Here is a 56878-nt window from a genome sequence, read left to right as displayed (position 1 = left end):
AGAAGCTCATCGAGTACTACAATGGATGCAAGCTTTTTGCCCTCCCCTCCACCGATCCCAGGAGGGAGGGTTTTGGGATCGTTCCCCTGGAGGCAATGGCCTGTGAAAGGCCGGTGGTTGTCACTGAGATCATGGGCATGGCTGGAGACATTAATGAATGTGGGGCAGGAATGGTGGCGAGATGCAATGATAAAGAGGCTCTGGCATCGTCCATGCTCGCCATCCTGAAGGATGATGACCTGGCAGGAAGGATGGGAGCCGAAGGCAGGAAGCTCGCAATTGGAAAGTATAGCTGGCGAAGAGCTGCAGAGCAGATTGAAAGGGTATACCGGGAATTGCTCTAGAGATGGAATTGATTAGCGTAATCGTGCTGAATTATAATGGCAAAGGATTCCTGAATAGCTGCCTCTCCTCCCTCGCCTCCCAGACCTATTCGGATTTTGAAGTGATAGTGGTGGATAATGGATCGAGGGACGGCAGTCCTGAGTATATTGAGGAAAATTATCCCTGGGTCAGGCTGGCCAAAAACGAAGAGAACCTGGGGTTTGCCGGTGGAACCAATGTCGGAATAAGGGCAGCGAAAGGGGAATTCATCATCACCCTGAACAACGATTCCAGGGCGGACAGCCGATTCATAGAGGAGCTGATCAAGCCCATGGCCGATCCCGAGGTCGGAGTCTGTGCTGCAAAGATGCTGTTTCCCGATGGGCGCATCAACTCTGCCGGGATATGCATCTCCAGGAGCGGAGCTGCCTGGGACCGGGGGATGTTCGAGCCGGATCGAGGGCAGTATGAATTCGTGGAAGAGGTATTTGGAGCCTGTGCGGGAGCGGCGCTCTACAGAAGGGAGATGCTGGATGAGATCGGTCTTTTCGATGAGGATTTCTTTCTATACCTGGAGGATGTGGATCTGGCCTTTCGGGCCCGTCTGGCCGGCTGGAAGTGCTTATATGTGCCTGGTGCCAGGGTAATTCACCACCATGGAGGAACTGCCGGAGTGGGATCGGATCTGGCCGTCTATTATGGCAACAGGAATATTGTATGGTATCCGATCAAGGATTTTCCGTTCAGGCTTCTGATCACCTCTCTGCCTTTTATAGTGGCCAGAAATTTGGCAGTTATCCCCTACTATGCTCTGCGCGGCCAGGGAGGGGTCATCCTTAAATCGAAGCTCGATGCTCTGAAGGGCGTCGTAAAGATGATGGAAAAGCGAAAGGATGTCGTGCGCCGGGCAGATTATTCCCAGATAAACAGGTTCGTTGAGATCTGGGGCAGGATGAAGGGGCATTAGGATAAAGAGGTATTAAGATGTGGATCTTTGAATATAGGGAGCTGATCAAGATTCTCACCATCAGCGACCTTAAGGTAAAATACCAGAGCTCCGTTTTGGGCTTTGCCTGGTCGCTCTTGAATCCGCTTCTTATGATGCTGGTCCTCTATCTGGTCTTCAGTAATGTGTTCAATGCTAATCAGGACAATTTCGCTCTTTACCTGCTGATCGGCATCGTAAGCTGGCGATTCATGGCCATAGGAAGCTCAGCTGCCATGGGGGCTATCGTGGGCAAACCCAGCCTGGTGAACAAGATCTATATCCCACGCCAGGTTCTGGTGACGAGCGTGGTTCTGTCCAACCTGATAAGCTCAATTCTGGAGTTCCTGGTGCTTGTGCCCCTGCTCATTATCCTTGGCGCGGGAATCTCGCCTTATATCCTGCTCTTCCCTTTTATACATATGATTTATTTCCTTATCGTATATGGAATAAGCTTAATCCTGGCAGCTCTTTATGTCTATTACCGTGATCTTAACCAGATATGGGATGTGCTCATTCAGATCGGATTTTTCCTCTCGCCGATAGTCTATCCCCTCAGCACTGTGCCGCCGAAGTATCTGGACTATTATATGCTCAATCCCATGACCGCATTGATACAGATGTATAGGGATGTGCTGCTCTACCATCAACTGCCTGCACCGCAGGATGTGGCCGTAACAATTGCAGCTGGTCTGTTCATCATGGTTGTTGGCACTTTAGTCTTCAAGAAGCTGGAGCGTAGGTTTGCGGAGGAGATCTGAATATGTCTCTGCCTCTCGCCGAGATCAATAAGGGCCTGGATAAGTTGAACCTGGTGAAGGGCGGCATAGGCCGGGGGACTAACGGCAATGCAATAGTGGTGGAGGGCATCTCCAAGAATTTTAGAATACCGAAAGAGAAGAAGCTCACCGTCTTCGAGCACCTGGCCGGGCTGGTGGGGAGAGGCACCAGCTCTTATGATGAGTTCATGGCCCTGCAGGATGTCAGCTTCGCTGTAAAACATGGCGAGACCTTTGGGGTGATCGGGCCCAACGGCTGCGGCAAGAGCACTCTGCTTAAGGTTCTGGCGGGAGTTCTCTATCCGGATAGCGGCAGAGTGGAGATAAACGGAAAAATCGCGCCTTTTCTGGAATTGGGAGTCGGCTTTCAGCCGGAGCTCTCCGCCCGGGATAACGTCTACCTATACGGGGCGATAATGGGCCTGACCCATAAGGAGGTAGACCAGAGATACGATGAGATAATGGAGTTCTCTGAGCTGCAACGCTTCGAGAACATGAAGCTGCGCAACTTCTCCTCGGGGATGTATGTGCGGCTGGCCTTTGCCACTGCCATCCAGACCAATCCGGATGTCATTCTGGTGGATGAGGTCTTATCGGTGGGGGATGAGTCCTTCCAGAAGAAATGCAGCGATAAGATAGATGAGATTCGCAAAGCGGGCAAGACCATCCTCCTGGTCTCTCACTCTTTGGCCACGGTGCGTTCGCTATGCAGTCGCTGCATGCTCATGAACCGCGGCCAGGTAGTGGCCTTGGGGGAGACTGGGGGGGTCTTGGCGGAGTATGAAAGGATGAGGGGGGCCGGCACATAAGGCATATGAATGAGTCCCCTGGAAGGAGAAGGGATGCAGCTATGGCCAGACAGCCGGTGATTCTGTCACAAAAATCCTCTCTGCCTGGAGAGATATCCACTTTTCGTCTCCGGTCTCCATCTCGATGTCTGGCAGTATGATGAGCTCGCAGGCGCTGGCGGATTGACAGCACAGATGCATGCTATCGCCTCTCAATATCAAAATCCAGAACGCTCAGGCGCTTAAACAGCCATGGTTTGAGGTAGTGCAATATAACTGGGCAAAGCCTAATTATTATGCTGTATTACTGTAGAAAAATTTATATAACTTAAGAGAATTCTGATCCACACCTTAAATCAGGGAATTGACATTAAGGAGAATAAAAAATGAAAAAACAACTACTTGCAGGGATTTTTGGCATCTTTCTTGCCATCACATTCCTCGGCACAGCCCTTGCCGAAGAGGAGAACGCCAGCACGACAGATCTCCAGATCGCCATAACCTCCGCCAACTTCGTGGCCACCAGTCCGGAGAAGGAGAACCTGGATGATGAGTGGGTAGAGATCACCAACAAAGGCTCTTCAGACGTGAACATGGCCGGATGGACTCTAGCCGATGCGCAGAACCACACCTATACCTTCCCCGACTTCGCCCTTGCTGCCGGGGCTAAAGTTGTCGTGCACACGGGCGAGGGAGACGACGATACAGAGAACCTCTTTTGGGACCGGAGCACATCCATCTGGAACAACAGCGGCGATCTGGCCGTCCTGTTGGATCCCGAGGGCAACATGGTCTCCCAGTACCCCGAGGACGAGGCCTGAGGCCTCACGTTTTTTCTTTTATCCCGATTTTGTGGTAGAACAAACCGATTCGACCATCCATTCAGATAAAATTTGGCTCTTCGCTGAATTATGTGGAGCCTAAAATTTATCTAGCTAAACTGTCCATTTTCTCCCAGGAGGCAGAGCTTCTGAGTCGAATTCATGGTTTGGTCCTGGCTTTTCTTTTTTTTATAATCGGATTATCGGCAGGGATCCCTGATGATAGAATCATTCCGGCGGAAGATGTTTTAGAGGTCATCAAGTCTGGCAAGCCAGCGGAATTTAAAAATTGCACTATTGAAGGTGATTTGAGCCTCAAGGGAATGACGATTGAGCCGCCAGTCTATTTTGATCAGGCAGTCTTTCGGGATTCAGTAGATTTTGCCTCAACCATCTTTAATGGAGATGTCCACTTCGGGCACTCGGAATTCCATAAAGATGCCAACTTCATGCGCTCAAAATTCAATGGCCATGCCTACTTCGGAGACTCAGAATTCAAAGATAATGCGAACTTCATTTTCTCTGAGTTCAACGGCCCTGCGAGCTTCATGCTCTCGGAATTCAACGGATCTGCCTACTTTTGGGGCTCGAAATTCAACGGCGATGCCGGATTCATTAATGATCGATTTTATAGAGATACCTACTTTAGCGATGTGGTGTTCAATAAAGATGCCAGTTTCAATGGCAGTCTGTTTAAGGAAGATTTGATCTTCGAGAATGCCACCTTTCATCGCAAGCTCTCGCTGACAAGGACGAGATATGATGAGCTCTTTGTCAGATGGCATGACATTGCAGGGCACCTTGTCTATGACGATGCTGCTTATATGTCTTTGATGAAGAACTTTAACGGCCTGGGCTATTTCGAGGATCATGATAGCTGCTACTTCCAGTACCGGAAGGAGCATAGAGCAGAGCCTTGGCCCGCGGCAAATGCGGGAGAAGAATGGCTCAGGAAGCTCATAGACTATCCGCTGGAATGGTTTTATGGATATGGCACAAAGCCGTTCAATGCGCTTCTCTTCTCGATCGCCATTGTTCTGGTCTATGCCTTATTCTGGTGGAGACAGGGGCTTGGCGGTCCCAACGATATGACGCCATCCGTTCTGCCGGGGGGCGAAGAGTGGATTGATAATGATATCTTAGATATCCTGGGCTTCAGCTTCACAGTCTTCCTGTCCGGTACTCGGTTATTTATCGATCCCCCTCTCCTGCCTCTAATACAAGGAAGATCCAGATTCTGGACAAAATGGGCTTTCATTTTTGAGAGGCTGCTCGGAGCGTTGTTTTCCATATTGTTATTCATCGCCATCTGCGGAACAATAGTGAGATCCTCTTAGGTGGCGCCATAGATATGGCTCCGAAAGAGATATATTTGCTCATCTCTCTTTCGCAGCAGTTGAGGAGATCAGTGCGCAAGATACAGGAGGTCAGCCCTTGAAAGAGATACGATTACACGGCCGTGGAGGTCAGGGATCGGTCACGGCAGCTGAGATAATAGCCGTTGCCGCCTTTGAGGATAAGAGGTTCTCTCAGGCATTTCCTGCCTTTGGAGTAGAACGGAGGGGTGCGCCGGTTATGGCCTTTGCCCGAATAGCCGATAAACCCATCCGAGTGAGGAGCCAGATATACGAACCAGACTATGTCATCGTCCAGGACGTGACCCTTTTGGACGTGGTCGATGTGGCCAGTGGACTCAAACCGGACGGCAAGATAATAATCAACACCGACCGTTCAGGTGAGCAGCTCAAGCTTGACACAAAGGCCGAGGTCATCACCATCGATGCCACCAAGATCGCCATGGAGGTTTTGGGAAGGCCCATTGTGAACACCACAATGCTGGGCGCATTCTGCGGTGCCAGCGGAGAGGTGGGGCTGGAGAGCCTGAACAAAGCCATATCCGAGCGTTTCCGGGGAGAATTGGGGAAGAAAAACCTGCTGGCCATTAAAACAGCCTACGAGAGGGTTTCTTGATGGAAATTAAGGCTGGTAAACTGGTAGATCCGTGCAGCACCAGAATAACGAAGACCGGTGCCTGGCGGACTTTTGTGCCCGTTGTCGATCATAAGGCATGTATAAAATGCAGCCTCTGTGCGATCTACTGTCCAGAGGGCTGCATCCACCAGGTGGATGGGCAGTTTGTCCCTGACCTGGATTACTGCAAAGGCTGCAGCGTGTGTGCCAATGAATGCCCACGCATGGCGATTACCATGGTCTTGGAGGATAAGTGATGAGCAAAGGAAGCGATAGCAGTATGCCCCAGAATACTGCAAATATGAGAGTGGTTGAGGGCTCCTATGCAGTGGCCCATGCGGTCATGTGTTGCCGGCCGGATGTGATCTCCGCCTATCCCATTACCCCTCAGACCCATATTGTGGAAAACCTCTCCCAGTTGGTGGCTGATGGCGAGCTGGACAGCGCATTCCTGACGGTTGACTCCGAGTTCTCGGCGCTCTCCCTCCTGGTCGGCTCCACCGCATGCGGCGGCAGAGGCTACTCCTCGACCACCAGCCAGGGATTGGCTCTGATGTACGAGGTCCTCTACAACGTCTCAGGCATGAGGCTTCCCATTGTGATGACCGTGGCCAACCGCGCCATTGGGGCTCCCCTGAACATCTGGAACGACCAGCAGGATTCCATTGGCGCTCGCGACGTGGGATGGCTGCAGATCTATGTGGAGAATGTGCAGGAAGCAGTGGATGCCACCCTTCAGGCCTATAAGATCGCCGAAGATCCGGAGATCAGGACTCCGATCATGGTCTGCATGGACGGGTTCATCCTCACCCATGTCTACGAGCCGGTGGAGCTCCTGGACAAAGAGAAGGCAAGGGAATTTCTGCCTGATTTCAAGCCGGCAAACATCCTGGACCCGAACAATCCCCTTACCTTTGGAGCCTTCGCCGATCCATCCACCTATACGGAGTTCCGCTATCAGCAGTTCGAGGCCCATCAAAAGGCGCTGGAAAAGATAGAGCAGGTGGCCAGGGACTTCGAGAAGGCCTTTGGCCGATATTACGGTGGGCTCATAGACAGCTATTACGCCGATGATGCAGAGGTGGTTTTAGTCACTTTGGGCTCAGTCATCGGCACCGTCAAGGATGCCATCGATGAATTGAGGGCAGAGGGCCTCAAGGTGGGCCTGATCAAGATCAGATGCTATCGGCCTTTCCCGGTTGCAGCCCTGCGCAAGGCCCTGTCCGGCGCCAAGGTGATCGCGGTGTTGGAGAAGGATGTCGCCATAGGAAGCGAGGCTGGTCTGCTGACGGATCTCAAGGCAGCATTCTATAACACCCAGATCAGAACGCCTATTATCGGCTTTGCCGCCGGTCTGGGAGGTCGGGACATCACTCTCAAGGACATAAGAAAGATAGTAGAGAAAGCCCTTGCCGCCGAGAAGGGAATCGAGTGCGAGTTCGAGTTCCTGGATCTGAGAAAGGAGATTCTTTAGGAGGCTTCTAAAAATGGAAAGATCTTTGCTGGCACCGGGCCACCGGGCCTGTGCGGGATGCGCCATGCCCACCACCATCAGGCTGGTCTTGGATGCGGCCGGGCCGAATACCATTGTGGTCTCGCCCACCGGCTGCCTGGAGGTTGTCACCACCCCCTTCCCGGAGAGCGCCTGGTGCGTTCCCTGGATTCACTCCCTGTTCGAAAACCCAGCTGCAGTGGCCTCTGGCGTGGAGGTCATGCTCAAGCGCCGGGGCCGGGATACCAATGTTGTGGTGATAGGAGGAGACGGGAGCACATTCGATATCGGTATGGGCTCGAACTCCGGCATGTTCGAGCGCGGCCATAAGGTGCTTTATGTCTGCTATGACAACGAGGCTTATATGAACACCGGAGTGCAGCGCAGCGGCTCCACGCCCTTCTGCGTTCACACCACCACCACCCCATCAGGATCAGAATCGATGGGTAATCCCCGGCCCAAGAAGGATATGCCGGCCATCGCCCTGGCTCATGGTGTGCCCTATGTGGCTACCGCCTCAGTGGCCTATCCGGTGGACCTGAGAAGGAAGGTCAAGGAGGCTCTAAAGGCCAATGGACCATCCTATATCCAGGTCAACGCTCCCTGCATCACTGGCTGGACATTCGATGCTGGAACCATGATTGAGCTAGCTCGTCTCGCAGTGGAGACTGGCCTGTGGCCCCTCACGGAGTATGTCGATGGAAAGCTGGTGGGGGTGAAGAAGATCCGCCGACCCAAACCTGTCGAGGAGTATCTCCGCCTGCAGGGCCGCTACAAGCATCTCTTCAAGAAGCCCAATGGCGCGGATATGTTGAAGCATATCAAAGCACTGGCAGATGGAAACATCGCCAGGTATAACCTGGTTGATTGAAGATGTATGTAGGCCGGATCGTGGTCGCAGGCCGTGCCCAGGGAAGGAGCTTTGTCGCCTACAGAGTCTCCTCCCGCTCTTTTCCCAACCGGAGGGCAGAGGTCCATGATAAATCGATAACAGTTATGCCTTTGGATCCTGCGGACCTGGCGCGGAACCCTTACATCTCCTACAACTGCATTCGGGTGGCAGATGATGTGGCAGTGGTCACCAATGGCACTCATACCGATATGATCACAGAGAGGATAGAGGACGGGCAGAGTCCGGGAGATGCCATGGCCTTGAGCCTGCTCGCTTACGGCCACGAGAGGGATGAGCTGGACACACCCCGCATCGCTGGGGCTGTGCGCGGGAACAGGGCATGGCTGGGGATCGCCAGGAAGGACGAGCTCCGGGTGCAGCAGTTCAGGTTGGATGAGGACCAGGCCTTAATGGTGGCGACATATGAGAAGACCAATTTCGAGGATGTCTCGATGTCGGCCTGGGATGTGGCCGGGATAGCCCGCAAAGCCTATGATCTCTCCTTTGAGAGGCCGGTCTGCGCGGCTGCTGCCCTGGCTTGCTCTGCTGAGCCTAATGGGGGATTTATTCTCGCGGCATATAATCCGGATTGAAAGGCACCGGAAGTGAACTTTGAGGTGTTGTTTATGGAGATCAATGGTGTGCAAATTGATGATACCTTTGCTGAAGCTTTTCCCATTAAGATGGCAAGGGTGCAGATCACAGCAGTGACAGAGAGGTGGGCACTGGAGGCGGCGAGGGAAGCCACGGGATTTGGAACCTCAGTGATTGGATGTCCTGCCGAGGCGGGCATAGAATGCCTCGTGGATGGAAGAGAGACCGTCGACGGCCGGCCTGGTGTGAACATCCTCTTATGCAACATGGGCTTCAAGAACCTGGAGAACTCATTGCTCATGAGGCTGGGCCAGTGCGTGCTCACTGCGCCCACTGCTGCTGCTTTTAGCGGCATGCATGATGCGGAAAAACAGTTTGATACCGGCAAGAAGCTGAGCTTCTTCGGGGATGGCTACCAGAAGACAGAGGAGATGTTTGGACGAAACATCTGGAAGATACCTCTCATGTCCGGCGACTTCATCATCGAGAACAGCTTTGGAGCGGTCGAAGGAATCGCTGGAGGCAATTTCCTGATACTGGGCCAGAATCAGATGTCCGGCCTGATGGCAGCCGAGGCGGCGATAGACTCCATTCGCAAGGTCAAGGGCGCTATCACCCCCTTCCCGGGAGGTGTCGTCTCCAGCGGATCGAAGGTGGGCTCAAAGTACAAGTTCCTCAAGGCCTCCACCAACTCCGCCTTCTGCACATCGCTCCGGGAGGATGGTGTCTGCGTTCTGGCGGAGGATGTCTCTTGCGTCTTTGAGATAGTGATCAATGGCGTTGACCGGGAGGCCATAGAGAACGCCATGCGGGCGGGAATCCATGCTGCCTGTCAAGTGCCTGGCATTCTGAAGATAACCGCAGCCAATTACGAGGGGAAGCTGGGCATTCATCATTTCCCGCTGCATAGCGTGCTGGAGTAGAGCAAGACCCAGACACATTCTTTTTTTTAGTTTTTATTAAAATATTTGAATCATAGGAGTTGATAGCTCGTGATGGTCGCCCCAGAAATAGCCGATGTTCGGGATCGAATTAAGACCTGGCTTGTACAGGAGGACATATTCAAGGAAGAGGTGCCCAGCGAGAGCCTATACTATCAGATCGCTGCTGAATATCCTGCCCGGTCAGGCAGGCATTTGAGCATCATTCAGCCCCAGGGCCACGAGGATATGGTTGTGATCTTCAGCCGGATAATGCTGGCTGATGTCCATCAAAAGGCCATCATGCATCTTTTGCCTCAGCAGAAAGAGAGGCTCATGTGGCAGATACGCTACGACCTCCTGTTCCGCCAGTCCAGCTTCGAGATCGAGCCTGCAGGAGAGGATATGCGGAGCATTCGTTTCACCCGGGAGATCTACTACGACGGCCTGACCAAGGACAGGCTGATGGAAGCGATAAGAGAGAACTTCAAGTGTGAGCTTTACGTGGTCTGGAAATTCCAGGAGCTGTTTGGCGAGGGATCAGCAGCAAAGGACTCAAAGCCGCCTGAACCGATGTATATCTAGCCGATATGGATCTGGTGGATAGAAAATAGAGGCATGAGGCCTCTTGAGGACATCTCAAGAGATCTCATAAACCAGATTCACGCTGGCCGTCACTTCCATCTCTCCTGGCTGGATCGGGGTAGCATCCATTGCATATGAATAGCTTCTGATAGCCTCCATGACATATCCATAGCCTACTGTTATCTCCAGGATCTTTCCCAGCTCCAATCCGGCGGCGCTGGCGGCAACCTGAGCCTTCCTTTGCGCATCCTTGATGGCAATAGTCATGGCCTCATCATTCTGAGGGGTTGGATCCTTGAGGTCGAACTTGACTTCCTGGATGCTGTTTGAGCCCGCGCTTACCGCCGCATCCAAGACCCGGCCCACGTCCGCAGTATTCTCCAGCCTCACTGTTACCTGGTTCGTGGCCAGGAAGGTCGGAGGCTCTTGCGTTGCATCAGCGCCCCGGGGCTCGTCCTGAGGCATTGTGGTCAGGCTGAACCTGCTGGTCTGCATCTGGCTCTCATTGATGCCCGCATCGAGCAGGGCATTGATGGTTTGGTTCATCAGGATAGCATTCTCTTCAGCTGCTTCTGCTGCGCTTGTGCTCCGGGTCTCAACCCCAAGAACTATCGTTGCCATATCCGGGGCAGCTTTCACCTTGCCCTCGCCATCCACTCTCAGCTTAGATACATCTGTTCCATTATCCGCCGCCATTGCAGGTATGACCAATGACAATAGCAGCATCCCCATTAATACACTGCATATCTTTTTCATAGACTAACCCCTTTATACCGATGTCATTGAAGTGTCTTATAAGATAAACTCATAGGTCACCATGACCCTGGAGTTGACATCCATCATCCTGCCCTCGCCCGAGCCTCCGCCATAGGAATAGTCTATTCCCAGATCGGGATAAGCGAAGATATCCATGGCCTTTCCCAGGCTTCCCCCAGCATCCGCGGCTATGGCAGCTGCATTCTTTCTGGCATCGGCCAGAGCTTTCTTGCGGGCTTCTGCCCGGGCGTCGCTTGAGTCCTTCAGGTAGTATCCCGCCACATAGGCGTTGGCCCCTGCCGATCGAGCGGCATCCAGCACCTTATCGATCCCGGACTCATCTTTGGCCTGGAGACGGATGACTGTGGACCTTTGCAGAGTGGATGCGCTCTCTGTGACATTCTCGCATACAGTGGTGTTATTCACCGTCTTGCAGACTTTGCTCGATGACTGGAAGCTGGATATGCCGCTTCCCTGGCCGGGCAGGATCTCCTCGTCCTTGACCCCCGCTTTCTTCAAGGCGGATATCACCCGGTTCATCTCCTCTCCGACCTCATACTGGGCTTGAGTAATATTTTCATTGCTGCTCTCAACCGAGACGGAGATAGTGACTATATCTGCAGGAACGGTCACCGTTCCCACCCCCTCAACCGTCAGAGGGTAGACGTCACCCACTGCAGCTCCAAAGAGCGCGTTCCATATTATAACGCAGAATAAGACAACCGACCACTTCATATTAATCCCCATCTATGGAAATACTCGAAGATATTTAAGCGCTCTGCTGGTCTCGTTGCCCATCAGAGACCCGTTCCATCCACTCCTGTCATTTCATTCTCCTCTTCTTCATTCGACCACCATCTTTAATTTCAGAATAAACATCCACCACCTTCATGAGCAAGATCGGAAAGGCGATCAGGCTGGAGCGCATCCTGGATCGCAAGACGCACAGGACCATCATCATTCCCATGGACCATGGAATATCTGTAGGACCCATTGCCGGACTGATAGATATGCCGGCCACGGTAGACAAAGTGGCAGAAGGCGGGGCCAACGCCGTCCTGGGACATATGGGCCTGCCATTGCATGGCCACCGGGGATATGGAAGGGATGTGGGATTGATCATTCATCTCTCTGCATCCAGCTCACTAGGTCCTGATCCAAATCACAAGGTTTTGGTGACGGACGTCGAGGACGCCATAAGAGTGGGAGCGGATGCCGTGAGCATCCACGTTAACGTCGGCGCCGACGATGAGGCGGAGATGCTCCATGACCTGGGAAGGGTGGCACGAAGCTGCGACCAATGGGGCATACCCCTGATCGCCATGATGTATCCACGCGGGCCAAAGGTGAAGTCTGAGCATAATGTAGAACATGTGAAGCTGGCCGCACGCATAGGCTCGGAGCTGGGAGCGGACATAGTCAAGACGAATTACACTGGCTCGCCCGACACCTTCCAGGAGGTGGTAAGAGGCTGCAGCGTGCCTGTGGTCATCGCCGGCGGACCGAAGATGGACACTGAACGGGATCTATTGCAGATGGTCTACGATGCGGTTCAGGTGGGCGGAGCAGGGGTGGCCTTCGGCCGCAATGTCTTCCAGGCAGAGGATCCAACTCTCCTTGTAAGAAGGCTGTGCAAGGTAGTCCACGAGGGATATACCCCGGATGAGGCGGAGAAGGTCACCCTCTAGGGCGGGCCTTCCCTCTAACAATTTTTATATCATGACTATAAAACTCTGAATTGATCCGTCTGCTCGATGACAGCCAAATCGACCGCAACCTATATCCACTTATTCGAATACATTAGGAAGCATGAAGCTCATAGCTCCCTTTCTTCTTGCCATTTTGATGCTTGCCATCCCTGCTGCAATGGGCCAGGATGCTGAGCACTGGATCGCCAAGACGAAAAGCGATTATTATAACGGCTCATACCCACTTGCCTTGGATGATATCGATCAATATCTGAAGATCAATCAGAGCGACACCTGGGCCTGGAGCTTCAGGGCCAATCTCCTGCTGAAGATGGAAAGATACGAAGAGGCGCTGGAGAGCTTTGACAGGATCATTTCTCTGGACCAATCCAATGCAAAAGCCCACAATGATCGCGCGCTCGTCCTCTCAGGAGGACTGAACCAGGATGAAGAGGCACTGGCTTCTCTGGGGGCGGCTCTGCAGATCGATGCCCTTAATGCTAACGCCTGGTACAACAAAGGAATGGTTCTGGAGAAGATGGAACGGTACAATGAGTCACTGGAAGCCTACAGAAAGGCGATTGATCTGGATGGGGACCTAGATCGAGCCTGGTACCGTCAGGGCCATGTCCTCCTGATAGTCCAGAGATTCGATGAGTCTCTCGCTTCCCTGGATAAGGCGGTCGAATTCAACCCCGAGAACGCAGAGGCATGGAATGATAAGGGCGTGGTTCTGAGGAAACTGGAACGGAATGAGGAGGCACTCGATTGCTTCCAGAGGGCGATCCAGCTCGATCCCTCAAATGAGCTCTATCGGGAGAATTTGAATGATCTTGGCGGGGTTGAGCCCATCGTAAACTCTCCAGGAGTAATCTCGGAAAAGGTATTGGACTTCTCCTAGGCCCATTACTGATGCGCCATGATCCATCAGTTGCTGAGATTATGGCGCTCGGGCATTCCGCTACTCTGATATTTCCGCAAAATCCAAGATATGCCTCTGGATCATCTCATTTATGCTTATTAGCGACTGAACGAATACCAGTATTTTTATAGGTTCAAAAGCCAATACTAGTATCAGGTGATATAAATCATGATCAAAGGTCTATTAAAATTGTTCATCAGCCTGATGGCCTTCACTTGGCTTGCTAAAAGACTACTTCGCCGCCGCATCCAGCAGGAGGAGGAGACTGAGGAGGTCTCCTCAGATCCCTGGCATAGTTGAAGGCCAAACCAGATCCATCTCAGGTGCTCCCGGGCAGGCAGATCCAGCCCTGCCCGGAGCCGGTCTCTGATGCATTAAATGATCTGCTGATCTAGCGATCCATTGATGATCTATCTAGCCTTCACCACCACCGTTCTGGCCACGCTATCGCCCAATCTCTGCTGTTTATCGGATCGCCAGATCAATATTGCGCCAATGAGGTAGGCAAATAGGCCATCAATTATGCGCAGGATGTTTCTTGTGAACGCCTGGCTCATGTCTATGGGGCTGCCATCCTCTCTGACCACCTTTATTTTGGTGATCATCTTGCCCACGGTCTGGCCTTTCGATCCCTCCAGTAGGGTGAAGTATGCTATGTATATCGCAAAGTAAAGCACCCCCCAATACCAGGGAAACATATCCCCCTGCATACCTCCAGCTCCCAAAATATTTCCCAGAGCACCAAATATAAGGCCAAAAATTATGCTGTCTATCACCAGCGATACTAATCTAATTCCTATTCCTTGATATTCCATCTGCTCCGGACCGTTGACCTCCAATTCAACCTGACCTGCCATGATATTCACCTTGCATATATGCTGGACCGCAAACATCAAATAACTTTCTGAGTTCCTAGGACAGGTTTTTAAAAAAATGAGATTTTAAGCCTCGGACGGGATTCGAACCCGCGACCTCGTCCTTACCAAGGACGCGCTATACCGGGCTAAGCTATCGAGGCGCCAAGAGCCCCTTGTGCTCGCCCTTCATGAACCTTTCGGTCTGAATGAGGAAAAAGAGGTGGGATAAGGTTTTCAGCAAAATTGGCAAGCAAACCACGACCCATGGCGACCCTTGCTCAACGGTTTTGCTCAGTGGCTTTGCTCAATAGCCTGCTCATAGACCTTTTCCGTACTCTCAGCTATGTGATCCCAGGAGAACTCGCTCTCTATCCTGGTCCAACCGGCCCGGGCCAGGTGTTTCATCTCTTTCGGATTGCTGATAATCCGGTTTATGCACCAGGCTATGGACTCGGGCTGGATATAAGCCAGCAGCCCATCCTGGAAGTTGTTGATTATGCTCACCGCATCAGTGGCCACCACCGGCTTGCAGGCGTCCCATGCCTCCAGCACGACCACTCCAAAGGGCTCGTTGCGAGAGGGAACGCACATCATATCGCAGGCATTGATCAGCATCTGCTTCTCCGCACTGGATGTGTACCCCAGGAACCGGCAGGAATCTGCGATGCCTAGATAGCGAGCCTTTTGCTCGCATTCCGATCTCATGCCCCCCTCGCCGATGAAGACGAAACAGACATCTGGTCTATTTCTCAGCACCTGAGGTATGGCCTCCACCAGCAGGTCCGGCCCCTTCTGGACGCTCATCCTGCCGCAGAAGAGCACCACAGGGGCCAGGGGATGGATGCCGTACTTCTCCTTGATCCGGCCGGCGTCTACGCCTCTCCGCATCTTGCCCACGATAATGCCATTGGGAATGATGGGAATCTTGTCCTTGGGCAGGCTGTAGATCTGCATCAGCTCGTCCTGCATCCTCCTGGTGGTCACAATAACCTTAGCCGCCTCATAGCATCCCTGCCACTCTCGATGAGATATCTCCTCGGATATGCCGTATCCAAAGGTGTTCCCGTTCCTACCCCATTCAGTGCTATGCATGGTCAGCAGGAAGGGCAGATGATAGTCGCTCTTTATTCGGGTCAGGGCTAGGACGGGATGCCAGTCATGGCCGTGCACTACATCGAAGTTGCCGAAGAGCTGCTGCACCGCACCGAAACGATGATAGAGGGCATCGCACATCCGGTTCATCTGATCGACGATATCGCCATGGTCGTCTACATCAGCCCGCTGGTAGTGCACCCCGTTTATCTTGTCATAGGACTCAAAGTCCCCTCTTCGGGTAAAAATATGGACCTCATGGCCCCGCCTGGCCAGCGCTTCCGATAGCTCTGAGACATGAGGGGCAACGCCACCTACTTTTATTGAATACAGACTCTCCCAGGAGAGCATTCCAATTCGCATCTATTCACCATTCATCCCTAAAGGCATCCAGCGCATGCTGCCGAGCATGTTGCAGATTGTGCGCAGGTCGTTCTGCTGAGCGTATTGCTGAAAGGATGCCAAATTATTATCAGTACGACCATTTTTTTGCTATCGTTTCTTATTGTTTGCCTGTTTAAAAGCATTTCAAGCTGATCAAATCCTTAAATCACTTAAGTCCGATAATTCATTAATCTTTCGGCGGCAGGCAAAAATTTCTCAATTCTGCTGCTGCCAATTCCGGGGGAACGGGATTCACATATATACCTGAACTCCTCTCAAAGCCTGCTATCCTGGAGACTATGGGCTGGATCCTGATGTTGAAGTGATACTCTTTTGGAAGCTGGAAGATCATCAGGTTGTATGGGGGATCGTCCAGGGTGGAATAGAGGATCCGAAGGATCTCTGCCAGCATACTGGCCAGGCTTTTTTGTTCTTCGTCCCTCAAATCCGCCAGGTTTCCCAAATGCCTTTTAGGTAGAATCCAGGTCTCATAGGGCATAAGAGAGTAGAAGGGGGCAAATAGGATCCAGTGATTGTTCTCGGCGACGAGCCGGCATGACGCACTCTCTCGGTCCACGATATTGCAGTAAGGGCAGAAGGATGACCTGGATATGGCCTCCTCCTCTCTCTTCATCTGCGGGGGTAGAAAGGGAAGGGTGATGAGCTGAGAATGGCTGTGGGATAGCGAGGCCCCCGATTCTTTGCCCCAGTTTTTAAAGATGGTGATATATTTCACATCCTCATGGGTGGAATAGTGTCGGTAACGATCGGTGTAGGCCGAAACGAGCATCTCCAGGTGTTTTTTGCCGAAATCCCTCGGATTTTTGCGGTGGTCTCTTGAATCCACAATCACCTCGTGATATCCCTGGCCGGGCAGGGATATCCATTCTGCCGCCGGAGGCTCGGGCCTGGGGATCATGGTGGGATAAGCATTGAGAAACACTCTGATCTGCCAGAGCTCTGATCCAGTTTCATCCTGGAGCAGGATGCCATCGTCGGTGTAGGCGGCGATGGTGGACGGAGTCCTATCCTCGTGGCCCGGGCAAAAAGGGCAGTCCTTTTCGTCTCCTGGGACCGCCTTAGCCGCCAGGAAATCTGAGGGCCTTTTGTTGCGTTCGGCGGCGATGATGCAGTACTCTTCCAGAAAATAGTGCCGTCTGATCTCGGGCATGCCTATAATCCCTCTGATCTCTTTCTGAAAAACGCGATTGCCTCCTCGTAGATGGCCAGGGTGCTCTCCGCTGCCTTCTGCCAGCTGAAGTTGGTTTGGGCTCTCTTTCTGGCGTTTTTTCCCCAGGACAGGAGACGTTCTTTATCCTCCAGGGCGAGGTTGATTCCCCAGGCCAGATCGGCTGGATCGCGGGCATTGACATGAACCCCCGTCGGCTCATCTTCAGCCGGATTCTTGACGATCTCCGCCAGGCCGCTGGTGCCTGCCGCCCCTACCACAGCCGCCTTGCCCATGGCCGCTGCCTCAAGGGCCACTATTCCGAACGGCTCATACAGGCTGGGAAATACGCATAGGTCGGCAAGGGCATAGTGAAGCCTCTTCTCCTCGGCATCGACGAAATCGGTGACGAGAGTTATATTGCCCTGCCGCTCAGCCTCTACTTTAGCCCATCCATCCAGGCTGCCGACCCCCAGCACCAGGAGCTTAACCCTATTGTACTCCGACTGAACACTGGGCAGGGCGGAGAAGAGCTCTCTGATACCTTTGACCGGCTCCAGCCGTCCTACGAAGAGAATTACGATATCATCCTCATCAAAGCCGTATCTCTCTCTCAAAGCAACCAGGGATTCTCGATCTACCTTTTCAGGATCGAAGAACTCGCAGTCCACTCCATGATAGCAGACCCGGATTTTGTCCTCAGAAATCCCCTGACCGGCCAGCTCCCTTTTCATGGCCTCGGATACGGTTATCACCAGGTCTGCTACCTCTAGGCCCTTGTGCTCTAGAGCCACGATTTGCGGGTTAGGATTTGAGGACCGGCCGGTCTCCAGGCCATGGACATGATAAATCAGTGGAGTCCCTTCTCTCCTGGCAGCCATGCCACCAGGGAGGGCCAGCCAGTCATGGGAGACGAGCAGATCAAAACGATCCTCTTCTTTCAGATGGTCAAGAGCGAGCTGGTTGTAGCTGAACAGGTTGAGCAGATAATCCAAGCCCTGACCCCACCGCAAGGTCTGGGGGGAGAGAAAGATCTCCATTCCGTCCCTCATCGCAAGGGGCATCTCTCGGAAGACATCCACCCCGACCAGCATCTCATGCCTGGGAGACTCCTTCGAACCCCAGGAGAAGACGGTGACCTTCTGGCCAAGGGCAACCAAAGAGCGAGATATGTTATCTGCATAGACCCCCAGCCCACCATAGACTAGGGGGGGGTACTCGGTGCTGAAATAGGCGATTCGCATTGACTTCAATCGATGTCACTCCTGATGATGGTTTATTTTAATTCAGACCGGAATTTTATCCGAGGTCAGACGGTCAGATTTTTATAATACTCCATTACGGGCTGGTCCCAACTGAACTGCCTGGCCAGGGAGAACGACTCCTCGCACAGCAGCCGGTATTTCACATCGTCCTCCAGATAGGTCCGGGAGAAGTAATCCAGAGCTAGGGCATAGTCCATAACCGTCTCCTGAGGCTGCAGTTCGATGTTGTCCACAACTACAACCCCACCCAGCCCTGGCACCCGATGCTCGACCTTTTTCAGGGCATCGCTGAATCCTGCGCTCCGGCTGACGATGCTGGGGGTTCCTTCCCTTCCCGCCTCCAATGCGGTGAGAAGAAAGGGTTCGTACTGTGAGGGGAAGATGCCAGCGACGCAGCCGGCCATGACCTCGTCCGTTCTCATTCCCAGGCCGCCGTCATTCGGTCCCAGCCATTGGGGATACAGAACGGCAGCCACCGATCTCCGGCCGGAGATCAGCTCATCCTTGTTGAGCCGTCGATCATTGATCATATTCTCCAGGCGGATCTCATCGCCCAACAGAACCTCTATGGGAAGGTTGATGGGAAAGCCCTCGGGAAGCTTATCCTTGGATTTGGGCCCATGGGAGGCGATGAGGAAGCACACCACCCGAGTCTGATCTGCATGTCGCTGTCCCATCATTCTGTGCCGCAGGAGATGATCCTGAAGCACCAGGGCATCGAGAAGCTGAGGATAACCTTTGTTCTCTATCTCTATCCTGGAAATGGAGAATACGGGAATGATATTTTCCCTCTCCGGGCAGCTGCCCTCGCAGTTCTTATAGAGGTTATTGATGATGAAATCCTGAATCCGTGCCCGGCAGCGCTCCTTCTTATTCCAATCGATTCGATCGACCCTAACATCGATTCCATTGCGAATGACGACCCCTTTCATGCGGTAAAAGAGCATTGCCTCCTTCATCGTCGAGTCGCCCACGAATGTGACCCCATCGGCATAGCGGGCCAGCGCCTCCAGAGCGGCAAAGCCCAGAGGGGTTCCAGGTTCCATTTTTGAGTCATTCTTTCTGATCTTCTCCAGCGACCGGTAGCCTGCCGTCCTGCCGGGAACGGTTGCATGGAAGGTGCAGAGAGTTCTTACCGGAATGCCCAGCTTCTCCAGCCTGGCGGCGGCATAGAAGATCCCAAACTCATGGCAGTGCAGTGAGGCCCTCACCCTGGGCATAACCGACCGGGCAAACTCGACCACCGCCTTATCTGCATACTTCTTTGTGCTCTCCTCAGGTGACTGAGCGAGGATACGCACCAGCTCCGAGACCGCATAGGAGAGGTTTAAATAGTGATTATACTCCCAGCCATAGTGCTCCTTCTCAAATCTCATTGAGTCCAGTCCCAATAGATCGAAGGCCTCTGTCTTAATGGCATTATTCAATGTCATCTCTCGGTCCTTCCAGCGCACCAATCGAGACTGATAGTAATTGGTATTAAACAGAACATAGCCGATGGGAACGCTTTCCTCGACCCGTTGGCCGGTGACGCTCTCCATTCCCAGGGAGTTCAACTCCGCCAGGGTTAGGGCGAGCTCCTCACCCATGTCCAGCCGGTTGAGTGCCGATATGTCCGTCACCCGGTTTCGGCCGGTATTCCAATCCGATCCGGCAGTGGGATAGTTGGGGCCGACCACCAGGATACGAAATTCGCTATCTAATTCCCCTTTAGCCACCAGCCGGGCGAGGGTTGTGGCCTCGGCATCCACCACATTCCATATGCCTCCCATCTTATTGGAGATGGGGCCCGCTTCCTCTGCTGCCAGGATGATCCATCTTTCTATCATTCCAACCTCATGGATAAGGAGAGAGCGTTGATACGGAGATGCCATCGTCCGATATGTCCAGCACCCGGATGCTATTGGCGATCTTCGAGCCCCTCATCTTCATTACATAGATCGATCTGATGAGCGTATTACCTATTCTCTCCCGGTTCAGCATGGTGGCGGAGTCTGCTCCATACTCCAGGAACTGATTGGTGCCAAAAGCGGTGCCTATGGTGACCAAGCAGGTCACTCCGCTGGAGCGGATGGTGCCGAAGAGGTCATCCGTCAGCGAACGGATCTTAAAGGGCGCTTCTACCGCCATAAAAAATGCAGTCAGATCGTCGATGAATAGCCTTTTAGGCTTTTCTTCCTGCAGCTTTCTCTCCACAAGCTTTCTGAAGTTGATGAGAAAATCCACCGGATCGACATCGATGCTCTTCTGCAGCCTGAGAACTGGGTCTGTAACGTCTATGAGGCTCAGCTTCCCATCATTTTCCAATGCGCCAAAGTCCCAGCCAAAGGAGGACATCATCTCCCGTCTCATATATTCTGCGCTCTCAGAGGGAGTGATGATCATTCCCTTCTCCCCCTGTCCGATGCCGTGGTGAATGAACTGGCTGGCGAAAACAGTCTTGCCGGTGCCTGAGGAACCGGTTATGGTATTTACAGTTCCTTGATGAAATCCGCCACCTACCATTTCATCAAAACCAGGTATGCCGGATTTCATTCTAGGAAATTTGCTGCCTTGTACTGCCATAATTAACACCCCTTGCAGCTCTTGCGCTTTAGTTTGCAGCGCCCGCTGCAGTTTATTTTCTCAATTATGCTAGTTAGCCCTTTCGGTTAAGCTTGCTGGTTATTCCGTCTGAAAATATGGGAATCTTCAGACAGATCACTGCTCAAGAAGCTTTAGGCTCCCGCCAGAGATCAAAAGTCGAATAGGGACTTCTGCCTTTTCCCTGACTTGAAGGTGGATTCCTTGATATCCTTTTTGCCTTCATTAGCCTCACCCTCTGTCTTCCTTGGCCTGCCTCTTCTCCCAGGCTCTTTCGCCTCCGGTCCATTCAGCCCTGTTTCCGGGCGGTGAACGGAAGGGGCAGCAGACTGGCTGTCCTGCCCTGCCGGCGCCCTTGCAGGGTGACGAGTCTCATCATCTGGCAGGCCCTCCACAGAGAGCGTCTGGAGAAGGCCATCAGATCTCTTATTGAGGGTGGGTTGGCTGCTCTTCCGCCATGCCAGCTCTATCTCCTCGATCTGTTCTCTGCTTTGAATTCTCATCGCTTCCTCGAAGATGTTCTGCACCTTCTTTGTGCCAGGAGAGCTTCCCATGAGCAGAGCGATCTCCTCTGCGGTCAGATCCAACCGGGCGGCCAGTTGGGGAGCGCCTTTCTTGTCTTTGAGCAGCATTCCCACAAAGTCCATCAGCTCCGAGCGGGCGAAGGTGAGCGATACATGGCAGTGCCTGCCGATCTTTCTGGCGGCAGAGTCCCTTATCGATCTGACTTTGCGGGTCTGGCCCATCCTTCGCCACAGGCTGGGTGGACGGAAGGCCACATAACCATGCCTGCGCTCCTTCTTTGCCGCCTGCACTCCGCCGGTCATGAGATAGCTGGCATAGCGCCACAGGCCGTAGTTCTGCCTCCGCCGTACCCTGCCCAGAAATATGTCGCTTCGAGCCAGGGTCTCGAAGCCCCGGAGGAGATCCTGGCCGGAGTATGCCAGGGGCAGGTTCTCATCCACCCAGTTGATCAGATCCTCCGGGCTCTCGTCCAGATTATAGGACGCTTCCAGGGCCTCCTTGGCGTTATTGCCCTTGTAGATCACCTCCAGCACCCGGAAGATGGAGGATTTGACATCCCTCTGGGCAGTGGCCAGATCCTCTTCCCTGAGCGTCTCCTGGCCTTCGGCGGCTGCCTGCAGATCGTTGATCCCGGAGCGCATGTCTCCCCCTGCCCTCTCGGCGATCGTAACCAGCAGATCGGGATTGCAGTCTATGCCCTCAGCCTGGCAGATCGCCCTCAATGCCTGGGCGATGGTGGTGGAGCGCACCGACCGGAACTGAATTCCCCGGGTCGCATCTCGGAGTGACTTATCGATCTCATAGTACTCATTGGCAATCAGTATCACTGGCTGGAGAGTATTCCTGACCAGGCGGAGCATGGCCGCTGCTCCGCCTCGGTCGGCAGTGCCATGGAGGTTGTCTGCTTCATCTAAAATAACCAGCCTCGGTTTTCCGGAGAACGTCTGACTTCGCGATGCTGGAACGGCAATCTTCTCGATCATGCCTGCGGTGCGAGCATCTGAGGCATTCATCTCAATGTAATCCCAATCGAAATCATGTGCCAGGGCTAAAGCCGCCGAAGTCTTTCCCGTTCCCGCCGGGCCGTATAGAATGACCGCGCCGGTGATGGGCTCGCTTCTCTCCCAGGAGAGAGCCCACTCCCGCAGGTCGTCTATCGCCTTGCCATTGCCAAGAACCTGCTTGAGGGTGGCTGGACGATACTTCTCCGTCCACTTTAAAGGTGCGGGCATCTACCAGACGCCCTCTCTTCCCGTCAGCTCATCGATGACAATCTCCCATATGGTCATATCCATCCTCTCCAGGTCCTGGCGTTGAAAGCTCTTGCCTCCATGGCCGCCCAAACCCTTTCTGGTGAAGACATCGAACATCCTCTGCTTGGCTTCTATGTCATCCGATAGCTCTGCCCTGCCGAAGGCATTGACGCTCGTCCATTTTCCCTTCTCCAGATGGTCTACCTGAAAGCAGATCCGCGGATTTTCAGCAGCATACTGGACCTTTCTTCCCATCCCACGGGAATGAAGGTAGATTTTGCCCTCGTGGTACACAAAGGACATTGGAACCACATAAGGCTGGTCTTCTCTGGATAGTCCTAGCCTGCCGTATCTGGCTGAGGAGAGGAGTGCTATGCATTCATCATCTGATAGCTCCCTGGGTTTCATGATCTGCATTTGGTCCTCCAGGTTTTTATCTTTTGCCAAAAAGGTTTTACCCTGGCAGAGACTTTCATATGCGGATGTTCAACAAGATCCTGATAGCCAACCGGGGAGAGATCGCCATCCGGGTTATGCGAGCCTGCCGGGAGCTGGGCATCCCGAGCGTGGCCGTCTACTCCGAAGCGGACAAAAATGCCCTCTTCGCCAAGTACGCTGATGAAGCAGTCTTCATAGGCCCATCTCCATCCAGCCAGAGCTACCTGAAGATAGACAACATAATCAAGGCCGCCCTGGAGACCGGTGCAGAGGCTATCCATCCTGGATATGGCTTTTTATCCGAGAACACCGTCTTCGCCTCCACCTGCAAGGAAAATGGCATCGTGTTCATTGGACCACCATCCACTGCCATTGACGCTATGGGCTCGAAGATCACCGCCCGTCAGACCATGAAGGAGGCAGGGGTGCCAATCGTTCCGGGCATTGAAGAGGGGATCAACGATCCGGATGAAGCGATGGACCTGGCGGACGGCATCGGCTACCCGATCATCCTCAAGCCGGCGGCAGGCGGTGGGGGAATCGGCATGAAGATCGTGGGAAGCCGGGAGGAGATGCTGCCCGCTCTGACCTCATCTCAGTCCGTAGCCCGCAATGCCTTCGGCGACGATACGATATACATCGAGAAGTATCTCACCGAGCCCAGACATATCGAGTTCCAGATCCTGGCGGATGAGATGGGAAAGACGATATATGTCTCCGACCGGGAGTGCTCCATCCAGCGCCGCCACCAAAAGCTTATAGAGGAGTCACCCTCGCCGGTGATGAGCGATGAGCTGCGCGAGAGGATGGGCTCCATCGCCGTCAAAGCGGCCAAAGCCATTGGATACGCCAGCGCCGGGACGGTGGAGTTCATGTACTCCCGGGGAGACTTCTACTTCCTGGAGATGAACACCCGCTTGCAGGTTGAGCATCCCATCACCGAGATGGTGACCGGGGTGGACCTGGCCAAAGAGCAGATCCTCATCGCCGCCGGCCAGCCCCTGAACTACGATCAGAGCGACATGCAAATACGGGGCTGGGCAATAGAGTGCCGAATAAATGCAGAAGACCCGTTAAACGATTTCTCTCCTGCTCCTGGGAGGATCAAGGGATACAGGAGTCCCGGCGGTCCGGGGATCAGGGTGGACAGCGGGGTATATTCCGGCTACCTGATTCCTCCTTACTACGATTCCTTGATCTCCAAGCTCGTCGCCCATGGCAAGGACCGTAGAGAAGCAATTGCCAGAATGGAGCGGGCCCTCTATGAGTATATCATCGTGGGGGTTAAGACCAACCTCATCTTCCATAAGGCAGTGCTCAGGAATGCCAGGTTCAGAAGTGGTGACTTCAATACCGGCTTCATCAAGGAGGAGAACATCGCCGAAGCGGTGAAGAGGGTAGCAGCAGAGGATCATGACAAGAACGAGTCTTTAGCGTCTGCTCTTGGGGCTGATAACCGCAAAGTGGCAGCGATCGCAGCTGCAGTGGGTTCATACCTGAGCCAGCAGAAGCTGGAGGAGAAGAGCTGATAGTGGCTGCTTACGGGGGTGATGCATCATCCGCTGAGGCTCGCCGGAGGTCCAAGCTGAGCGCCGGTCCCCATCACAGGGATAGAGAGTTGGCTCCACTGGACAAAGATCGGATCCTCTCCTGCCTCGGTACCAGGTGGCTGGGAAGGGACATGCGCCTCTTTGCCCAGCTTGCCTCCACCAATGAATTGGCCATTTCGCTGGCTCAAAAAGGCGAGAGTGGCACAGTCATCTTGGCTGAGGTTCAGACCAGGGGGCGGGGCAGGCTCTCCAGACACTGGGAATCGCCATCAGGAGGAATCTGGATGAGCCTCATTCTGAGGCCGGATATCCCCATAGCTCTCGCCTATCAGATCAATATGGCAATCTGCGTTGCCGTCTGCAGAGCCATATCCAATTTGCTCGGCCTCAATCCGGGAATCAAGTGGCCCAACGACCTTCTGATCGGGGAGAGGAAGGTGGGAGGCATATTGATGGAAGTTCAGGCAGAGGGGGAACGGCTGGAATATGCCGTTGTGGGTGTGGGCATCAACGCCAATATCGATCCGTCCGCTTTCCCAGATGACTGGATGGCGACATCTTTGTCCCGAGAGGGTGGATCTGAGGTCTCTCGCACTGCTCTGATCCAGAGAACTCTCCTGGAGATAGAGAGGGCATATGAGAATTTGGGATCGATGGAGATCTATGATGAGTGGCGCCGCCGCTCCGTAACCATTGGCAGGATGGTGCGCATCTCTGCAAACTCTGGAGAGCTGGTGGGTGAGGTGGAGGACCTGGCGGAAGATGGGGCCTTATTGTTGAGGAGGGATGACGAGCTGGTTCGAGTTCTGGCAGGGGACTGTATCCATCTGCGGGGAATGGGAGGACTATGAGAAGGAAGCGGATAGCTGGCATTGCCAGAGACACTCTGAATTTTATACTGGAGGCATCGCGGTCCACAGCCCCGTCGGAGTTCGCCGGACTTCTCCAGGCGGATGGTGAGATCATAACCGAGGTTCTGATACTGCCTGGCACAGAGAGCTCCCGCATGAGCGCTCTGGTCCGGCTCTATATGCTTCCCAATATGCAGGTTGCGGGTTCTGTTCACAGCCATCCCTCAGGAGCGCTCCGCCCCTCAGAGCCGGATCTCCTGTTCTTCTCTCGCACCGGCGACTACCATATCATCGTCGGCCCGCCGTTCGATGAGCAGAGCTGGGTCTGCTATAATGCATCAGGAGTGAGGCGAGACCTTCCTATCCTGGATGTAAAGTTCGATGACGATGACTTTGATGATGATCTCGATTGAAGAGGCGGCACAAGCCGGGAACGGAGATTGAGCAGTGACGCTGGTAGTTGCCACCGGCACCTTCGACCTTCTCCATCCCGGGCATGTCCTTTATCTGGAGCGATCAAAAGCCCTGGGAGATGAGCTGGTGGTGATAGTCGCCAGGGATGTAAATGTGCGCCATAAGGCCAAACCCATCCTGCCCGAGGAGCAGAGGCGGAGGATGATAGAATCCTTAAAGCCGGTGGATAGAGCGATTCTGGGCGAGGTGGGCGATATCTTCCGGACCATAGAGGACCTCCGGCCGGACATAATCACCCTGGGCTTTGACCAGCACTTCGATCCCTTACGCCTGGAGCATGATCTCTTCCGTCGCGGCCTGCATCCCAGGATTGTGAGAATAGAAGAGCAGGAGCCCTGTGAGCTGTGCAGCTCCAGGCGTATCGTCAACAAGATCCTTGAACGATTCCGGGGTCGTCGTATCTAGCCGCCAAGTACTTATACGGCACTGATAGTTTGCGGGCCTGTATGGCCAGAGTCGCGGTAGGAGGCACCTTCGATCCCATTCATGACGGTCATTTAGCCCTGCTCCGGCGCGCTTTTGAGTTGAGTGGAGATGGGGAGGTGGTTATAGGCCTAACCTCAGACGAGATGGCCAGGTCGAGCAGGACCAGATCGGTGCGCAACTATGAGGTACGAGAGAAGAACCTGCGCGCGGTAATCAAGAAATGCTTTGGGATTGACGATGTTCATATCACGAAGATCACAGACCAATGCGGTCCATCGATCTATGAGTGCTTCGATTTTATTGTGGTATCCCCTGAGACCCTGCCTATGGCGGAGAAGATAAACCGCCTCCGGGCCAAGAAGAACCTGCCGCCCCTGCAGATATCAGAGATAGAGTATCAGATGGCCCAGGATAAGGTCCGGATTAGCTCCACCAGGGTATCTGAGGGGAAGATCGACCGGCATGGTCGGGTCTTAGTTGGCTGAAGACGGATCGAAACCCTATATTCTACTTAAATCTCTTGATAAATGACTTATCGATCCAGCTCTTCAGAGAGTAGATCAGCCTGGTGGGCACTCCAATGCAGGTCTTCCCCACCACACCCACTGCGCAGTCCGAGCCCAGGGATATGAGCGCTACCTGGCTGTCGGTGCTGGCCCGGACCGAATACCTCTCCAGGGCCCTACCTTTTATCAGATGAGAGAGATGGCGAGCGAGGTACTTGGCCTGCCTCTCCGCCTCCAGACCGGTCTTGGTGGCCAGACGGCCATCGATCTCCACCCAGGCGCAATCGCCTATAGCAAACAGATTGCTCTTTAAATTGAGGTAGGGGTCCACCAGCAGCCAGCCGTTCTTCTTGGGCAGGTCCAGATCCTGGATAAACTGGGAGGGCTTCACTCCTGCCGTCCATATGGCCATATCGCAGTCCAGGCAGGTATCGTCGGTGAACATTATGCAGTCCTTCTTGACCTCAGCCACCTGGGTGGAGGTGAGGATGTTCACCCCCCTCTTGGACAGGGCCCTCTCCACCAGCTCGGACGTTTGAGCTGAGAACTGGGGCAGGACGCGCTCCCTCGCCTCAATGACATATATGCTGGCATCAAGGCTCTCCGCCAGGATGGATGCCGCCTCCACCCCGGTGAGGCCCGAGCCCATGATCATGATCCTCTCCGGATAGTTATCCTCCACGAATCGTCGGGCCCTCTTGGTCTCCTCCAGGGTGTTGATGGAGAAGGTGTTCTCGACGCCCCGGATGCCGAAGTAGTTCTGAGCGGCACCGGTGGCGATGACTGCATAGTCGAACTCCACCTGTGACCTCTCGCAGACCACGGTGCTTCCCTCCAGGCGGAGGGCCTTCTCCTGGATGTGATGGGCTCCCACCCGCTCGCAAAATGGTTTGAGGGGGGCGGCCAGGTCCTGCAGCCTGGCGACCCCTCCCAGATACTCGGGATAGAGGGCTTGCATCTCTATCTGCTTTTTGGGCTCGATCAGGGTGAACTCCAGTGGGCAGGGTGCCGCCACTCTTATCAGCTCTGCGCCGGCAATGCCTCCGCCAATAACCGCTACCTTCATGATCTTTTGAACCTCTCAGACCCGTGGCTGTGAATCGTCGATTTCTCTGATTGGACACGTCGGTTATAAATGCATCGAATCTGAAGACCTCTTTTAAGCCTATCGATGATGTATTTTCATTAGGCCAGGGAAAGCAAAAGGGAATTCAGATCTACACTACTGGAGTGCCTCCTGGGGCGAGGGTGATAAGACTCAAAATGAGCACCTGGGAAGCACTAGGAAAATTGATTCGGAGACGGCTAGGCAGAAGGCCAGAACTATGAAGTTGACGGTCCCGGTGAAATTAGAAGCTGGATCAATATTCATTCATTAGCTAACAGCAGCTGTTCATTCCGGTCTCTTTCATCACTGGGCGAATCGCTCTCATACTTGATGATCTCTTTTATCAAATCCTGGCCCGGCCCTACTACATCTGAAATGTCATTGCAGGAACATGCCCTAGAGTCGCAGTATTTCAGAGCAAAATACTCGGAGATCGTGTCATCCAGCTCCATGAGCTTCTTTACGATGGGGTTCTTTTTATTCAACCTGTACATCTTCGCTTGGCCTACTGACCTGGTGGCGGTAATCAGGTCCAACGCCTCTAATTTAGGCCACGCCTTGAATAGTGTGGCTCTACTTAGATTTGCACCTTCTGCTATATCTGTTTTTGAATAATCAAAGCACTCGTTATCCATTAAAAAGTCCAGTACCTTTAGCACTGGGCTTTTAATTCCAAGTACTCTTATGAATAAGGACTCATCCATTTTCTTCCTCCTCCTCTTCCGTTTTCCCCATATCAATGCACATGGGTGTACGGATAAGTAGTAGATACTAATATGTACTAGTATGTACTAGTATGCAATAAGGTTTAAATACTTTGCTAGTATTGTTTTAAAAAGTGAACACAAATAAAATATAACTGAATATTTAGGGGTTGAATGGCTGAGCGAAGATATAAATTTGATCTTAAAAGCGCAGATCTTAAAGAAGCTCCGCAGGCATGGGTATTGGGGCGGTCGTCATACCGCATACGACGATCTCACAAAGGGCATCCCGAAACATCTTCGCGGCCAAGCGAAAGACGCAGCAGAAGAGCTTATCATAGGGGAGTTCTTGCTTCCCAAGCAAACTGGTTATGGCCTTCATGTGTCATTGAACCCGCAAAAGAAGGCTGATATAGATAATCTCATCCGGGATGTCTTAAAAGAATAAAAATGTTTTTTTAATGGGACAGGAACAGTTGCATACAATTTTTATAATGGCACATGCAGTCTGACTCTTGAGATGATCACTGTTTACTTCGACGGCCTCTGCTATCCCAAAAATCCCGGTGGAGTGGCGGCCTATGGCTATCTGATCTGCCGCGACAAGGAGCCGATCTGGAAGGGCTTTGGCGCTGTAGGGGAGGGCCGGGGGATGACCAACAACGTGGCGGAGTACGAGGGCCTCTTGGCCGCAGCCCGGTGGCTGAATGACGAGGAGATCGATGAGAAGATACAGATCCGGGGGGACTCGGAGCTGGTGATCAAGCAGATGAAAGGGGAGTACCGGGTGAACTCGGCCACCTCCAAGAGGTATGTCCCCCAGATCAAGGAGCTTCTGGTGGGAAAGGAGGTGAGCTTTCAATGGGTTCCGCGAGAGAAGAACGAAGAGGCAGACCGGCTCTCACGGGTGGCGTATGAGAGCTATGTGCGAAGGAAAAAGAGCGGCTCTGATTCGGTATCTGCTAATTGATGCCGCTTGTGCCTTTTGCTTGGCTTAGAAGCTGAGTGATAAATTGAGTTGCAGAGCGATCCTTTGGATAAGGACAAAAAAGATACACACCGTAACGGGCGCAGTATTGCCTATAAGGAGTTCATTGTCAAAAAGCTTGGCTGGCATGTCCGAGATGCCCGGCTACATCCTCGATATGAATCCCGGCATCCAGCCACCATGAAGCAGCACTATGCCTTAGTAGATGCGGTTTTATGCGTTTCCGATTTCTCTTCAGGACCGGGCGTTCATCCTGAAGAACCGCTATTGTGGCGATCCCATCCAGGAGGCTTTTCTTCTCTTGCTTCCACCTGCCCCTTAGCCAGCCGTATGGCCTCATGCAACTTGGCCTCCAGCATCTCCCTCGGTGGTAGCTCCACCAGATATTCAGCCACCCTGATCTCGCCCCGGTCGAGCTGCAAAAGTTCAATCTGCTCCCGGTTCTTCTCGCCGCACAGGATCAGCCCTATGGGCGGCTCCTCACCCGGCCGACGCTCGTATCTGTCCAGCCAGCGCAGATAAAGCTCCATCTGGCCCTTGTAGGCAGCATCGAAGCTGCCCAGCTTGAGCTCTATGGCCACCAGACGATGCAGGCTGCGGTGATAGAAGAGCAGGTCGAGGTAGAAGTCCCTGTCTCCGATGGTCATACGCTTCTGCCGGGCGATGAAGCTGAAGTCCGTACCCAACTCCAGCAGGAACCTCTCCAGCTCCCGGAGGATGGCTGCCTCCAGATCCCGCTCGCTGTAGATGTCCTCCAGCCCCAGGAAGTCCAGTAGATAGGGATCCCGGAAGACCAGATCGGGGGTCATGCGGTCATCATCCTGCAGAGCCACCAGCTCCTGTCTGGCCAGCTCCTCCGGCTTACGGGAGATGGCGGTGCGCTCATAAAGCATGCCCTGGATCTTCTTTCTCAAGGTTCGCACGCTCCAGCGCTCCACCCTGGCCATCTCGGTGTAGAACTGTCGCTGCAGAGGATCCTTGAGGTAGATGATCTCAATGAAATGGGACCATGATAATTGTCCAGACAGTGTCTGGACTATCTTGGCATCATCGAAGACCTCGGCAAAATGGATCATGTGAAAGACATTGCTGCGGCGAAAGCCCTTCCCGTACTCTGCAGCCAGCCTCTCGCTCACCAGCTCGACAACTTTCGCCCCATACTCAGCCCGGCTCTCGGCTGGCAGATCATAGCGGATGCGCTTGCCGATTTGCCAGTAGAGGAGCACAAGCTCGGAGTTTACTGATTGAGCGACACGGGCCTTTGCCTGCTCTATGAGTGGCCGGATGCTGCCGACAAGCTCTTCGGAGGCAACGGATACCTCATTCTCTTCCGATTCTGCTATTTTGCCAGCAGGGTCCTGTTCTTCTCTCATTCGGAAGGCTTTCTTCATGGCATCATCGTCTCCTCAAGCATCATAAGTAATGTGAGACAAGGCTCTGCATTGGGGACATATGACCTCATTATCTGCCCATAACATTTACTGGTTATAGTAACCTTCGTCTCTGCACTCGTCCTATCTCCTTGGATCCCCAACACCTCTGCTTTCATCATCCTGGCCAGCTCCCGAGCGTTCCCCTGCAATGCCATCGGCCGGTTGGGTGTCAGCTGCAGAAGTTTCAGAACTTCTGGGGGTAGCCTGAACTCCATGCGGCCAATGATCGTGCTGTCTACGGCTTTGTATACAAATGATACGCTGCCATTCAATGCCATGACGATCTGGCCTGAGTCTCGAGCTTGAACCAGATTTCGGAAGTCCTCTGGGCACCTGAGTTCAGAAATGAGGGGCTCTACAACCTCTTCCAGTGAATCATTCGTTAGGGGCCATTTAATCACATTTACTACTCAGACTTCTCGTCAGAACTACTATAACTGGCCGTGATACCTCCGCCAGAGATGGGATCTTGTAGCTTACACGTACTCATGAGGGCTGGAATCAGCTCGTATAGCCCCAGCTCTTTGGCTTTGGCAAAGACTTCAATAGCCTTATTGTGGCTCCTCGCCGAATTGTGTGGGTGAGGTCCAGCTGAAACTATTGCCTTTGCACCTCTGCTTTCTGAGGTTGGGTTAGTGCATAGCCCTTCACCACAGGCGCGGAGACACAGAGAATATACGATTAGAGTTTACCCATACTAAATAGCGAGGAGCCGTATCGATTATCTGCAGGATCATCCTTCGCATTGCCTGGCATACTCCTTCGCCCAGTAGGTGATGATCATATCCGCCCCCGCCCTCTTAATACACATCAACGACTCCAGAAAGGCGGCCCGCTCATCCAGCCAGCCCCGCTCAGCGGCGGCCTGGATCATGGAGTACTCTCCAGATACCTGATAGGCAGCAGTGGGCATGCCGAACATCTCCTTTACTGCCCGGAGCACATCCAAATAGGGCATGGCCGGCTTGACCATCACCATATCCGCCCCTTCCTCGATGTCCAGCTGCACCTCCCACAGGGCTTCGGCAAAGTTGGCCGGATCCATCTGGTATCCCCGGCGATCGCCGAATGCGAAGCCCGACTGGGCCGCCTCCCGGAAGGGACCGTAGAATGTGGAGGCATACTTGGCGGAATAAGAGAGAATGGGGGTATCGGCGAATCCCTCCCAGTCCAAAGAGGTGCGAATGGCCCGCACCATATGATCCATCATTCCGCTGGGGGCGACTATATCCGCTCCCGCCTGGGCCTGGCTCACTGCCACTTCACCCAGCAGGGGAAGGGTCTCATCGTTCAGTACTCGCTCTCCCCGGACCAGGCCGCAGTGGCCGTGGCTGGTGTACTCGCACAGACACAGGTCGGTTATGACCAAAAGACTGGTGCATTCCTTGATTGCCCGCACCGCCTTCTGGATCACGCCATCGGGATCGGCTGCAGCCGAGCCCATCTCATCCTTGGTGGAGGGCAGGCCGAATAGCAGCACTGCTGGCACCCCCAGATCCTCCAGCGCTCCTGCCTCTGCTGCCACGCTCTCTATGCTCTGATGATACTGGCCGGGCATGGATTCGATCATCCTCGGCTCGGTTATCCTCTCATCTACAAATATGGGCTGGACCAGGTTCTGGATGCCCAGATCCGTCTCGGAAACCATCTCTCTGATCCCCGGCACTCTCAGCCGCCTCATTCTCCTCATATCTTCTCCTCCAGCCGGAACAGCTCGCACAATGACTTCAGTATCTCCAGGTCTCCCCTCTCCGCAGCGCTCTTCAGCGATTTGGTCGGCTCCGATAATATTTTATTCACAATGGAGCGGCTCATATCGCACAGGACCTGCTGCTCGATCTCGCCCAGGGTATGCCTGGCTGAGAGCTTGTTCATGGCCTTTCTGACCTCCTGGTCCTTGATCAGCTCCGCCTGAGAGTAAAGCCGAGCCAGCAGCTCTTCCGCCTCCTTCCTCTTGTACTTGGCCCGGAGAAGCTGCAGCTCTTCTGTTATGATCTCCTCCACCCGTGTCGCCTCTGCCATCCTCTGCATCATGTTCTCCCGGCTGATGTTCTTGAGGCTGTCGATGTTATGCAGCTCGACCCCTGAAACCTCGGCAGCAGCCTGGTCCACGTCCCTGGGGTTAGCGATATCGATTATGAGAAGCTTGTTGCTTCTATCGGCCATGGCCATCTCTATGTCGCTCTTGAGGAGGATGTAATGGGGGGCAGAGGTGGCGCTGATCACCACATCTGCAGTATGAAGGCGGCGGGGCATATCATCAAATGGAACTGCCTCTCCCCCCAAGCTCTCCGCCAGACAGACCGCTGAGCTAAGGGTCCGATTGGTGACTGCCAGCGATCCGATCTCCCGGCTGAGCAGTGCCCGGGATATTAGCTCCCCAGTCTCGCCAGCGCCTATTACCAGCACTGATTTGCCCTTCAGGTCACCCAGGATCTCCTCAGCCAGGTCGACAGCTGCAGAGCCTACCGACACCGAGCGCTCGTTGATGCGGGTCTCTTTGCGCACCCTCTTACCCACCTGAATGGCCTTCTTAAAAGCAGTCTCCAGCATCCAGCCAGTTGTTCCCGCCTTCATCGCGATTTGGGTCAACTCCTTCATCTGTCCCAGGATCTGGTCCTCTCCGATGATCATGGACTCCAAGCCCGAGGCCAGGCGGAGAAGATGGAGCAGGGATTCGTCGTGATCATGAAAATCGATGATTCGAGATGATACGCGCGCTTTCTTGGCCAGGTCGAAGAGCACCTTCTCCCCTCGCGGTGCCACCACATAAACCTCGACTCGGTTGCAGGTCTTGAGAACAGCGCATTCCTCTACCCTGTCCTGAGACATCACCCATTTAAGAATGGTCTCTACGTCACCGTGCCAGGCTCTCTCAATCTCGTCTATGGAGGCGGTGCGGTGAGTAACCAGCATCGAGGCTATCTCGCTCATCCTGGCATGCATGTGAGCGGGCTCTCATATAGGCCTTTTCATAGGAGTGGCCCAAAAGCCTCCAGACCTCTTTGTCCTCCAGGATGCTCCTGATTGCCCGGGCGCGATCCTCCTGTCCGGGTATGAGCTCCTTCAGTTCAGGCCTCAACCGACCAAGAAGCTTTGCCATACCCTGGTAGTCCTCGGTCAGCTCCTCCTCCAGCCGGAGGCGGAGGTACCGGGTCAAGCCGGGGGACTCGGTAGAAATGGCGATGGAGATCTGGCCCTTTCTGATAATGGAAGGAACCACCACCTCCCCTCTGCCCTCCACCCGGTTAACCAGAATTCCCACCCGGATCGCCTCCTCCTCTATCGACCGGTTCAACTGGGAGTTGCTGGTGGCGGGAATGGCGATGAATGCGCCCTGCAGATATCTCTTGAAATCAACCCTAAGATCGCACTCTGTCAGCTCCCACCGATCCTTTGATGCCAGGAGTTTAGGGGTGAAACTCTGGCTGACCACCTGCACCGGCCCGTAATCGGAAAAGAGGAGGGCCTTTCTCTCCGCCACCTTTCCCCCACCGAAGATCACCACCAGCCTCTGGCTCATATCCAGAAAAAGGGGGAGGAGGGGCCTATAAGAGCAGTCATCCGGTGCAACCATAAGACTCCCGTATCATATTAGGCATCATATCCTGGCGCTTATCTTCTTGTACTCCTTCTCGCTGAAAAGGACGATATAGTCGCTTATGCCGGACCGCGAAGAGAGCCGTTCTGCAATCTGGAGGCATTCTTCTCTGCTGCGAGAATGGACCATGGTGTAAATGTTATAAGGCCAGTCCTGGGCGGTTGCCCGTTCATAGCAGTGAGTGACCTCCTCAGCTGCAGCAAAGATCGCTCCTGCCTCATCCACCTTCTCTGGCGGCACCCTCCAGGCGATAAGGGCGTTGGCCAGAATTCCCAGGGCTCTGTGCCCTATGGTGGCAGCAAAACGGCGGATGATGCCCTCCCCCTCCATAGCGCGGAGACGGGATATGATCTCATCCTCCCCCATCCCCAAGACCTCACCCCAAACCCGGTACGGCCTCTCCGTCAGATCCAATCCATCCTGAGCGACCTTGAGAAGCTCTAGGTCCAACTCGTCCATCAACCCCAGCCTCCTGGATGCTGGAATGGATAACGATCCTGGCCCTGGGCGGGAATGGTGCGGGGCACGCTTCCCGGATCGCCCACCACCTCATGATCGCTCCAGTAGTTGCCTCCCGCTTCAGCCCCAGCGTCCCAGTGGTTATTGCCATTGTCCGCGGCATTCTGGATGATGTTATCTCTGATTATGTTATGATAGAGGAAGTTGTCAGTGCAGTCGACCAGATTGATGCCAGCTATCTGATTTGAGCAGATCTCATTTCCGGTGATGTTGCAGCTAGTGCTGGTGCTCATGCGCAGGCCGTAGCGGCTATTGTTACAGAGGACGTTTCCGCTGATCTTCGATCTCTTGGACGACTGGACAAAGATGCCTTGGCCATTATTGGTGGCATTATTGCCTTTAACCTCTGCATCGGATAGCTGCTCTATTGATATGCCGTCTTTCTGATTAGAGATGGCGAAATTGGACTCAAGAGCGCAGGCGTTGCTGCCGGTGAGGGCGATGCCTCGGTCGTTTGAGGCGGCCTGGTTGCCCACCAGAGAGCACCGATGGGAGAGGCTCAGAAGGAGCCCTTCCTTTGCATTTCGAACTGCGCTGCAGTCTTGCACTCTGCATAGTCGGGAGCTGTGAAGGGATATGCCGCTATTAGATGCGGTGGAGTTGCACTTGAGCAGAAGCAGGTTAAGCGAGCCGTCCACCCTGAAGCCCTCGGCAGCGCAGTCTTGGGCATGGTCAGCCACAAACTGAATTCCTCTAGAGTCCCGGCTGTCGAAGCCGACATTGCACTCCCGGACCCGACAGTCGGAGATGATGCAGTCATTGCTGGCCCGGAGGAGAATGCCCTCCTCGGATAGATCGATGCTGCTGTTTTGAATGCGGCAGCCAGAGGAGTTCACCAGCAGCATGCCTACGCTGCTATTGGATATGGTCAGATTCCTAGCAGATATCTCCCGGCATGATATCAATCCCAAAAAGGCACAGTCTTCCGGCACATTCATCCCCGATTTTCCCACCAGATAATAGATAGGCCTGCCATCGATCATATTGCTCCTGTCTATGTCCTGATCATAATAGTCTTGAAGAGACAAATCTGCTCCATCGCCGTCGTCAATGCGCAGGTTGTAGCGATTCAATTCCATGAGGTTATCCTGGAGGAGGTTTTTCGCTGATCCGCGCAATGAAATACCGTAGACGTTATGAGAGGCGAGATTGGACCGGATGATGTTGTCGGCTGAGGCAGAGAGGAGTATCCCGTTGCCGTTTTCAATAAGGTCATTCTCTGCCAGCATCAATCCGCTTGCCTCGTTGCCGTAGATCCCTGCCCTCTCATTTCCCAGGCACCAATTGGAGGTCACATTGCAGTGTTCCGTCACTCTCAAGCTGATGCCCACCTTGCCCCCTTCGATCTTATTCGCCGCGATATCGTTAAACCGGGAATTGAGCATATCTATGCCGCTCACAAAAGCCCCGCTGAGGTTATTTCCCGATGCCACATTTCCATCCGACCGGGTGAGGACCAGGCCCAGTCCGTCTGTGAGAATGGTGTTGTTAACCACCCCATTCCTATCCGAGTCCTCGATTAGCACTCCCTGCAAAGCGGCGATTGTGCAATCTTCAACCCAGCAGCCAGAGGTCTGGTTTATCCTTACCCCAATCCCACTGCCCTGGATGTGGCAGCCAAGGACCCGGTTGTCCGGGGCGAAGATCTCTATTCCCGCGGGGGAGCTGATGCTGCAATTAGCAATTGTATTGTTGCTACCCTCTGAGCTTACTGCCGCTTTTTCCCCTGATATGGTGCAGCGGATGACCTGACAGTCACCTGAAAGCAGGCTTAAAGAGGCATCACTTCGGCTGGTGTTGATCTTGAGGTCGTATATCTCGCATCCCGGTGCATTGATGCTGAGCGGCCCCTCTATGGAGACGCCCTCTTGTCCATAGATCTTGAGGCTTCGATCGATGATTGCGCCAGGGTATCTGCCGGGCTGAATTTGAATTGTATCTCCTGGACTGGCTTTAAATACGGCAGCAGAAATGGTCTTAGCATCGCTACTGTCGCCAGGATCGACGATCAAGACGCGCGCCTGGACTGAGCTTGCCAGGAGAATCGAAATAAGAATGAAGGCGGCAACTGGTCTCATCGTTCTTGTTTATGCCCTGTTGCCTATTAAACCTAATGCAGTGAACCAGCAGAGACTTTAGCAGAAAGATATAAAATACTGATAAAGCATCCTTCTTCTTGACAAGGATGGTTTCTAATGGCAGGGCCTTATCGCATTCTCATCATTGAGGACGATCCAGAGCATGCAGAGCTGATCAAAATGGGCTTCCGAAGGCATGATGAGTTCTTCTTGAATTTTGCCGCCACAGGAGAGAATGGCCTGGAGATGATATCCCAGGATAGATACGATCTGATCTCTGTGGACTTGGTTCTGCCGGGGATTGGAGGCCTGGATGTTTTAGTGAGGATCAGAAGGCTGGACCCAGATATCCCCGTGGTCATGGTCTCCGGCCACGGCACAACGGAGATGGCAGTGGTTGCCTTCGAGAATCGGGCGACTAAATATGTGGTCAAGAGCCTGGAGAGCTTCAAGAGCCTCCCCTATGTCTTTGAAAACCTCATACAAGAGGCACGGTTCAAGGCAAATGAGAGGCAGATGAGGGAGTGCATCGAAAGGTCGGAGAGAATTCACAGAAATGTTGTGGAGAATGCCCTGGCTGGCATTTATATCCTCCAGGAGGGGGTCTTCAAGCTGGTCAATCCGAGGCTGGGAGAGATCTTCGGTTGCTCTGCGGATAGCCTCCTGGGGATGCCCTTCTGGCAGCTGATCACGCCTGATGACATTCAGTGCGCGATCCGGCTGGAAAAAGACCGGCAGTCCGGCGTGCCGATTTATGAATCAAGGGTTCTGCGCAAGGACGGAACATGTCGCTGGATAGAGTTCCGGACGATGCCCATAGAGCACGAGGGGCAGAGGGCGGTCCTGGGAAATCTCCTGGATATAACGGATAGAAAGGAGAGGGAGATCGAGATCCTCAGGGCCAACCGGGAACTGGAAGCAATGGATCGGATATCTGAGATCTGTTTTTCCTCCAAGGAAGATCTGGACAAGGTGCTAGCCGATTCCCTGGCCTTTATCGTCTCTGGGGCAGGCGGGGCGGATGTCGGGGGCATATTCCTCCAGGAGAATAGGGGCCTGGTGCTGAGGGCTCTGCATGGATCGGTGGAGGTCTTGATCGAGTTCGTCAATGATATCCAGGCAGGCTGCGACCTTCTCGGCAAGCCTCTGGTTCACGAGGTTAAAGATGGATCGAGGGGATCTTGGATATCAGCGCCGATAATCTCCGGAGCGCAGAAGAAGGGGGCGCTGGTCCTGGCCTGCGAGGAGCTTGAATGCCTGCATTTTCTGGAAAGAGCATCGTTGCGCATCGGATATATTTTGGATCGATCTGAGAAGCCCCCCACCATTCTCTCCGAAAACGAGATCGAGGTTATGAAATATGCCTGGTAGCTCCTTTGGAACCCTATTTCGCATCACCACCTGGGGCGAGTCTCATGGCAGAGCGGTGGGCGTTGTTTTAGACGGCTGCCCAGCAGAACTGGCATTAACGGAATATGATATTCAAAAGGAGCTGGACCGCAGGCGTCCGGGCCAGAGCCGGGCATCCACCCAGAGAACGGAGGCGGATCGGGTGGAGATCCTCTCCGGCATCTTCGAGGGAAAGACCACCGGCACCCCCATATCCATGCTGATCTGGAACCGGGATGCAGACTCGGCCAGCTACGACCTCTTGCGCAACAGGCCCCGGCCAGGTCATGCCGATTATGCTTATCAGATGAAGTATGGCCTGCGCGACCATCGGGGCGGGGGCAGGTCGTCCGCTCGAGAGACGGCTGGCCGGGTGGCTGCGGGAGCGGTGGCCAAGAAGCTGCTGCAGCATTTTGGGGTGGAGGTCGCAGCCTTTGTGACCGAGCTTGGAGGGATCAAGTCCAGGACCGATTCGGTAGATTTGGCTGAGCTTCGCGCCCGGGTGGAGGCCAACCCCATACGCTGCCCGGATCCTAATGCTGCAATGAGGATGATGGAGCAATTGGATCTTGTCCGGCAGGAGGGTGATAGCCTGGGGGGCATGGTAACGATCATCGCCCGGGGGGTGCCGCCGGGCCTGGGAGATCCGGTCTTCGACAAGCTGGATGCTGACCTGGCCAAAGCGCTCATGAGCCTGGGGGCGGTAAAGGCGGTGGAGATAGGGGCGGGTATTGGCTGCGCCGGTATGCGGGGAAGCGAGATGAACGATCCTCTCCGAATGGAGGGAGGGAAGATCGGCTTTGAGGGCAACAATGCCGGTGGCATTTTAGGCGGAATATCCACGGGAATGGATATAGTCTGCCGGATTGCAGTCAAGCCCACCCCGTCCATCGCCAAAAAGCAGCATACCGTGGACCTAGCTGCCGGAATGGATGCGGAGATAGAGATCAAAGGGAGGCACGATCCGGCCATACCCCCCAGGATGGTACCGGTAGCCGAGGCCATGGTCGCAATAGTCCTGGCAGACCACCTTCTGCGTCAGAGAATGTCAAGGCTCTGATTTTATATCTTTTCGGGGCTTATTGGGGCGGCATGCCCAAGGAGTTTCGCAGCCTCATCTCATTACAGGAAGCCAAATCGATCATCTCAGACCACCTGCCGCCAGCCCGGGAAAAGGCCGTTGCCCTGGGCTCGTCTCTTGGCTGTATCCTGGCGGAGAAGGTGATATCAAGCCAGGATGTTCCCGGCTTTGGCCGCGCCTCTATGGACGGTTATGCGGTCATCTCTCAGGACACTATCGTAGCGAGAGAGGACCGGCCTGTATCTCTCCGCCTGGCGGGATCGGTGCCCATGGGCAGAAGGCCTGAGATTGAGATCTCGCGGGGCGAGGCTGCGGAGGTCTCCACCGGTTCCATGATGCCCAAAGGTGCAGATGCGGTGGTCATGATCGAGTACTCCCTGGCCCAGAAGGGCATCGTTTACATCCGCAGGCCGGCCTTTGGGGGGGAGAACGTTCAGGCGGCTGGAAGCGACATATCCTTTGGGGAGGCAGTCCTCTTTCCCGGAACGCCGATTGCAGCCCGCGAGATAGGCGTTCTGGCCGCTCTGGGAAGGGAGAGCGTCCGGGTACGAAGCCTGGATGTGGGCCTGGCCTCCACCGGAGCGGAGCTAATTCCCCCCGGCCGGGAGCTCTTGCTCGGCCAGATCTATGATATCAATAGCTACACCATAGCTGCGGGAGTGGAGGACTGCGGCGCCCGTCCCAGGAGCTATGGCATTCTGCCGGACGATAAGGAACAGATGGCGAGAACCCTGCTGAGGATGGCAGAAGAGTGCGATATGATCCTGGTGAGCGGCAGCACCTCAGCCGGGGCAGGGGATATGATCTATCAGGTTATAGAGGAGGTCGGAGAACTGATATTTCACGGGGTAAACTTCAAGCCGGGAAAGCCCACCATCTTCGGGATAATCCGGGGCAAGCCATGTATCGGACTGCCAGGCTATCCCACTAGCGCTCTGACCGTCTTTGCCGAGCTGGCCGCCCCCGCCATACGCTCTGTCCTGGGCCGTGGGCATTCTGAGAACAAAACCGCCGGAAGGCTGGCCGGCCCTCTGCGCACGGAAGGAAGGCAGCAGATGCTGGCAGTGGGCGTATCGGGGGATCTGGTCTATCCGGTGGACAAGGGCAGCGGCTCGATTACCACCCTGGCCCTGGCTGACGGAGTGATAGAGATTCCGGCAGGTGTGGAGTTCTTAGAGGGAGGATCACCGGTCCAGGTCCGACTCTTCTCGCCAGCCCAGGGTCCCTGTCTGGTGGTAGCAGGAGAGAACTCCCTATTCCTCGAGCGGCTGGCAGAGGATCTGCCCTGGAGGCTGATGCTCTTGAACACCGGTTCGTACCGGGGACGGATCTATTTGGAGGATGGCATTGCAGACCTGGCAGCGGTTTCAAGCCCATTGGAAGAGGCTCCCAAGGGCGAGGCGAAGGTCGTCTGGAGCGGCAAAAGAGAGCTGGGGCTGATCTACCGGGACCCTTCAGCTCCGGTCGACCCGGCCAGTCAGAGGATAGTGGGCTGGCCGAGGGATTCCGCTATGAAAGAGGCATTCGAGCAGGCCCTGACGGAAATGGGCATCGGCGCTCCCGTTTACGTGCGCCTGGCCAAGACCCACACTGCCATGGCGGCCATCGTTGCCTCCGGCCGGGCGGACCTTGGATTTGGGGAAAAGGAGGCAGCAAGCCAGGCCGGACTGGGATTCAAGCCGGTAGTAGAGGACGAATTGTACCTCTTGGCAGGGCCCAAGGGCCTGGGAAATCCCCGGATAAAATCGCTTATGTCTGCCCTTCCTTTGCAGACGATATAGCTCCTGGTTTGAGCATGATTGACCTTCTCTCATAGTAGCTGAGAGGATGGCGAATCCTCCGGCAGAGATCGTCCTCCCCAGGGCAGTTGCCATATGTGGCCATGGTAGCACATGCAGGCGGCTTGTACCGGGTTCCTGTCGCTCCGGCGATATGCTCAACCTGGTAGCGGGTGCGATCCTGGTCGAAGTCCGGGCTGGTGGCAAAAAGGGCGATCACCTCATCTGGGGTCATATTGATCTGCAAGAGGAAGCTGACCAGAGCAAACCGGGCGCTATGAGCTAGGTTGATGCCTTTTGAGACCTCAGAGAGCATCTTTTTGATGCAGGGGGGAAAAGCGCCCTCTTTGACCTCTCCCAAATCGATCTTCTGCTTAGCAGCCAGGGCCTCTAGGTCTCTCTTGACCGGGGCAAGATACTCCTCCAGGCCCTGGCAGATCCTCTCGTCCACAGATACTGGCAGACCCTTGAGGACCTTCTCTCTGATCGCCTCCTCCAACAACCGCCTGAGCTCGACATCGGTGACCGTGAGATATCCCTCAGACAGATCGCGGTTGGTGAGCTTCCATTTGGGGCTGTGCATGCGGTGTGCTGCCCGGATGTACTCAGAAAAATGGATCTTCCAGGGCCCCTGCCCTTGAGGATTGATCCCCAGGTCGTTGGACAGGACGACCAGCCCTTCCTTTTCATGCTGCATCCTCCGGAAGGCCAGCTTCGCCTCTGCCAGAGCGTAACGGCGCAGAAGAATGGGATCGTTCAGACAGGAGACCATGACCCTGGCCAGTGGATAGCTGAGAAGTTCAAAGAGCTGCTCAGACTCGCTGCTCGCCCGCCCATCGGGAATGGCTTCACCGCCGACCGCTCCTCGCAGGCGTTCTGCCGCTCTGGATCGCACCGACTGGAAAAGGGATTTGTCCAGAAGGCTATCCAAGGAGATATTTCGGCTGCGGACTGCTTCTGCCGCCTCCTGAGTAAAAGGATAGTCCGAGATCTTCATTCCTGCTCAATTCGGGGAGCGAGGAGATAGTTGATGTCCACGGACTGGCCTAGCTTGAAGGTTACCCGCAGGGGGTAGTCTATGCCCATCTCCAGCGTGACCTCTCCTGCTTTGCTGATGGACTTTGACATATCCTGCAGATAGTCTAAAGAGAAGAGGCTCCTGGCCTCGCCTGGCTTCATGCCTAAGAGCTCAGTGCTGGGGATCTTGAGCTTGAGGGAGTCGATATCCCCCTTGGCTTCCATATAAAAGCCCTCATCAGAGACGCCCAGGATCACGTGGTCGCTCACCTTTTCCGCTGCTTTTACTGCTCTTCTCAACTCCCCGCCGGGAAGTGTCACATGAGCCGGCAGGTCCAGATCGGGGATGCGTGGTTCCTTCCTTATGGCCGTGGGATCGATAAGGCTTAGGGTGTAGGAAAGTGAGCCCACGCCGATCTTCAGCTTGTGGCTCTCCTCGTCCAGCTCCAGCTGCACATTCTCACCCCTGTCAGCCATGCTCAAGACATCGCTTAAGCGAACCAGGTCCACGCCGATCTCTCCTTGATCGGCCTTGAAGTACTCGAAGGCGTCGCTGCCTATCTTGAGAGACACCATGGCTACGTTCGCAGGATCTACTGCCTTCAGCTCCAGACCATTTTCGGATATGGAGAACTTAACCTCATCCACGAGAGAAGAGACTGAGTCGATTGCATCGCGCAGAGTTTCTGCATTGATTACTGCCTTGAACATTCCTTGAGCCTCCTGGGGAATGACAATTTAATATTTAATATAGTTGATGCCTAGTCGTACTCTCGCCAGGTGTTGCTGCATTTAGTGCATCGGAAGAACCTAACCTCGCTCTCATCTGCACTGCGCAACTGGCGCAGCCACCAGTATGCGACATTATTGCCGCATTCCGGGCAGCGGGCGGTGGTGGTGGGAAGGCCAGCAGATTCCTGTTCCAGCACTGGAACTATGCGGGAGAGCTGCTCAGTCTTGCTGACCAGGGACTCGCTGTTGGCTTTGGGCAGCTTATGGCCACACTTACGACAGACCATCATTCCATCTTTGGGCATCATCATGCTCTTGCATTGGGGACAAAATTCCATTGAGATTAGGGTGGACACTCGTCATATTAAAGTTTGCCAGGTGCGCTATTGGCGTGAAGAGCAAAAAAAGCATAGAGGCGAGAAATGAGCATAGCGATAAACGTGATCTGCCTGGACCGCCCGGGAATGCTGCGCGATATTGCCGGCGTGGTGGCAAAGATGGGTGGCAATATAGTCTACACCCAGCAGTTTGTGGTGGAGAGAGGAATCAACAGCGACAAAGCATCGGTCTACATGGAGATCGATTGCTCCCCCCAGGATGTCAATAGAATGATCGAGGAGCTGGATGGGTTTGACTCCATCACCGAGGTCTCAGTCCATGATCCATTCGAGAAGATCTACGGATCCAGGGTGATAATAATAGGGGGCGGGGCCCAGGTAGCCCAGGTGGCAGTAGGAGCGGTCAATGAGGCCGATCGGCACAATCTGCGGGGGGAGAGGATCAGCGTGGATACCATCCCCCTGGTTGGTGAAGTGGCCATAGCCGATGCCGTAAGCGCAGTGAGCCGTCTGCCCAGGGCCAGCATTCTGGTCCTAGCAGGAGCTCTCATGGGAGGGCGCATCACTCAGGAGGTGGCCCGGCTTCAGGAGGAGGGAATACCGGTCATCGCCCTGAAGATGGCGGGCTCAGTTCCCGGTCAGGCGGATATGGTGGTCACAGACCCCATTCAGGCAGGCACATTTGCCGTTATGCATGTGGCCAGCACCGCCGTCTTCGATATCGCCCGGGTGAGAGGAAGGGAGTTCTAGCCCTTGAGGATGCCCGCCAGATCGCGAAGGTTATCGCCAGAGAAAAGGTCCTCTAAGGTATAGAAATTATCTTCCTCCTGGAGCACTGGAGCGGAGAGGGTGAAAACGCCATTTATGCGCAGCTCGGTGAGGGCCTCGGGAGTGCCCATATCGATGTTCTCAAAAGCGATGCCAGCCTTGACAAGAGCTGCTTTGAGCTGCTCGCATTTGGGGCAGGATTTGGTGGAATAGACTCTATAGACCAATTGTAAACCTCGGCCATTGTTTTTCATGTTGTAAAATATTAGATTTGTGGTTTCAAAACAAAAGGCTTCAGCGCAGTGCCATAGGATAGGATTTCTTGGACCAGACCGCATATCCCTGGGCCACAGCCTTCTCTGCGCACTCCCGGCAGCAGGAGAAGTTGGCCATGTACTCGACGCCTTCCATCTCATGCTCAAAGATATTGCTGCAGCTCATTCCCGAAATCCTGCGGTAATCCAGGCCCTTGCAGAAGTCATCGCATTCTGCTTGGTGGGGCCGTTCCAGCACCACCCAGTCCCGGGGAAGAAGGACTGGCAATGTGGCCAGGGTCATACCGCAGCCGCAGGGGCCATACACATCCTCGAAATCCTCATAAATAATAGCTTTACATATGCACTGAATCATCGTCCTCTCCTCTCAACCTTGTATCGCGGCAAGCTAAATAACATTTCCCGTCCAATTTCAAAGGCAATTGCATTATTCTGGCGTTATATCCAAAACGGCTGTATGATATCCATAATATCCGCAAAGATGGGATCAAACGGGCCGTTCTTTAATAAAAAATTAAAAATCAAGCAAATGCAACTGGTCGTCCAAATAAATAGAAGCTATTGGCAAAACAAAAATTATATATGGAATTAAAGGCCACTAAAGACGGTATTCTGGCTTTTAAGTCCAGAGGAGTTCAATTTAAGGCTCTTCTGGATTCATTATCCGGATTTATGGGGTGTTTGAGATATGCCAATACTTCCTGTTGCCCCGGTAAGCAGACTGATTCGCGAAGCAGGGGCTAAAAGAGTGAGCGAGGGCGCAAGAGATGCGCTGGCAGAGGTTCTGGAGAGCTATGGCCTGGAGGTGGCTCGAGAGGCCGCGGGCTGGGCGAACCACGCCAAGAGGAAGACTGTCAAAGCGGAGGACATAAGAGAAGCAGTCAAAAGAGTTAAACCTCCTGCGGTTTTAGAAAGGTGATCGATGGCAACTGATAACCCCCCCGGTTTGGACTACCGCCAATTGGGCCTCATATGTGGAATCGAGATTCATCAGCAGCTGGATACCGCCTGCAAGCTCTTTTGCGGCTGCCCCACCGCTCATCGAGAGGTAGAGGACTCCAATTTTGAGTTCTTCCGCTATCTCCGCCCATCGAGAAGCGAGCTTGGGGAGATCGATCGCGCTGCCTTGGAGGAAGTACTGGTCTCGCGCAAGTTCCATTACAAGTGCTATGACACCACCTGCCTGGTGGAAGCGGACGAGGAGCCGCCGTCCCAGATCAATCCCGAGGCCCTGGAGATATCATTAGTCATCGCCCGTCTATTGAGCATGCAGATCGTGGATGAGGTCTGCACCATGAGGAAGATGGTGATAGACGGCTCCAACACCTCTGGATTCCAACGCACGGCCTACATCGGCTCTAAGGGGAGCATTCAGACCAACCAGGGACCGGTGGGCATAGACATACTCTGCCTGGAGGAGGAGGCTGCGAGGATCATCGAGGACCGGGGAGACAGCCTGGTCTACTCCCTCGATCGCTTGGGCATTCCTTTGGTGGAGATTGGGACGGCGCCTGATATCATCTCTCCTGCTCATGCCCGGGAGGTGGCCTCGTACCTGGGCATGATTCTGCGCTCCACTGGCCGGGTGAAAAGGGGATTGGGCACCATTCGCCAGGATGTGAATGTCTCCATAAAAGGCGGGGCCCGGGTGGAGATCAAAGGGGTACAGGCCCTGAACCTGGTGGACAAGATTGTGGAATTGGAGGCACTCCGCCAGCATGGGCTGCTGCAGATCAAAGAGGAGCTTATAAGGCGGGGGGCAGCAGTCGATGATACCGTATTTGATGTCACATCGCTCTTCTCCCGGACCGATTCCAAGGTTTTAGCCAGATCCATCAAGAAAGGCGGCGTGGTCTTGGCCTGCAGGCTGGCGGGATTTGCCGGATTGGTGGGAAGGGAGGTCCAGCCAGGCAGAAGGCTTGGCTCAGAGATGTCCGATCGGGCCAAGAGAGCGGGGGTGGGGGGGATCTTCCATAGCGATGAGCTGCCCGCTTATGGCGTGACCGCTGCAGAGGTCGAGTCGGTAAGAGTTCAACTCCAAGCAGGGAAGGAATACGCAGTGATCATGGTCACAGGACCCGAGGACCGGGCCAGAAAGGCCATGGATGCGGTCCTGGTCCGGGCGAGGGAAGCCATGGAATTGGTGCCTGAGGAGACGCGCCGCGCTCTTCCCGATGGCTGCTCGGAGTATATGCGGCCCCTGCCAGGCTCGGCCCGGATGTATCCGGAGACGGATGTGCCCTCCGTGGCGATCAACGAGCAGACGCTGGAAGGCCTTGAGCTTCCCGAGCTCTTCAGGGCCCGATCAGAGCGCTTTGGTCGCGATTATGGCTTGAACTCCGAGCTGGCCAGGGTGATGGCCGCCTCTCCCAACTATCAGCTCTTTGAGGAGATCGTATCCCATATCCAGCTCTCACCATCCATTGCAGTCCGGGCCCTGGAGACGATTCCAATCGAGCTGGCCAGAGATGGGGTGGACATATCAGCGCTCTCAGATAATCATTTCAAGGACGCCCTGGGGCTGGTGGCGGAGGGACGGATCGCCAAGGAAGGGCTGGCCGAACTATTTCGCGCCCTTGCCGAGCGTCCGGACAGATCGGCAGCTGATGCAGCCGCTGCTTCCGGGCTGGCAGGGGTGGACGAGGTGGAGGTGGCCAAGATCGTCCAGGCCATTGTAGCGGATAAAATGGATCTAGTGCGTTCAAAAGGGGAGAGGGCAGCCGCCCCGCTCATGGGCCTGGTGATGAAGGAGCTGAGAGGCAAGGCCGATGGCGCCCTGGTGAGCGCCATATTGAAGAAGGAAATAAATAATATACTGAGCGAGTGAATCCAGAAAGACCTAAAAAACCGGATATGCTCCTCTGGGAGGAGACCCTCTTCAAGGACAGGGACATCTTCGAGCTAGATCACCTGCCCGATCAGTTCCTCCATAGAGAAAGGCAGCTGGACAGCCTCAAGTTTTGCATCCGGCCAGCTCTGCAGGGGGGGCGGCCGGTAAATGCCCTCTGTCTCGGCCCGCCGGGAACGGGAAAGACAACGGCCATCTTCAAGCTCTTCGAGGAGATCGAGGCCCATTCCTCTCGGATCGTCCCGGTGCATGTCAACTGTCAGATGGACTCCACCAGATATGCGGTCTTCTACCAGCTTTACAAGAAGATCTTCGAGCACGCCCCTCCGTCCAGCGGCATCTCCTTCAAGCGGGTCTTCGAGAAGGTGGCCCAGCATTCGGCAGATGAGGATAAGGTGCTGATAGTGGCCCTGGACGACATCAACTACCTCTTCCCAGAAAAGGAGGTGGATCATGTCCTATACTCCCTTCTCCGGGCGCACGAGACCTGTCCCGGGGCCAGGATGGGAGTGATAGGCATCATGAGCGAGCTGGCTTTAAACTATGTTCTCGATCCCAGAGTGGTCTCGGTATTTCAAGCGGAAGAGGTGATATTTCCTCTTTATAGCCGCAATGAGATCAGGGACATTCTCAGCCGGCGGTCGCAGATGGGCTTCTATCCGGGGGTGATTGCCGATGATATACTGGAGACTGTTGTCGATCATACGGAGAAGTCCGGGGATCTGAGGGTGGGGATCGACCTTCTGAAGAGGGCGGGCCTGAATGCGGAAAAACGCGCCTCCAAGAGCATATCCCCTGAAGACGTGGCCAGCTCGCTGGAGCGTTCCAGTCTGGTCCACCTCACCTATGCCTTGAAATCTCTGAAGGCGGATGAGAAGGAGGTCTTGCGCATGGCGACCCTCCAGGAGAGCTGGCGCGCAGGAGAGCTATTCCGCCTCTTCCATGAGAAGACGGGTGCAGGATACACCCGATTTCATGAAATCCTGAATAAGCTGGATGCGATCCGGCTAATCAATGCCGATTTTACCGGACAGGGTGAGCGAGGGCGAAGCCGCATAATTAGGGTGCGCTATGAGCCTGAGGAGATCCTCAGCCGATTGAATCAATGAATTTTTGAAAAAAGTTCGACCCATATGATCCGCCCTGGGTAATGCATCTATATAGATACAATGCATAAGGACTTTAACCGGTGGATTCAATTGACCTTCAATGAATCGGCCACGAATGATGATGCCCCGCAGGTATAGCGAGCTTTTCGTAGAGACGCTTTTATTTGTGTCCGCCATCACATCGATTCTGGTCATGCTTTTAATATTCTATTTTCTCATTCACGAGAGCATTCCCGCATTTTCGGAGCTTGGCATCATCTCTCTTTTAGCGGGTATGAAATGGCATCCTTCTGGTGATATCTACGGCTTTCTGCCCCTTATCACCGCATCCCTCACCATCACCATTCTGGCCCTTTTCATCAACATCGCCATCGGATTTCCTCTGGCCATCTACCTCGCCGAGCTGGCTGGCCCCAGGAGCAAGGCGATCCTCAAGCCGGCTATAGAGCTCCTGGCAGGGGTTCCATCCATTGTCTATGGTTTTTTAGGAGTGATCATCCTCGTATCCTACCTGCAGGATAGCTTTGATATGCTCACCGGAAGGTCAATTCTGGCCGGATCAATACTTTTGGGAGTGATGTTCATCCCTTACCTCACCACCATCTGCGAGGACGCTCTAAGGGCGGTGCCGGGGGAGTTCAAAGAGGGATCCCTCGCCCTGGGGGCGAACCGGTGGCAGACAATAAGAAATGTCACCATACCCGCGGCATCATCCGGAATCACCGCTGCCGTGCTCCTCAATATAGGAAGCATAATAGGCGAGACCATGGCAGTGCTGCTGGTGGTGGGCAACGTGGCCAGGATAGCCTCTCCCTACTATGATATCTTCGACCAGGGGGCGACATTCACCTCCGTCATTGCCGGAGAGATGGGTGAAGTTGCCAGGGGATCGACCCACTATCACGCCCTCTTTGCCGTGGGTCTCATTCTATTGCTTGTGGTCTCCATACTGAGCTTGATTGCGGATTTTGCCAGGGCGCGGATCAGAAAGAAGTTCGGAGGATATTGAGTTGAAGCTGAAGCCTGCACTAGCAGCCTCAGTGGTCATATCAGCATTCTTATTCGTCTCTTCCCTAATCTGCCTCATCCTCCAGCCGGAACTCGATCGGATAAAACCGATTTGGGAGGCCAGTCTCATCCTCTGTCCTCTCTTAATTCTGGGCTCATATCTGACAATGAAAGGCGCCAGCGTAAGAACAGCGCTTTTGTTCATACTGGATATTCTTTTTTGCGGGTCGGTTTTCTACCTGTCCTATTCAGGCGCTCTTAATCCGGATTTTATCATTAAAAGACCGCTTGGTGTCGGGGCATCCTTCGAGTATTCATTCCTGCTTCCTCTGCTGGTCCTGGTCGCCAGCCTGCTATGCATCAAGGATGCCCTCAATATAGTTTATGGCTATACCGCCAGGGGAAGAGAGGCGCTGGTGTTTCTGGGAATCAGGATGTCGGCGATGCTCTCCATTATCCTGCTGGGCGGAATCCTGTTCATCATCATCTACAAAGGCATATGGGTCATAAACTGGGAGTTTCTGACTTCACCCCACAGGAGGTTGGGGCAGGCGGGGGGTATCAGCACTGCCATACTGGGATCCTTATGGATGGTTCTGGGGGCTATGCTCATCTCTTCTCCTCTTGGAATTGGAGCGGCCATCTACCTGCATGAGTACTCCAAGAGCGAGAGGCTCAACCGGCTGATCACCATTGCGGTGAGTTGCTTGAATGGAGTTCCCTCCGTGGTCTATGGCCTCTTCGGACTGGCATTTCTGGTGAGCCTGTTCGGAGTATCATTGATCTCCGGATCGATCATCCTGGGCCTTATAAACATCCCCACCATAATTCTGACCAGCCAGGAGGCATTAAAGAGCGTTCCCAACTCTCTGCGAGAGGGGAGTATGGCTTTAGGAGCTACGAAGTGGCAGACCATAAGAAAGGTGGTTTTGCCCTCTGCCATGCCCGGCATTCTCACCGGGGTGATCATGGGAGTGGCCAAGGCATCGGGCGAGACTGCGCCCATCATGTGGACGGCGGTTACCTTCACTGCCTCTCCAGTGCAGATGATCTATGGGGTGATCCCCGATCTATTTCAGCCGGTGAACAACTTGAACTACCATCTCCTGAACCTGATCTATTTCCTGGGGGCCTGGGATGTGGAGGCTAGGGCCTGGGGTACCGCTCTGGTGCTGATATCGCTGGTTTTGAGCACCAACCTTCTGGCCATTGTGGTGAGAAATTACTACCGCAAGAAGATCTCCTGGTAAATGGCTCATGAGACAAAAAACAAATTGATCTGCAAGATAATAGTTTATGGAAAAAGAGCGATCATCCATCCATTTTTGCCTTAAGGCAGTTCATTGTTCGACGAAGAAGGTCCTGGATCGTCCCCACCTCATCGCTTTTCAGGTCGGTTGGCATAAGAGGAAGGGCGACCAGCACTGCTGTATCCAGCCTCAGCCTGGCCTTGGGCCCCCACTGGCTCTTTGCTGCTGCCAGCTCATTCTGAAGGGCATTGATGCTGATCGAAATTGCCTGCAGCTCCTCTTCCACTTGCACGATGCTCCTGTTCCTGCAGTTCATATCCCAGCCCCTCAGAACGGCAGAGATCAGGCCGGACTTGTGGCCCTCTGGAATTCCCACCGCCTTCAATAAATCCAGAATCAGGCCGAGCTTAAGAGATCTCACCTCACCAGCTCTTGCTACCAGACCACCCCGCTGCATTAGTGCTTCGTAATACTTGAGAAGGCCAGAGAGGCTATCAACATAACGTATGTCACAATAACCAATTGCATTAATCATTCATTAACCTCCCATAGAAGATGAAAATCGGATTAGATGAGAATCGATCGGAATTTATGCATAACAGCGATTCGGCAATCTTGCCTGCAAGAGAATTGGTGCAGACACTGCATCCTGAGTTATCTGTCAAATCCTTAGGCACCAATCAGCGATTGAATCCACCCAATATATTCCTTGTCCCATTATACTATATAGGTCTATATCAGGTATATAGATCATATAGGTCTGGTGTATAGCAAGAATGAAACGTGGGTCCATCCCATTCAGCGGCTTGATCATCCTGGGAAGACCAGGGAAAACCATTCATGCCAGGATTACTGCTAGGATTTATCATAATGGAGCTGCGGATCCAATCATGGCTTGGATCTCAATTGTCTACGAATATACGTATTCGCGATTCTAATGGCAATTATGCTAATGAAATAGCAACCTTTTTTTGACTGCTTCCTCTTTTTATGTTTTTGCCACATTCTTTTTTTTTCTATGCAATCTCTCTAGGTATTTATGTCTTAAAGGATCAATATCTAATGATGATATTAATATTATATAAAAATTTTGGATGTTGAAGGTCGAGCAGGTTAATAAAAACCATCACAATAATTATAATTCTGGTGGTCCAACCGGGCAAATTGGGCCCATTACTCAGATGTCTGGGCCTCATTATAGCGGCAATCTTCCCTGCAATGCAGGTTAATCCAATGTTAATGGCTTCTTCCATCATAAAGATGAATTTGAGAAGCTAAACAGTTAAAAAATTAGATTCAATCAATATTGAGCAATAAAGATTGATATACCAGAGCAGCTACATTCTGATATAGTAGTGATGTACTAAAGGTATGGAAGCCTTTTAAGAGCTGTGATGGGGATACTTAATGGTTGTTGCGAAATACAGGCCTGCAATCAAGATCGTCCTCAAGCTCCTTGAGTGCATTTCAAAGGGCCAGTCAAAAGGCCGGGCGCTGAAGACCCATATAATTCAGTGCGCCAATCTGAAGACGACTTCGGCTGAGAAGTATATCAATATGCTGAAAGATGCCGGGTATATTGAGGAAAAGAGGCTCGCATGGGGGGCAAGAGAGGTAATAGTATTTGAGCTCACTCCCCTGGGCAAATCGAGATATGAATGGTTCAAGACCATCAATGATGAGCTCTTTGTACTAAATGAATGGGCGAGCGAGTGAGAATAATGGAAGATAATACCTCGGCAGATGCGGTATATGATCTAATAGAGCGCGTAGAACAGCAGAGAAAGCGGCTCGTTCTCATTGTTATGGTGGTCTCTATATCATCTCTGCTTGGCGTTTCAGTTAATGCTCTGGCACTAATGGTCTTTTCGCATCAAAAAAGATGTAGAATCGACCTGACCTTGCCCATTGACTGACTATATAAAAAGAACCAGAGGAATGATCTAACCAGCTTAAGCGTCGCCTGGATGGAGATTTTGGGCATGGACTCAGAGCTCCGGACTTGTAGGAATGGGGGGTGCAGGCGCTGGGAGAACACCGGTCTTCAGGAAAAATTGGTTATTTCTATCTGTGATTTTCTTTGTACCACAGTCTCAGTAATTTAACGCTGGTATCAATTACCATGAATCCTCCTATAAATATAGGTACTGTATGTATGCCTACATTTGAAAACATGCCGCTTGGTTCTACCGCGCAAGCGCATGTACAAAGACAAGATGCACTAATGACTCCGTTTGATATTGAATACATTTTTTCACCATTCATTTTTTGCATTTGTTATTGATAACCAATATGCCCATAGTTGTTGTGCTTGGTATAACATCATATATATACTAAAAGGTAATATGGCTAATCGTATAACAATTTCTATTGTTTTTACATTTTCTGCATAGCGTAATCTATATAATCCATCTAGTGTTACAATTGCCACTACTAGATAGAACAACGGATGGATACCTAGTTGGCCACCGGATATTAGTACAACTGAAAGATAGTATATTATTAGTACATTCAACACAGTCAATATAATAAATAATATATGTTGGAGATATTCAGTTATTGTTATTTTATTTATTCCGTGAGTCCTTAGTACATCAATCCCACCCCTAAACCAGCGTACTCGTTGTTTCCATAATTCTTTTAATGTTACCGGCACTTCGGTCCATGCCCGCATATCCATGCATGCGGTTGTTTTCCACCCCAGCTCTTTTAGGCATATTGTTAGTTCATAGTCTTCAGTGATGTTATTCTCATCATATATTCTGCCCCACTTATTTTTTACTTGTTGTAATGCGGCTGTTCGATAAACCGCGGCCATTCCATGTACTACTTTTATCGATCCAGCGGTTTCGATTCTTGAACTATCAAATGTCGCATATTCTATTCGTTGCAGGTGCCACCAGAGCAATTCACTCCATTTAGATGACATGATATCTTTTATTCCTGCTTTTGAACAAACCGCACCCAATTTCTTATCTTTATTTATTTCTTTTACGGCGTTTTCCAGCAATCTATGATCAATTATTGTGTCAGCGTCCTGTACTAAAATTAAATCATAATCCAGTAAGTATTTATCTAACGCTTGATTTAATGCACCAGACTTTTTGTGTACATTGTTTATAGTTTTTAGCGTATTTACTTCTAGCGATTGTGCCAATTGTTCTGTTTTATCCGTACAATTATCGCACACTACTAGGATATCTGTCTCGATGGTTTGATTTCGTATTCCATTTATGCATGAATCTAATGTCGGTTCCTCATTATGTGCTGGTACAATCGTTAGGATCTTCATATTCTTGCCTAATCACATACAAATCCGTTTTTTATCCACACTATGCAGCTTTTTTTAATTGTAATATTTCCTATCGATGGATCACACAACTCGTTAATTACTATCGAGTCGTTCCACCATTCAGTCATGTTTCCTTGATATACTGTCATATTGCATACATTTACAGTTACATTTTTCCCTAAATGTTGAGTAAATTCATCTTCACCAAATGCTATTCCGGTCAATACTATTGCTAAGATCATTGCTACTGTTGTTATGTTCATATTTCATTCCCTTTGCCTATCGATCCCGCCGCAACGCCCAGATTCTTTAACCTCATGGAAGATCCTCTGATTGGCTCTGTCTAGCAGAGATCTGATTGCGTGTTCAATGAGCTTTTTGGCGTATAAACGATGCAGAAGGCCAAGATCTGATGATATTGAATTATTTCCTATCATAATCTGAACTAAGGATGCATCCTGTCCTGGACAAAAGGATTTTTAACAGGAAGCAATCATACTCAGCAATCAACCGCACAAATGATACCTAGCGAAGGAAAGATGATCTATGTCTGAGCTCAAACCGGCCGCCTGGGGTGGCATGAGAGCACCTGCAATAATGCTGTTGACAGTCGCATTATTCTGCTCATCAGCAAGCGCCGAGTGCTATGTATGCACTTTTTTAGATAGTCTGGCAAAAGAGACGATCACCAGCATCTTATCAAGTGATTCCATTTCAGAAGCCGGGAGAGCCAATTCCTCCGGCCAGCCAAATCAGGATGGAAATCCGGCTGTAACTGAGGATTCAGAGGATATGGTGGCCCCTTCAATCGACATGCTTGTAAAGCCTTCAAATATCGCTGGGAATGCTATAATACTGGATGGCAGTGATTATCCGGGTTCCTTCATACCGGGTGCAGTCCACATCTCATATCGGGAATTCGTAGATATCAACAATACCGCCTGCCTTAAGAACATCTCGGATATCGCCAGGATTCTGGGTGATGCTGGCATCTCCCGAACCGATCCTCTGGTGGTGTATGGCGAGTGCCAGCCCTGCGGGGGAGGCCCCTCCACTGCCACCTACGTCTACTGGCTGCTTCGCTACATGGGCCATGAGGATATCAGAGTGCTTAACGGTGGGATAGATGCCTGGATGGAGGCGGGATTGCCCGTGGAAAACTCATCTACAACCAGGCCTAAGAGCACCTATTCGCCCGCATTCAGAGAGGATTTGTATGCCAATTATGATTATGCAAAGAGCGGTAAGGCTCAAATAGTGGATGCTAGATCGGTGGAGGAATTCGAGCGCGGAACAATACCTGGGTCCATCAATATTCCCTATGATGAAGCCCTGGATGGAAAGATCATTCGGGCGGAGAGCGAGCTTGAGGGAATATTCAGCAACCTGACCAAGAATAAACCGGTGGTTGTGTTTACCACTACAGGGACCAAAGCCTCTGTGATATGGTTTTCTCTGGATATGCTCGGCTATGATGCCAAGATGTACACCTACAGGGACTGGCAGAAGGCTGAAAGGGAGGAGAGAAGGCAATTAGAGGAGATGAATCGATCGAAATGATTCATACACCTCCCTCTGATCCTCTTTTTTAGTCCTCGATTTGATTTCTCTGCTCGTTTCTCTGCCAATACTTTTATGCTCTTAGCCCAACTAATTCTTATCTATGAGAATTATATCCTGGGAAGAGATGCAGGCCCTGGACGCCAACTGCCTGTATTTCGGTCTGCTTCCTCTCCAGCTGATGGAAAATGCGGGTGCTGCCATAGCCAGAGAGGTTGTCGCATCGTCTCCGGGAAAGAGAGTCGCAATTGTGGCCGGCCGGGGCAACAATGGCGGCGATGCCTTCGTCGCTGCCCGCCATTTATCAGGCTATAATGCTACCGTTTACCTTTTGGGTCGCTCCCGCGATATATCCACTGAGGAGGCAAGGAGGAACTGGGAGATCCTGGAGCGCTTGCACTTGGATTTGCGAGAGATAAAGGATGCAGAGGACCTTATGCTCGATGAGTGCGACCTGATAGTAGATGCCATCTTTGGAACTGGGGTGAGAGGAAGGGTGTCCGGGCTGGAGGCGGAAGCAATCGATGCTATAAACCGTTCGGGAAAGAAGGTGCTATCTGTGGACATTCCCAGCGGCCTTGGGACCAATAAGGCGGTGCGGGCTGATTATGTGGTCACATTTCACCGCCCAAAGCCGGATCTGGGGGAGAGGGTTATCGTGGCAGACATCGGCATCCCTCCAGGGGCCGAGCTTTTTGTAGGGCCGGGAGATCTGGGGCTGTTGAAGAAGAGGTCTTCAGAGAGCCATAAAGGGGATAGCGGCAGGATTCTGGTCATCGGCGGCGGCCCCTATACCGGCGCTCCTGCCCTCACCGCCCTCGCCGCTCTGCGAGCGGGCGCAGATATAGTCACAGTGGCTGCGCCGGCAAGGGCGGCAAAGACCATCTCCTGCTTCTCTCCTAACCTCATAGTGAGAGAGCTTTCAGAGGATCACCTCTCCGCAAATGACCTGCAGCCTCTCCAGGATCTGATCGCCGCTCATGATGTGGTGGTCATGGGCATGGGATTGGGAAGGCATCCCGATACCCGAGATGCCATTGCCAGCATAATTCCTCTGGCTGAGAAGGTGGTCATCGATGCCGATGCCCTCCTGCCGGGCCTTCCCTTAAAGGG

At 53.2% G+C, this 56878-nt stretch carries 61 protein-coding genes and 1 tRNA gene; 34 read left to right on the top strand and 28 right to left on the bottom strand.

Annotated elements, in window-relative coordinates:
• The 13 genes from BP822_RS08020 to BP822_RS07960 all read left to right on the top strand — a co-directional run.
• Positions 1-344 (top strand): glycosyltransferase (locus BP822_RS08020; protein ID WP_286878092.1); only part of this gene is annotated, 344 nt, incomplete at its 5' end.
• A 2-nt stretch (positions 345-346) separates the two neighbouring features.
• The gene (locus BP822_RS08015; RefSeq protein ID WP_286878091.1) at positions 347-1291 is read left to right on the top strand and encodes a glycosyltransferase family 2 protein; all 945 of its coding nucleotides are present in this window, start codon (positions 347-349) and stop codon (positions 1289-1291) included.
• 17 nt (positions 1292-1308) lie between these two features.
• Positions 1309-2070, top strand: a complete 762-nt coding sequence (locus BP822_RS08010) for an ABC transporter permease (protein ID WP_013719163.1) — start codon at positions 1309-1311, stop codon at positions 2068-2070.
• 2 nt (positions 2071-2072) lie between these two features.
• On the top strand, positions 2073-2897 hold the full coding sequence (locus BP822_RS08005) for an ABC transporter ATP-binding protein (protein ID WP_273271097.1): 825 nt from the start codon (positions 2073-2075) through the stop codon (positions 2895-2897).
• A 365-nt stretch (positions 2898-3262) separates the two neighbouring features.
• The gene (locus BP822_RS08000) at positions 3263-3697 is read left to right on the top strand and encodes a lamin tail domain-containing protein (protein WP_013719166.1); all 435 of its coding nucleotides are present in this window, start codon (positions 3263-3265) and stop codon (positions 3695-3697) included.
• 92 nt (positions 3698-3789) lie between these two features.
• Positions 3790-5034, top strand: a complete 1245-nt coding sequence (locus BP822_RS07995) for a pentapeptide repeat-containing protein (protein ID WP_286878090.1) — start codon at positions 3790-3792, stop codon at positions 5032-5034.
• A gap of 97 nt (positions 5035-5131) precedes the next feature.
• Positions 5132-5668: a pyruvate ferredoxin oxidoreductase subunit gamma gene (locus BP822_RS07990; protein WP_013719169.1), complete on the top strand. Its 537-nt coding sequence runs from the start codon at positions 5132-5134 to the stop codon at positions 5666-5668.
• Positions 5668-5925: a 4Fe-4S binding protein gene (locus tag BP822_RS07985; protein ID WP_013719170.1), complete on the top strand. Its 258-nt coding sequence runs from the start codon at positions 5668-5670 to the stop codon at positions 5923-5925. The genes BP822_RS07990 and BP822_RS07985 overlap by 1 nt, the downstream gene beginning before the upstream one ends.
• A complete protein-coding gene (locus tag BP822_RS07980) occupies positions 5925-7142 on the top strand; it encodes a transketolase C-terminal domain-containing protein (protein ID WP_013719171.1) in 1218 nt (405 codons plus the stop codon). Before BP822_RS07985 ends, BP822_RS07980 begins: the two co-directional genes overlap by 1 nt.
• Before the next feature lie 13 nt (positions 7143-7155).
• The gene (locus BP822_RS07975) at positions 7156-8031 is read left to right on the top strand and encodes a thiamine pyrophosphate-dependent enzyme (protein WP_273271100.1); all 876 of its coding nucleotides are present in this window, start codon (positions 7156-7158) and stop codon (positions 8029-8031) included.
• A gap of 2 nt (positions 8032-8033) precedes the next feature.
• Complete coding sequence (locus BP822_RS07970; RefSeq protein ID WP_273272327.1) at positions 8034-8645, top strand: IMP cyclohydrolase; 612 nt, start codon at positions 8034-8036, stop codon at positions 8643-8645.
• 33 nt (positions 8646-8678) lie between these two features.
• The gene (fhcD, locus tag BP822_RS07965) at positions 8679-9569 is read left to right on the top strand and encodes a formylmethanofuran--tetrahydromethanopterin N-formyltransferase (RefSeq protein ID WP_273278014.1); all 891 of its coding nucleotides are present in this window, start codon (positions 8679-8681) and stop codon (positions 9567-9569) included.
• 72 nt (positions 9570-9641) lie between these two features.
• On the top strand, positions 9642-10151 hold the full coding sequence (locus tag BP822_RS07960) for a DUF2299 domain-containing protein (protein WP_273271103.1): 510 nt from the start codon (positions 9642-9644) through the stop codon (positions 10149-10151).
• A 54-nt stretch (positions 10152-10205) separates the two neighbouring features.
• Here BP822_RS07960 and BP822_RS07955 read toward each other — a convergent pair whose 3' ends face one another.
• On the bottom strand, positions 10206-10868 hold the full coding sequence (locus BP822_RS07955) for an SIMPL domain-containing protein (protein ID WP_286878089.1): 663 nt from the start codon (positions 10866-10868) through the stop codon (positions 10206-10208).
• 75 nt (positions 10869-10943) lie between these two features.
• Complete coding sequence (locus BP822_RS07950) at positions 10944-11642, bottom strand: SIMPL domain-containing protein (protein WP_013719177.1); 699 nt, start codon at positions 11640-11642, stop codon at positions 10944-10946.
• Between the two features lie 155 nt (positions 11643-11797).
• Here BP822_RS07950 and BP822_RS07945 point away from each other — a divergent pair, with 155 nt between their 5' ends.
• Positions 11798-12595, top strand: coding sequence for a 2-amino-3,7-dideoxy-D-threo-hept-6-ulosonate synthase (locus BP822_RS07945; RefSeq protein WP_273278018.1), 798 nt, complete (start codon positions 11798-11800; stop codon positions 12593-12595).
• A gap of 121 nt (positions 12596-12716) precedes the next feature.
• Positions 12717-13496, top strand: coding sequence for a tetratricopeptide repeat protein (locus BP822_RS07940; RefSeq protein ID WP_286878088.1), 780 nt, complete (start codon positions 12717-12719; stop codon positions 13494-13496).
• 431 nt (positions 13497-13927) lie between these two features.
• Here the strand turns inward: BP822_RS07940 and BP822_RS07935 are convergent, their stop codons facing one another.
• The 9 genes from BP822_RS07935 to BP822_RS07895 all read right to left on the bottom strand — a co-directional run bounded on the left by BP822_RS07935 (position 13928) and on the right by BP822_RS07895 (position 23052).
• Positions 13928-14374, bottom strand: a complete 447-nt coding sequence (locus tag BP822_RS07935) for an RDD family protein (RefSeq protein WP_048132974.1) — start codon at positions 14372-14374, stop codon at positions 13928-13930.
• An 87-nt stretch (positions 14375-14461) separates the two neighbouring features.
• Positions 14462-14535: transfer RNA gene (locus BP822_RS07930), tRNA-Thr, on the bottom strand.
• Between the two features lie 130 nt (positions 14536-14665).
• Positions 14666-15829, bottom strand: coding sequence for a glycosyltransferase family 4 protein (locus BP822_RS07925; RefSeq protein WP_013719181.1), 1164 nt, complete (start codon positions 15827-15829; stop codon positions 14666-14668).
• Positions 15830-16037: 208 nt separating this feature from the next.
• Positions 16038-17021: a galactose-1-phosphate uridylyltransferase gene (locus tag BP822_RS07920; RefSeq protein ID WP_286858884.1), complete on the bottom strand. Its 984-nt coding sequence runs from the start codon at positions 17019-17021 to the stop codon at positions 16038-16040.
• Between the two features lie 2 nt (positions 17022-17023).
• The gene (locus BP822_RS07915; protein ID WP_048132014.1) at positions 17024-18262 is read right to left on the bottom strand and encodes a glycosyltransferase family 4 protein; all 1239 of its coding nucleotides are present in this window, start codon (positions 18260-18262) and stop codon (positions 17024-17026) included.
• A 65-nt stretch (positions 18263-18327) separates the two neighbouring features.
• Positions 18328-20112 carry a glycosyltransferase gene (locus BP822_RS07910; protein ID WP_276620811.1) on the bottom strand — a complete coding sequence of 595 codons (1785 nt, stop codon included), beginning with the start codon at positions 20110-20112 and terminating at the stop codon, positions 18328-18330.
• Between the two features lie 7 nt (positions 20113-20119).
• Positions 20120-20848 (bottom strand): RAD55 family ATPase, encoded by a 729-nt coding sequence (locus BP822_RS07905; protein ID WP_048132016.1) that lies wholly within the window; start codon positions 20846-20848, stop codon positions 20120-20122.
• Between the two features lie 170 nt (positions 20849-21018).
• Positions 21019-22623: a replication factor C large subunit gene (locus tag BP822_RS07900; protein WP_286878087.1), complete on the bottom strand. Its 1605-nt coding sequence runs from the start codon at positions 22621-22623 to the stop codon at positions 21019-21021.
• Positions 22624-23052, bottom strand: coding sequence for a pyridoxamine 5'-phosphate oxidase family protein (locus tag BP822_RS07895; protein ID WP_048132975.1), 429 nt, complete (start codon positions 23050-23052; stop codon positions 22624-22626).
• A 74-nt stretch (positions 23053-23126) separates the two neighbouring features.
• Here BP822_RS07895 and BP822_RS07890 point away from each other — a divergent pair, with 74 nt between their 5' ends.
• From BP822_RS07890 to BP822_RS07870, 5 genes are read left to right on the top strand one after another with little or no spacing between them, the layout of a single operon-like run.
• Positions 23127-24611 (top strand): acetyl-CoA carboxylase biotin carboxylase subunit, encoded by a 1485-nt coding sequence (locus tag BP822_RS07890; protein WP_048132018.1) that lies wholly within the window; start codon positions 23127-23129, stop codon positions 24609-24611.
• A gap of 2 nt (positions 24612-24613) precedes the next feature.
• Entirely contained in the window at positions 24614-25483 is an 870-nt protein-coding gene (locus tag BP822_RS07885; protein ID WP_013719189.1) for a biotin--[acetyl-CoA-carboxylase] ligase, read from the top strand.
• Complete coding sequence (locus tag BP822_RS07880; protein WP_013719190.1) at positions 25480-25896, top strand: Mov34/MPN/PAD-1 family protein; 417 nt, start codon at positions 25480-25482, stop codon at positions 25894-25896. The genes BP822_RS07885 and BP822_RS07880 overlap by 4 nt, the downstream gene beginning before the upstream one ends.
• 34 nt (positions 25897-25930) lie before the next feature.
• Positions 25931-26362: an adenylyltransferase/cytidyltransferase family protein gene (locus BP822_RS07875; RefSeq protein ID WP_013719191.1), complete on the top strand. Its 432-nt coding sequence runs from the start codon at positions 25931-25933 to the stop codon at positions 26360-26362.
• Between the two features lie 41 nt (positions 26363-26403).
• Positions 26404-26868: a phosphopantetheine adenylyltransferase gene (locus BP822_RS07870; RefSeq protein WP_013719192.1), complete on the top strand. Its 465-nt coding sequence runs from the start codon at positions 26404-26406 to the stop codon at positions 26866-26868.
• A 22-nt stretch (positions 26869-26890) separates the two neighbouring features.
• On the opposite strand, the gene BP822_RS07865 is transcribed toward BP822_RS07870, so the two are convergent.
• Positions 26891-27955, bottom strand: a complete 1065-nt coding sequence (locus BP822_RS07865; protein ID WP_013719193.1) for an NAD(P)/FAD-dependent oxidoreductase — start codon at positions 27953-27955, stop codon at positions 26891-26893.
• Positions 27956-28257: 302 nt separating this feature from the next.
• Complete coding sequence (locus tag BP822_RS07860) at positions 28258-28701, bottom strand: winged helix-turn-helix domain-containing protein (protein WP_013719194.1); 444 nt, start codon at positions 28699-28701, stop codon at positions 28258-28260.
• A 196-nt stretch (positions 28702-28897) separates the two neighbouring features.
• Here BP822_RS07860 and BP822_RS07855 point away from each other — a divergent pair, with 196 nt between their 5' ends.
• Together BP822_RS07855 and rnhA are read left to right on the top strand one after the other, a co-directional pair.
• Positions 28898-29149 carry a hypothetical protein gene (locus tag BP822_RS07855; protein WP_013719195.1) on the top strand — a complete coding sequence of 84 codons (252 nt, stop codon included), beginning with the start codon at positions 28898-28900 and terminating at the stop codon, positions 29147-29149.
• A 72-nt stretch (positions 29150-29221) separates the two neighbouring features.
• Positions 29222-29671 (top strand): ribonuclease HI, encoded by a 450-nt coding sequence (gene rnhA, locus BP822_RS07850; RefSeq protein ID WP_013719196.1) that lies wholly within the window; start codon positions 29222-29224, stop codon positions 29669-29671.
• Between the two features lie 266 nt (positions 29672-29937).
• On the opposite strand, the gene BP822_RS07845 is transcribed toward rnhA, so the two are convergent.
• The 7 genes from BP822_RS07845 to BP822_RS07815 all read right to left on the bottom strand — a co-directional run bounded on the left by BP822_RS07845 (position 29938) and on the right by BP822_RS07815 (position 37320).
• Complete coding sequence (locus BP822_RS07845; RefSeq protein ID WP_013719197.1) at positions 29938-31080, bottom strand: PDDEXK nuclease domain-containing protein; 1143 nt, start codon at positions 31078-31080, stop codon at positions 29938-29940.
• Positions 31077-31523, bottom strand: a complete 447-nt coding sequence (locus tag BP822_RS07840) for a hypothetical protein (protein WP_048132021.1) — start codon at positions 31521-31523, stop codon at positions 31077-31079. Before BP822_RS07840 ends, BP822_RS07845 begins: the two co-directional genes overlap by 4 nt.
• 332 nt (positions 31524-31855) lie before the next feature.
• Complete coding sequence (hemB, locus tag BP822_RS07835) at positions 31856-32812, bottom strand: porphobilinogen synthase (RefSeq protein WP_013719199.1); 957 nt, start codon at positions 32810-32812, stop codon at positions 31856-31858.
• Complete coding sequence (gene hemA, locus BP822_RS07830; RefSeq protein WP_048132023.1) at positions 32809-34056, bottom strand: glutamyl-tRNA reductase; 1248 nt, start codon at positions 34054-34056, stop codon at positions 32809-32811. The genes hemB and hemA overlap by 4 nt, the downstream gene beginning before the upstream one ends.
• Positions 33998-34699, bottom strand: coding sequence for a precorrin-2 dehydrogenase/sirohydrochlorin ferrochelatase family protein (locus tag BP822_RS07825; protein WP_273271369.1), 702 nt, complete (start codon positions 34697-34699; stop codon positions 33998-34000). The genes hemA and BP822_RS07825 overlap by 59 nt, the downstream gene beginning before the upstream one ends.
• Before the next feature lie 24 nt (positions 34700-34723).
• Positions 34724-35182 carry an Lrp/AsnC family transcriptional regulator gene (locus BP822_RS07820; RefSeq protein WP_013719202.1) on the bottom strand — a complete coding sequence of 153 codons (459 nt, stop codon included), beginning with the start codon at positions 35180-35182 and terminating at the stop codon, positions 34724-34726.
• Positions 35182-37320, bottom strand: a complete 2139-nt coding sequence (locus BP822_RS07815; protein ID WP_273271370.1) for a right-handed parallel beta-helix repeat-containing protein — start codon at positions 37318-37320, stop codon at positions 35182-35184. The genes BP822_RS07820 and BP822_RS07815 overlap by 1 nt, the downstream gene beginning before the upstream one ends.
• A 117-nt stretch (positions 37321-37437) precedes the next feature.
• Here BP822_RS07815 and BP822_RS07810 point away from each other — a divergent pair, with 117 nt between their 5' ends.
• Genes BP822_RS07810 through BP822_RS07800 form a run of 3 tightly spaced genes read left to right on the top strand, consistent with a single transcriptional unit; the run spans position 37438 to position 41571 of the window.
• A complete protein-coding gene (locus BP822_RS07810; RefSeq protein WP_013719204.1) occupies positions 37438-38691 on the top strand; it encodes a PAS domain S-box protein in 1254 nt (417 codons plus the stop codon).
• Positions 38681-39769 (top strand): chorismate synthase, encoded by a 1089-nt coding sequence (gene aroC / locus BP822_RS07805; RefSeq protein WP_013719205.1) that lies wholly within the window; start codon positions 38681-38683, stop codon positions 39767-39769. Before BP822_RS07810 ends, aroC begins: the two co-directional genes overlap by 11 nt.
• Positions 39770-39801: 32 nt before the next feature.
• Positions 39802-41571, top strand: coding sequence for a molybdopterin biosynthesis protein (locus BP822_RS07800; protein ID WP_013719206.1), 1770 nt, complete (start codon positions 39802-39804; stop codon positions 41569-41571).
• On the opposite strand, the gene BP822_RS07795 is transcribed toward BP822_RS07800, so the two are convergent.
• From BP822_RS07795 to BP822_RS07785, 3 genes are read right to left on the bottom strand one after another with little or no spacing between them, the layout of a single operon-like run.
• Positions 41540-42565, bottom strand: coding sequence for a DNA primase large subunit PriL (locus tag BP822_RS07795; protein WP_273271371.1), 1026 nt, complete (start codon positions 42563-42565; stop codon positions 41540-41542). The two genes, BP822_RS07800 and BP822_RS07795, sit on opposite strands and share 32 nt — an antisense overlap.
• Complete coding sequence (pcn, locus tag BP822_RS07790; RefSeq protein ID WP_013719208.1) at positions 42562-43296, bottom strand: proliferating cell nuclear antigen (pcna); 735 nt, start codon at positions 43294-43296, stop codon at positions 42562-42564. The genes BP822_RS07795 and pcn overlap by 4 nt, the downstream gene beginning before the upstream one ends.
• 50 nt (positions 43297-43346) lie before the next feature.
• The gene (locus BP822_RS07785; protein ID WP_013719209.1) at positions 43347-43655 is read right to left on the bottom strand and encodes a transcription factor S; all 309 of its coding nucleotides are present in this window, start codon (positions 43653-43655) and stop codon (positions 43347-43349) included.
• An 84-nt stretch (positions 43656-43739) separates the two neighbouring features.
• Between BP822_RS07785 and BP822_RS07780 the strand changes: the two genes are divergently transcribed.
• Complete coding sequence (locus BP822_RS07780) at positions 43740-44405, top strand: DUF5612 domain-containing protein (RefSeq protein ID WP_273271372.1); 666 nt, start codon at positions 43740-43742, stop codon at positions 44403-44405.
• Here the strand turns inward: BP822_RS07780 and BP822_RS07775 are convergent.
• Together BP822_RS07775 and BP822_RS07770 are read right to left on the bottom strand one after the other, a co-directional pair.
• Positions 44402-44650, bottom strand: a complete 249-nt coding sequence (locus BP822_RS07775; protein ID WP_013719211.1) for a glutaredoxin family protein — start codon at positions 44648-44650, stop codon at positions 44402-44404. The two genes, BP822_RS07780 and BP822_RS07775, sit on opposite strands and share 4 nt — an antisense overlap.
• A 67-nt stretch (positions 44651-44717) precedes the next feature.
• Positions 44718-45053 (bottom strand): hypothetical protein, encoded by a 336-nt coding sequence (locus BP822_RS07770; protein WP_013719212.1) that lies wholly within the window; start codon positions 45051-45053, stop codon positions 44718-44720.
• Positions 45054-45386: 333 nt separating this feature from the next.
• On the opposite strand from BP822_RS07770, the gene BP822_RS07765 reads away from it, so the two are divergent.
• From BP822_RS07765 to pstA, 5 genes are all read left to right on the top strand, one after another.
• Positions 45387-45617: a histone family protein gene (locus BP822_RS07765; protein WP_013719213.1), complete on the top strand. Its 231-nt coding sequence runs from the start codon at positions 45387-45389 to the stop codon at positions 45615-45617.
• 3 nt (positions 45618-45620) lie between these two features.
• Entirely contained in the window at positions 45621-47525 is a 1905-nt protein-coding gene (gatE, locus tag BP822_RS07760; RefSeq protein WP_286878085.1) for a Glu-tRNA(Gln) amidotransferase subunit GatE, read from the top strand.
• A 26-nt stretch (positions 47526-47551) separates the two neighbouring features.
• On the top strand, positions 47552-48655 hold the full coding sequence (locus BP822_RS07755; RefSeq protein ID WP_342766282.1) for an ORC1-type DNA replication protein: 1104 nt from the start codon (positions 47552-47554) through the stop codon (positions 48653-48655).
• 100 nt (positions 48656-48755) lie between these two features.
• Positions 48756-49664 carry a phosphate ABC transporter permease subunit PstC gene (gene pstC / locus BP822_RS07750; protein ID WP_157863707.1) on the top strand — a complete coding sequence of 303 codons (909 nt, stop codon included), beginning with the start codon at positions 48756-48758 and terminating at the stop codon, positions 49662-49664.
• A 1-nt stretch (position 49665) separates the two neighbouring features.
• Complete coding sequence (pstA, locus tag BP822_RS07745; RefSeq protein ID WP_013719217.1) at positions 49666-50913, top strand: phosphate ABC transporter permease PstA; 1248 nt, start codon at positions 49666-49668, stop codon at positions 50911-50913.
• A gap of 61 nt (positions 50914-50974) precedes the next feature.
• On the opposite strand, the gene BP822_RS07740 is transcribed toward pstA, so the two are convergent.
• On the bottom strand, positions 50975-51448 hold the full coding sequence (locus BP822_RS07740; protein ID WP_013719218.1) for a hypothetical protein: 474 nt from the start codon (positions 51446-51448) through the stop codon (positions 50975-50977).
• A gap of 872 nt (positions 51449-52320) precedes the next feature.
• Here BP822_RS07740 and BP822_RS07735 point away from each other — a divergent pair.
• Complete coding sequence (locus tag BP822_RS07735) at positions 52321-52629, top strand: winged helix-turn-helix domain-containing protein (protein ID WP_013719219.1); 309 nt, start codon at positions 52321-52323, stop codon at positions 52627-52629.
• Positions 52630-53167: 538 nt separating this feature from the next.
• Here the strand turns inward: BP822_RS07735 and BP822_RS07730 are convergent.
• On the bottom strand, positions 53168-54205 hold the full coding sequence (locus tag BP822_RS07730) for a glycosyltransferase (protein ID WP_013719220.1): 1038 nt from the start codon (positions 54203-54205) through the stop codon (positions 53168-53170).
• An 8-nt stretch (positions 54206-54213) separates the two neighbouring features.
• On the bottom strand, positions 54214-54468 hold the full coding sequence (locus BP822_RS07725) for a hypothetical protein (protein WP_013719221.1): 255 nt from the start codon (positions 54466-54468) through the stop codon (positions 54214-54216).
• Positions 54469-55018: 550 nt separating this feature from the next.
• Between BP822_RS07725 and BP822_RS07720 the strand changes: the two genes are divergently transcribed.
• Positions 55019-55765, top strand: a complete 747-nt coding sequence (locus BP822_RS07720) for a sulfurtransferase (protein WP_273270962.1) — start codon at positions 55019-55021, stop codon at positions 55763-55765.
• Between the two features lie 103 nt (positions 55766-55868).
• On the top strand, positions 55869-56878 hold a 1010-nt coding region (locus tag BP822_RS07715), incomplete at its 3' end, for an NAD(P)H-hydrate epimerase (RefSeq protein WP_286878084.1).

It is taken from the genome of Methanosaeta sp. UBA458, from assembly GCF_002496085.1.
In the GTDB taxonomy this organism is placed as follows: Archaea; Halobacteriota; Methanosarcinia; order Methanotrichales; family Methanotrichaceae; genus Methanothrix; species Methanothrix soehngenii.
Note: the sequence above shows the minus strand (reverse complement) of the source record. Positions and strands in the feature narration are given on the sequence as shown.

Coding starts and splice junctions, on each gene's coding strand:
- BP822_RS08015 (WP_286878091.1), top strand. CDS start 347: ATGGAATTGATTAGCGTAATCGTGCTGAATTATAATGGCAAAGGATTC.
- BP822_RS08010 (WP_013719163.1), top strand. CDS start 1,309: ATGTGGATCTTTGAATATAGGGAGCTGATCAAGATTCTCACCATCAGC.
- BP822_RS08005 (WP_273271097.1), top strand. CDS start 2,073: ATGTCTCTGCCTCTCGCCGAGATCAATAAGGGCCTGGATAAGTTGAAC.
- BP822_RS08000 (WP_013719166.1), top strand. CDS start 3,263: ATGAAAAAACAACTACTTGCAGGGATTTTTGGCATCTTTCTTGCCATC.
- BP822_RS07985 (WP_013719170.1), top strand. CDS start 5,668: ATGGAAATTAAGGCTGGTAAACTGGTAGATCCGTGCAGCACCAGAATA.
- BP822_RS07980 (WP_013719171.1), top strand. CDS start 5,925: ATGAGCAAAGGAAGCGATAGCAGTATGCCCCAGAATACTGCAAATATG.
- BP822_RS07975 (WP_273271100.1), top strand. CDS start 7,156: ATGGAAAGATCTTTGCTGGCACCGGGCCACCGGGCCTGTGCGGGATGC.
- BP822_RS07970 (WP_273272327.1), top strand. CDS start 8,034: ATGTATGTAGGCCGGATCGTGGTCGCAGGCCGTGCCCAGGGAAGGAGC.
- fhcD (WP_273278014.1), top strand. CDS start 8,679: ATGGAGATCAATGGTGTGCAAATTGATGATACCTTTGCTGAAGCTTTT.
- BP822_RS07960 (WP_273271103.1), top strand. CDS start 9,642: ATGGTCGCCCCAGAAATAGCCGATGTTCGGGATCGAATTAAGACCTGG.
- BP822_RS07950 (WP_013719177.1), bottom strand. CDS start 11,642: ATGAAGTGGTCGGTTGTCTTATTCTGCGTTATAATATGGAACGCGCTC.
- BP822_RS07945 (WP_273278018.1), top strand. CDS start 11,798: ATGAGCAAGATCGGAAAGGCGATCAGGCTGGAGCGCATCCTGGATCGC.
- BP822_RS07940 (WP_286878088.1), top strand. CDS start 12,717: ATGAAGCTCATAGCTCCCTTTCTTCTTGCCATTTTGATGCTTGCCATC.
- BP822_RS07935 (WP_048132974.1), bottom strand. CDS start 14,374: ATGGCAGGTCAGGTTGAATTGGAGGTCAACGGTCCGGAGCAGATGGAA.
- BP822_RS07925 (WP_013719181.1), bottom strand. CDS start 15,829: ATGCGAATTGGAATGCTCTCCTGGGAGAGTCTGTATTCAATAAAAGTA.
- BP822_RS07920 (WP_286858884.1), bottom strand. CDS start 17,021: ATGCCCGAGATCAGACGGCACTATTTTCTGGAAGAGTACTGCATCATC.
- BP822_RS07915 (WP_048132014.1), bottom strand. CDS start 18,262: ATGCGAATCGCCTATTTCAGCACCGAGTACCCCCCCCTAGTCTATGGT.
- BP822_RS07910 (WP_276620811.1), bottom strand. CDS start 20,112: ATGATAGAAAGATGGATCATCCTGGCAGCAGAGGAAGCGGGCCCCATC.
- BP822_RS07905 (WP_048132016.1), bottom strand. CDS start 20,848: ATGGCAGTACAAGGCAGCAAATTTCCTAGAATGAAATCCGGCATACCT.
- BP822_RS07900 (WP_286878087.1), bottom strand. CDS start 22,623: ATGCCCGCACCTTTAAAGTGGACGGAGAAGTATCGTCCAGCCACCCTC.
- BP822_RS07895 (WP_048132975.1), bottom strand. CDS start 23,052: ATGAAACCCAGGGAGCTATCAGATGATGAATGCATAGCACTCCTCTCC.
- BP822_RS07890 (WP_048132018.1), top strand. CDS start 23,127: ATGTTCAACAAGATCCTGATAGCCAACCGGGGAGAGATCGCCATCCGG.
- BP822_RS07880 (WP_013719190.1), top strand. CDS start 25,480: ATGAGAAGGAAGCGGATAGCTGGCATTGCCAGAGACACTCTGAATTTT.
- BP822_RS07870 (WP_013719192.1), top strand. CDS start 26,404: ATGGCCAGAGTCGCGGTAGGAGGCACCTTCGATCCCATTCATGACGGT.
- BP822_RS07865 (WP_013719193.1), bottom strand. CDS start 27,955: ATGAAGGTAGCGGTTATTGGCGGAGGCATTGCCGGCGCAGAGCTGATA.
- BP822_RS07860 (WP_013719194.1), bottom strand. CDS start 28,701: ATGGATGAGTCCTTATTCATAAGAGTACTTGGAATTAAAAGCCCAGTG.
- rnhA (WP_013719196.1), top strand. CDS start 29,222: ATGATCACTGTTTACTTCGACGGCCTCTGCTATCCCAAAAATCCCGGT.
- BP822_RS07845 (WP_013719197.1), bottom strand. CDS start 31,080: ATGAAGAAAGCCTTCCGAATGAGAGAAGAACAGGACCCTGCTGGCAAA.
- hemB (WP_013719199.1), bottom strand. CDS start 32,812: ATGAGGAGAATGAGGCGGCTGAGAGTGCCGGGGATCAGAGAGATGGTT.
- hemA (WP_048132023.1), bottom strand. CDS start 34,056: ATGAGCGAGATAGCCTCGATGCTGGTTACTCACCGCACCGCCTCCATA.
- BP822_RS07825 (WP_273271369.1), bottom strand. CDS start 34,699: ATGGTTGCACCGGATGACTGCTCTTATAGGCCCCTCCTCCCCCTTTTT.
- BP822_RS07820 (WP_013719202.1), bottom strand. CDS start 35,182: ATGGACGAGTTGGACCTAGAGCTTCTCAAGGTCGCTCAGGATGGATTG.
- BP822_RS07815 (WP_273271370.1), bottom strand. CDS start 37,320: ATGAGACCAGTTGCCGCCTTCATTCTTATTTCGATTCTCCTGGCAAGC.
- BP822_RS07810 (WP_013719204.1), top strand. CDS start 37,438: ATGGCAGGGCCTTATCGCATTCTCATCATTGAGGACGATCCAGAGCAT.
- aroC (WP_013719205.1), top strand. CDS start 38,681: ATGCCTGGTAGCTCCTTTGGAACCCTATTTCGCATCACCACCTGGGGC.
- BP822_RS07800 (WP_013719206.1), top strand. CDS start 39,802: ATGCCCAAGGAGTTTCGCAGCCTCATCTCATTACAGGAAGCCAAATCG.
- BP822_RS07795 (WP_273271371.1), bottom strand. CDS start 42,565: ATGAAGATCTCGGACTATCCTTTTACTCAGGAGGCGGCAGAAGCAGTC.
- pcn (WP_013719208.1), bottom strand. CDS start 43,296: ATGTTCAAGGCAGTAATCAATGCAGAAACTCTGCGCGATGCAATCGAC.
- BP822_RS07785 (WP_013719209.1), bottom strand. CDS start 43,655: ATGGAATTTTGTCCCCAATGCAAGAGCATGATGATGCCCAAAGATGGA.
- BP822_RS07780 (WP_273271372.1), top strand. CDS start 43,740: ATGAGCATAGCGATAAACGTGATCTGCCTGGACCGCCCGGGAATGCTG.
- BP822_RS07770 (WP_013719212.1), bottom strand. CDS start 45,053: ATGATTCAGTGCATATGTAAAGCTATTATTTATGAGGATTTCGAGGAT.
- BP822_RS07765 (WP_013719213.1), top strand. CDS start 45,387: ATGCCAATACTTCCTGTTGCCCCGGTAAGCAGACTGATTCGCGAAGCA.
- gatE (WP_286878085.1), top strand. CDS start 45,621: ATGGCAACTGATAACCCCCCCGGTTTGGACTACCGCCAATTGGGCCTC.
- BP822_RS07755 (WP_342766282.1), top strand. CDS start 47,552: ATGCTCCTCTGGGAGGAGACCCTCTTCAAGGACAGGGACATCTTCGAG.
- pstC (WP_157863707.1), top strand. CDS start 48,756: ATGAATCGGCCACGAATGATGATGCCCCGCAGGTATAGCGAGCTTTTC.
- BP822_RS07740 (WP_013719218.1), bottom strand. CDS start 51,448: ATGATTAATGCAATTGGTTATTGTGACATACGTTATGTTGATAGCCTC.
- BP822_RS07735 (WP_013719219.1), top strand. CDS start 52,321: ATGGTTGTTGCGAAATACAGGCCTGCAATCAAGATCGTCCTCAAGCTC.
- BP822_RS07730 (WP_013719220.1), bottom strand. CDS start 54,205: ATGAAGATCCTAACGATTGTACCAGCACATAATGAGGAACCGACATTA.
- BP822_RS07725 (WP_013719221.1), bottom strand. CDS start 54,468: ATGAACATAACAACAGTAGCAATGATCTTAGCAATAGTATTGACCGGA.
- BP822_RS07720 (WP_273270962.1), top strand. CDS start 55,019: ATGCTTGTAAAGCCTTCAAATATCGCTGGGAATGCTATAATACTGGAT.